The sequence below is a fragment of the Patescibacteria group bacterium genome, from assembly GCA_041645165.1.
Classification (GTDB): Bacteria; Patescibacteriota; Patescibacteriia; order 2-02-FULL-49-11; family 2-02-FULL-49-11; genus 2-02-FULL-49-11.
Genome location: JBAZQN010000006.1, coordinates 1 through 56,796, shown reverse-complemented (window position 1 = coordinate 56,796; position 56,796 = coordinate 1). Strand labels below are relative to the sequence as shown.

Below are 56,796 nucleotides of genomic sequence, written 5' to 3'. Positions count from 1 at the left end.
TCTTTAATAAAGACATCGGATTTTATGTCTTCTCTCTCCCTGTTTTACAAGCGGGTCTTGGTCTCGCGAAAACACTCGTTATCTTGACGCTGATCGGCTGTGCGATCATATATTTTTTGCGAGGCAGCCTTTATGTCGCAAGTCTACAATTACTTAAACAAATGCGAATTGAACGCGCGGCGAGAATTCATCTTGGCATCTTGCTCGCAATAATTCTCTCAACCATTGCCGCCGGGGTCTACCTTTCTCGCTTTACACTGCTCGCGAGTCAGGATGGTTTAGTATTTGGCGCGACGTACACAGACGCAACCGTGAGAATACTCATGCTTTGGATCTCAATGGTTACGGCTGTACTTGCGGCAGTTTCGGTCGTCTTTTGGGTATGGAAGGGAAAGTTGTCACTGCTTGTCGGAGCAGTTTCTCTTTATGTTGTCGTGGGATTCGCGGGAGCAGTAATCCCTTCCCTTGTTCAAAAATTGGTGGTTGCCCCCAATGAGCTGGTAAAAGAAACGCCGTTTATTAAGTATAATATCGCCGCTACCCGTCAGGCGTTTGCTCTTGATAAAATCGAGGAACGAGAAATCTCGGGAGATAAGCCCATAACCAGCACTGATATCTCGGCCAACAATCTCACGGTTAAAAACATGCGGCTTTGGGACAGGAAGCCCCTTTTGTCAACTTTTTCCCAGATACAGGAAATCAGAACTTATTACGAGTTTGCCGAAGTTGATAATGATCGCTATATCATAGATGGAGAAATTCGCCAGATTATGCTCTCTCCGCGGGAGTTGTCTTCGGCCAGCCTGCCGAACAGGAACTGGATCAATGAACGGCTGACGTTTACGCACGGCTATGGCATAGCGGCCGGGCCGATGAATCAAGTCACCCAGGAAGGATTGCCGGTTTTATTCGTTAAGGATTTGCCGCCCAAATCTGATGTGGATGAACTGAAAATCTCGCGTCCTGAGATCTACTTCGGCGAGCTTTCAAACGACTACGTCATCGCAAAAACCAAATCTCTCGAGTTCAACTATCCAAAAGGCGAAGAAAATGTCTACGCAACATATGAAGGCACGGGTGGGGTGGAGATGAACTCTTTCATCAAGCGTGTCTTTTACGCAGTGAAATTCCAATCGCTTAAACTGCTTTTGTCTAACGACATAACCAGTGAGAGTCGTATTCTGTATTACCGCACTATTGCCGAAAGAATCGCCAAAATCGCGCCGTTTTTGACCTTTGACCGAGACCCTTATATCGTTATTGCCGACGGCAAGGTGTATTGGATCGCCGATGCCTATACCACGAGCGACCGTTATCCCTATTCCCAACCGTTGTTGTTGAATGGCAAGAGTGTAAATTATGTGAGAAACTCGGTAAAAGTGGTGGTTGATGCGTATAATGGCAGTGTCGTTTTCTATCAAGCGGACACAGAGGACCCGATTTTAAAAACATACGCCACGATTTTCCCCGGAACATTCCGACCGATGTCAGAAATTCCAGAGAACCTTGTTTCTCATTTGCGCTATCCCGAAGATATCTTTACCCTGCAGACTGCCGCGTATTCGGTCTACCACATGGATGATCCACAGATTTTTTACAACAAAGAAGACCAGTGGGAAATTCCGGCCATTGCGTCAGAAGGAGAGGGGGCGTCCCGTGGGAGCGGGATTCCGCCGATGCAACCACGGCATATTATTATGAAGTTGCCGGGAGAGAAAAAAGAGGAATATATTTTGATGCTGCCTTTTACTCCCCGCGCAAAAGACAACCTGTCCGCCTGGATGGTTGCCCGTAACGATGGAGAAAACTACGGCAAGTTGTTGGTCTATCGTTTTCCTAAAGACAAGCTTGTGTTCGGACCAAAGCAGATCATCGGCCGCATCAACCAGGACCCGGTGATTAGTCAGCAGATCTCGCTTTGGAGTCAAGGCGGGTCGCAAGTAATCCAAGGCCCACTTTTAGTTATTCCGATTGAGGAATCGCTCTTGTATGTGCGCCCGCTCTATCTCAAGGCCGAAGCCGGAAAAATCCCCGAGTTAAAAAGGGTGGTTGTGGCGTATGAAAATAAAATTGCCATGGAAGAGACGCTGGAGGAGGGGTTATCGAAAATTTTTGGCAGTGGAGCGGGAGTAAAGCCGCAAGGGTCCGCGACAACAAAACCGTCCGCCTCAGGTGGAATACCACCTCAAGATATTCCGGAGCGTATACGAAGAGCCTTAGGAGCGTATGAGGAAGCCGTTCGAGCGCAAAGGGATGGTGATTGGGCGCGCTACGGCGAGGCAATAAGGCAACTGGGAGATATTCTTAAACAATAATATGCGATTTTGAGGCCTCGCCGCCGCCCGAAAGCGGTTTTGGGAAATTTCAGTTCAGTTTTTTCCTTTAAAATTCCTTTGAACTCTCGCTCGAAAAAAGTTCAAGCTAAGTCTAAGATATGCGAGAGAGATAAATCTGAAAACTGTAGATCGGTTTCAGTGTAATAATCAGGAACCCGCCAGATATGAGGCGGGTTTGTGGTTTAAAAAATTTTAAGGCCATCATGTAAATGATGGCCTTTTGTATGGTGTGCCCGGTAGGGTTCGAACCTACGACTTCCCGCTTATCAGGCGATTACTCTAACCTGCTGAGTTACGGGCACAGCTTTATGGAGCGCTCCGAGGGGATTCGAACCCCCAACCTACTGCTTACCAAGCCATTGTTCTAACCAGTTGAACTACGGGCGCAGTTTTTTTGGTGGACCCGGGAGGACTCGAACCTCCAACACCCTGCATGTCAAGCAGGTACTCTAACCAATTGAGCTACGGGGCCTATTTATTTTTGGCGGCCTAAAGGGTATCGAACCCCTAACCATCCTTTCCTAAAGGATTGCTCTACCAGTTGAGCTATAGGCCAATTTTTTGGTATATTACTACACACCACTATAATGTCAATAAATATAAATAAAAAGCCCGCTTTATGCGGGTGGTAAACTTGGAATTTTAAAATTCGAAGTTATGATTTTGTTACCATCTTCTTGGCTTGCGTCTTGAGGCAGCGCGTACAAATCTTGACTCCCTTGCCGTCAATGGTTTTGGGCTGGAGATTGATATACACCCAGCGCCTCGATGCAATATTCGAGTGGGAGCGGGTGGTCATTTTGGTAGGACCACGAAGGCAAAAATCACAGCGGCGGGACATATTCTTGAAAAATTCTAAATTCTAAGCTCTAAACTCTAAAATTAATAATCACAAAGTTGAAAATTAAAATTGCGGAGTCCCGCAGTGCGGGACGATTTTCTCTTGAAGGTAGGTTAACATAATTGGCGGTAAAAGGCAAATTTGTAGAGATTGCATGAGAAGTGGTAGGATTGATATACACCTTGAGAATGAAATTGTTAAACTGTTAAATAGTTACATTGTTACATTGGCTGCAATGCTAAACGGTTAAATGAAACATCGTTTTGTTTGCTTATTTTTTGTCTGGATTCCAGATCCCGGTCTGGAATGACAATCGGAATTGGAATGGTAACTGAGTAGAGATATGACCGATATTGCGTTTCTCATCTTCATCATCATGGGCGCGATCATCCATGAGTACAGCCATGGATGGATGGCGAATGAGCTTGGCGATCCGACCGCCAAGGATTTGGGAAGGCTTACACTTAACCCAATCGTGCATATTGATCCCATGGGTTCAATTCTTTTGCCGCTTATCGCGTGGTTTACCACGGGCGGGCGGTTTTTATTCGCCTATGCCAAGCCAGTCCCTTATAATCCCTATAATCTAAAAGATAAGAAATGGGGACCCGCGCTTGTCGGGATAGCAGGCCCTGCATCCAATTTCATAATCGCGGCGTTCCTTGGCATGGTAGTCCGTTTCCTTCCCTCATCCTCCTTTTTGGAAATACTTAGCGTAGGCGTATGGGCGAATGTGATGCTGGCGGTGTTTAACCTCGTGCCCATCCCTCCTCTTGACGGTTCGAAAATATTATTCGCGCTCCTTCCGGATTCCTGGCGGGGGATGGAGCACACTTTTGAGCGGTATGGCATCGTGCTTTTTATTTTATTTATATTTTATTTCGCGAGCGCGCTTCTTCCGCTTATGGCATTCCTTTTCCGTCTCTTCACAGGAATTGCCGGGTAAGGCAGTTTGACACTTTTTAAAAGAATTGGTAAATTATAAAGCGTAATAAGTAACTTAAGTCGTATAGGTCATATGATAAGGACGTATAGGACTTATCGTCTTATACCGATTTTTTATGCCGACCATTAACCAATTAGTCCGCCAAGGGCGGAAGAGCCTCAAGCGCAAGACCAAATCGCCTGCCATGCAGACGGTGTTTAACGTGCTTACGCGCAGAAGGAAAACGCTTGATAAAGGAAACCCCTATAAGCGCGGGGTGTGCCTCAAGGTGACCACCATGACGCCCAAGAAACCGAACTCTGCTTTACGGAAGATCGCCCGCGTGAGGCTCTCGAACGGCGAAGAAGCGACTGTGTACATCCCCGGCGAGGGGCATAATTTGCAGGAACACTCCATTGTATTGGTGCGCGGCGGCAGGGTAAAGGATTTGCCCGGGGTGCGCTATCATATTGTGCGGGGAGTCTATGATACCGGCGGCGTGCAGGCGAGGAAACAGGGAAGGTCGCGGTACGGCGCGAAGCGGGAGAAGGCGAAGAAATGAAAATGCTAATCCAAAAATCAAAGTCCAAAAATCAAAATTATGGAGTCCCGCCTCAGCGGGACGTAATACCATCATTTTGAGATTTGCATTTTGCATTTTGATTTAGTTATTATGCGTGGAAAGAAAGCACCAAAGAGAAAAATTGCGCCGGATCCAAAGTTTGGATCGGTGACGATTGCGAAATTCATCAATTACCTCATGCGGCGCGGGAAGAAATCAACCGCGCAAAATGTGCTCTACCGCACGTTTGATGCCATTAAAAGCGCAGGCGCTGACCCGCTCACGGTGTTTGATATGGCCATGAAGAATGTAGGGCCGGCGCTGGAAATACGGCCGCGCAGGATTGGGGGCGCCAACTATCAAATTCCATTTCCCGTAAATCCCGACCGCAGGAACACGCTCGCGTTCCGGTGGATTATTGATGCCTCAAGAGCCCGGAAAGGAAAACCGATGCACAAGAAACTTCTGGAAGAGCTGCAGGAGGCGGCGAAGGGTGAGGGCGCGGCCATGAAAAAGAAAATGGATATGCAGAGAATGGCGGAAGCGAACCGCGCGTTTGCGCATTTCGCCCGCTATGGGTAGACGCTCGGGATTGCCGATGATGGACTCACGCAGTCGCTCGAGTTGCACATTGCGAAACACGTGTCGGTCCCGCCAGCGCGGGACCGCACTCCGCCTCACCAGCCCCACTCCGACTGACATCAGAGACCGTGCTGGGGCCGGTTGCGGAGGGTTTCGCAAGCGCAGCTCTCGCTGAAGAAAAATCGCTGCGAAAATCAGTTTACCCCGATCATCAAGTGAAGGTTCATGCGCTCACGCACGATTGCGGAAGGAGAAGGAGGGAGAGAGAAGGGGAGGATTTATTTTTTTACCCGCCTCCGCAGAAAGCCACCCCGCCATGGCGGGGTGGATGAATGCGATGCGGGTAATCCGCCGTAGCCTCCAAGCGAAGGCGGATACGCTTCGGCGGGTTCCGCCGAAGAACGTGAAGATGCCACGGCTATAAAGCCGTGGAGCTTCACCATCAAACTTCATATTCGCCCGCCTAAGTTTTGCGGGCATGAACTAGTACCGTTACAATTAAGTTTTGCGACACGCAAGAGATTAGTATTTCAATACAGATGGTAAAATAAGCATATCAGTTATAGCCGAATTAAATTGTAACGGCACTAGGTATAGATTCATTTGGTCGATTCATTCCTTATTACCATATTATGCACTTAATGAAGTGCAAAATTTAGGCGGGTATGCCACGGGAATATTCATTAGAGAAAACGAGAAATTTCGGCATTATCGCCCACATTGACGCGGGAAAAACCACCGTGTCTGAACGCGTGCTGTTTTATACTGGCAAGAAGCATAAGATCGGGGAGGTCCATGAAGGCGCGGCTGAAATGGACTGGATGGAGCAGGAGAAGGAGCGCGGCATCACCATTACCGCTGCCGCGACGACTTGTTTCTGGGCGCCGACGTCCGATCCTGGCAATAAGCACCGGCTGAACCTCATCGATACTCCGGGCCACATTGACTTTACCGTGGAAGTGAAGAGAAGTTTGAGGGTGCTTGACGGCGCCGTCGTGGTGTTTGACGGCGTGGCAGGAGTGGAACCGCAAAGCGAGACGAACTGGCGTTATGCGGACGGCTACAATGTGCCCCGCATGTGTTTCATCAATAAGCTCGACCGGATGGGCGCGGATTTTTGGGCGGACGTGAAGAGCATACACACAAGGCTCGCCAAGAATGCGTACCCGCTCCAGATCCCCATCGGAGATGAGGAAAAATTCAAAGGCATCATTGATCTCCTTACTCGCAAGGCATACCTGTACCATGACGAATGGGGTAAGGAAATTACTGAAGAAGAAATCCCCGCTGAATTAAGCAAAGTTGCGGAAACCGCGCGCCACGCGCTCATTGAGGCAATAGTGGAAAATGACGATACCCTCATGCGCCAGTACTTGGAAGGCAAGGAGCCCGCCTTGGGGGAATTAAAAGCAGTATTGAGAAAGGCAGTGATCCAGTGCAAGATTATCCCCATCCTTTGCGGTTCTGCGCTGAAAAATAAAGGAGTGCAATTCCTTCTTGACGCAATCGTGGAATATCTTCCTTCTCCTTTGGATGTGCCTGATTTAGTGGCATCTGATCCCAAGACCGGCGCCGCGGTTTCACGCAAGGCATCGGATGATGAGCCGTTTACTGCGCTTGCCTTTAAGGTTGCGGCTGACCCCTATGTGGGAAAACTCACTTTTTTCCGCGTGTATGCCGGGCACCTGACCTCAGGATCATACGTCCTCAATGTAAGCAATGGAGAGCGCGAGCGCATCAGCAGGATCGTGCGGCTCCATGCGAATCACCGGGAAGATGTGGATGAAGTGTTTGCAGGAGAGATCGCCGCGGCGGTGGGATTGAAGAGCACTTCTACCGGCCATACCTTGTGCGATCCGGACCATCCTATATTGCTCGAGTCCATTGTATTTCCCGAGCCGGTTATCTCTGTCGCGATCGAGCCGAAGACGAAAGTGGATCAGGAAAAAATGGGCATCGCGCTCCAGCGTCTTGCGGAGGAAGATCCCACCTTCCGCATCAGGACAGACGAGGAAACGCTCGAGACCATTATTTCAGGCATGGGTGAGCTGCATCTTGAAATTATTGTGGAAAGAATGAAGCGCGAGTTCAGTGTCGGCGCGACCGTGGGCAAGCCGCAGGTGGCATATAAAGAAACGATCAAAGATGAGGCGGAAGGGGAAGGGAAATACATCCGGCAGACAGGCGGGCGCGGGCAATACGGCCATTGCTGGCTGAGAGTGGCGCCGCAAGAGCGGGGGAAGGGCTACGAGTTCATCGATGAAATAAAAGGAGCGTCCATTCCGCGCGAGTATATCCCCGCCATTGAGAAGGGCGTGAAAGAAGCGCTTGAGAACGGCGTCGTCGCGGGATATCCCGTGATTGACATGACGGTCACCGTGTATGACGGTTCGTACCACGAAGTCGATTCATCGGAAGCGGCATTCAAACTCGCGGGATCATTCGCGTTCCAGGAAGCGTGCAAAAGAGCGTTGCCCGTGTTGCTCGAACCTATCATGAAAGTGGAAGTAATAACGCCGGAAGAATTTCTGGGCGAGGTGATAGGAGATTTGAATGCGAAGCGCGGACAGATCAAAGAGATGCGGGACCGCAGCGGCGTGAAGATTATCGATGCGCTCGTCCCTCTGGCGGAGATGTTCGGCTATGCGACCACCCTGCGCTCAATGACACAGGGGCGCGCTTCCAACACCATGGAATTTTCCCATTATGAAGAAGTGCCCAAGCAGATCGCACTGGCTATCCAGGAAACAAGAAGCGGGGTGAAGAGGAGAGGGTAATTGCTCACTCAGGTTCTTTCCCACTCAGGAATACACAATTTTTCTGCGGACGCGACCTAGCCGCTTGATACGCCTAAATCCTCGAAAAATTGGTATTCCTTCGCTTATAGGTTTAAGTAAGTGAGCAATTACTGGTAAAAGAGAGTTAGTGAGTGTTTAGTATTTCTTGGCTAATTCTAGAGAAATATTTACTTTATTTAAATAAAACGCCAGACCGTGGAAATTACACCCTTGCATTAATGGTAATATCTTGCTACAATCAGGGCTGTATTTAAAGACTCTCTTTATGACGAGCGCTTTAGGTCTTGAAACATAATATTTATTGTATCGGAATTTCAATCTTTCTGCGTTATTCTGCGTCATTATCAGTGTTCTTCCGCATCTTATGAGGCATAGAAGCAGATATACGCAGAAAGTAACGCAGATGCACGCAGAAGTACATTAAAGTAGGGAATTAATTTATTAGTATCATTAATTTAAACACGTATGGCAGGCAAATACGAACGCACAAAACCACATATCAACGTCGGCACCATTGGCCATGTGGACCACGGCAAGACGACTTTGACCGCCGCAATGCTGAAAGTACTGAAGGTGGCAGGTTTCAACGCGCAGGAGAAGGGTGTTGATCAGATTGACAATGCGCCGGAAGAGAAAGCGCGCGGCATTACCATCAACACCGCGCACGTGGAATATGAAACCGCGAAGCGTCACTACGCGCACATTGACTGCCCGGGACACGCGGACTACGTGAAAAACATGATTACAGGCGCTGCCCAAATGGATGGCGCTATTCTTGTAGTATCCGCCGCTGACGGCCCCATGCCCCAGACTCGCGAACACATCTTGCTCGCGCGGCAAGTGGGCGTTCCCTATATCATTGTTTTCTTGAATAAAGTGGACCAAGTCGACGACAAAGACTTGGTGGATTTAGTGGAAGAAGAGGTAAGGGAACTTCTCAAGAAATATGAATTCCCCGGGGAAACGACCCCCATCATACGGGGCTCAGCGCTCAAAGCGCTTGAAGAGGCAAACGCGGGCAATAAAGACGGCGAGAATTTTAAAGCCGTGCTCAAACTCGCGGAGACGCTTGATGAATACATTCCGGAGCCGGTGCGGGCGGTTGACCAGCCATTCCTTATGCCGATCGAAGATATTTTTTCCATTGAAGGCCGCGGCACCGTCGTGACCGGGAGGGTAGAGCGCGGCGTTATTAAGGTGAACGAAGAGGTCGAGGTGGTTGGTTTGAGAGAAACCCAGAAGACCGTCATTACGGGAATAGAAATGTTCAACAAGTCGCTGGATGAAGGGCGCGCGGGCGACAATGCAGGATGCCTTATGAGGGGTTTGAAGAAAGAAGATGTCGAGCGCGGGCAGGTTATTGCCAAGCCCGGCACCACCACGCCCCATACCGAGTTTGAAGGGCAAGTCTATATCCTCTCCAAGGATGAGGGAGGCCGCCATACGCCATTCTTCAAGGGATACAAGCCGCAGTTCTATATCCGCACCACTGACGTGACCGGCGAGGTCATCCTTCCTGAAGGCACTGAAATGGTGATGCCCGGAGATACCGTACAGATTAAGGTAGTGCTTCAGAAAGCGGTCGCATTGGAAGAGAAGCAGCGGTTCGCGATCCGCGAAGGCGGGCACACGGTAGGCGCGGGTGCGGTAATTAAGATTTATAAATAAACGTTGTTGATCTGATTTCTTAGGCGATGGCTCTATTACAACCTACAACTCACGCAAAGACGGCAAAGCCGGTAGAGAAAGAAGTGGAAGGTCCGCAGCGTATTCGGATTAAGATTAAGGCATACGACCATAAAATCGCGGACCAGTCGACGCGCACGATTATCGAAACCGCAGAGAGGACAGGCGCGCAGCTGAAAGGGCCGGTGCCGTTGCCGACAGAAAAGACGAAATATACCACTATTCGTTCTGCGTTTGTGCATAAGAATTCGCGGGAGCAGTACGAAATAAGGGTTCATAAGCGTCTTATCGATATTATAGATCCAAAACCAAAGACGGTGGACGAGCTCATGAATTTGAATCTCCCCGCCGGCGTAGATGTCGAAATAAAAATGTTGTAGATTCTTTTCAAACAATTGTCGTTAGGTATTCTGGGGACCGACCCCGCAAATGCGGGGTTACCTCCTCCTATAGTACTAACGCGCAATAGATGAGGTTTCCATTTAAGGCACAACACACCAGTATTTCGTTGGCGATGCGAATACCGCTTCCCTGAACGTATTGGTTGTGGTATTCGTTTTTAGTTTGTGTTACCAGTTTATGAAGGTGATTTTAGGGAGAAAATTAAATATGACGCGATTCTTTGAGGAAGATGGCACTGCGGTACCGGTCACTGCGGTGAATGTTTCCGGATGCGCGGTGACGCAGGTGAGAAACCGTACAGAAGACACGGTCGAGGTGCAACTTGGATACGGGAAAGTGAAACATCCCACCAAGCCAATGCAAGGGCATCTCAAAGACCTTCCGCATTTCCAGTATCTTCGCTCCTTCCAGTGTACCGCAGAGGAAGCGAAGGATATTTCACGCGGCAAAGAGATTCCGATTGACATTTTTCAGCCGGGTGACACGGTGTCAGTGGCAGGCACTTCAAAAGGCAAAGGATTCGCGGGCGTCGTGAAGCGGCATCATTTTCACGGTCATCCTTCTTCCCACGGCCATAAGGACAGCGGCCGCGCGCCCGGGAGCATAGGCGCGGGCGGCGTACAAAGAGTTTTTAAAGGAACAAGGATGGCAGGGAGGATGGGGGGAGAGCGGGTAAGCGTGAAAAAATTGAAAGTGGTGAGAATTGAACCGGAGCAAGGATTAATGTACGTGAAAGGAGCGCTCCCGGGCGCGAGGAACAGCTTGGTTATTATTCAGGGTTAACACATTTTGCATTGTGAATATGGAGAAGGCCAAGGTCTACAATTTAGATGGTACCGTTGCCGAGGAGCTTGATTTGCCTCCGGAGGTTTTTGACGTGAAGGTAGATAAATCCTTGCTTCACAGGGTGCTTATTTCCCGGGCTTCCAGCACGCGCGCGGGAACCGCACACACCAAAACGCGCGATGAAGTGAGAGGGGGAGGGAAGAAACCGTGGCGCCAGAAAGGAACCGGACGCGCGCGTCATGGTTCTATCAGATCTCCCATTTGGAAAGGCGGCGGGGTGGTGTTTGGCCCTCGGAATGAACGCAATTGGGAGCGGAAGGTGAACGTGAAGGTCGCGCGAAAAGCGCTGGCAATGGCGTTTTCCGCACAATACAAGTCCAAGCATGTCGTGGTGATAAAGGAATTTATTTTAAATGAAGCGAAAACGAAGGTGTTTGTGACAGCGTTGCGTGAAATGCGCGCACACATTGAGGATTTGAAGCACGTGCAATTGCCGAAAGAGAGGCAGGAGTTGCTGGTGGTATTCCCGGAGGCGTCCTCTGCAGTGATGACACGCGCCAGCAGGAATGTGCCCGGCGTGCGCACCGTGAGCGCTCATGATGTCGCGATTGAAGATGTGGCGGGATACCGGACGATTCTCATGGTTCCGGGAGTTATTCCAATCCTGGCGCAACGTACCAGAGTAAAGCGTAAAAAGAAGGAATAAATACAAAGCACTAAATCCTCACCGCTCAGGCGGGATCCCGCATACCTTAGAAAGAAAAAATCAAGGAGCGGGAGAAATCCTAAATAAATCTTAATGACCGAAATTCAAAGTTCGGCACCCAACAGGAGCAATTTAGGATTTAGAGTTTAGTATTTAGGATTTATCATTAGTGAGTATGGGTTTTTTTGACCGATTTAAGCGAAAACATGAAGTAGTGCAGAGGGCTGCGCCGAAGGACAAAGCGCCTCAAAAAGATGAGCAGAAAGCGCAGGAGCCTGAGACGAAGAAGGGTAACAAAGCGTCCAAGGCGCCCAGAGATTATCCTCTGTATCGCGAGGGAGGTTCAGTGCTCTTGAAGCCTGTGGTGTCAGAAAAGTCTACACGCTGTGCGGCGCTCGGCCAGTATGTGTTTGTCGTGCATACGCGCGCAACCAAGGGATCGGTCAAAGAGGCAATCACTGCAGCCTATGGGGTGCGGCCAATATCCGTTGACATCCAAAATTATCAAGGCAAGAAAGTTCGATTTGGGCGCCACTATGGGTATACAAAATCGTACAAAAAGGCGATAGTAACACTCCCAAAAGGCAAAACTATTGATGTATTAGCAACAGCGTCAAAGACGTAGCAAAGTGATAAATCCTAAGCACTAAATTCTAAACTCTAAACAAATCCAAAAAATAAAAACGACGAAACTTTGTTTTTGAATTTTCGAATTTTGTATTTATTTAGGATTTAGAGTTTGGTATTTTCCATTAAGGTATGGCTATAAAATTATACAAACCTACAAGTCCCGGACGGCGCGGCGCCTCAAGCATTCCGCATACAAGCTTTGCCGACAAGCGGCCGGAGCGTTCGTTGGTCACCCCACTTTCTAAGAGCGGGGGGAGGAATGCCCAAGGGAAAATCACCGTGCGGCATCGAGGAGGCGGCCATAAGCGGTTGTACCGGATCATTGATTTTCGCCAAGACCGATTCGATGTGCCTGCGAAAGTGATTGCGGTAGAATATGACCCGAATCGGACAAGCGCAATCGCATTGGTGGAATATCCTGATAAGGAACGCCGTTATATTCCCGCACCGGTGGATATTCACCAGGGGACTACCGTGATGTCAAGTATGCACAAGATTGAAGCCACCCCCGGTAACCGGATGCCCCTCTCTTATATCCCTACCGGTAAGCCGGTGTATAATATCGAACTGGTTCCTGGACAAGGGGGAAAGATAGTGCGATCCGCGGGTACGAATGCAATAGTGATGAACGTGGAAGGGGATTTCGCCCAAGTGAAGCTGCCCTCGGGGGAAATCCGGCTTTTTCCGAAAGAAGCATGCGCTTCAGTGGGCCAAGTTTCTAATCCTGATAAGCGTTTAGTGAGGTTAGGTAAGGCAGGCCGTATGCGTCATTTAGGGTGGAGACCAGAGGTACGCGGCAAGGCGATGAACCCGGTTGACCATCCTCACGGCGGAGGCGAAGGGCACAATCCCATAGGCATGAAATTTCCCAAAACTCCGTGGGGGAAACCCGCGTTTGGCGTTCCTACCAGGAATAAAGGGAAATGGACCAATAGGTTTATCGTTAAGAAAAGAAGTTAATATGTTGATAATCCAAAAACCAAATTCCAAAGTCCAAAATTATGGAGTATGCCCGCCTAAGTTTTGCGGGTAGCTAAAATGGTAATTCTCTATGTCGAGTAATGAATTATTAATCAATTAATGCACTTAAAGAATGTGCAAAATTTAGGCGGGTATGTCACGTTCACTTAAAAAAGGGCCTTACATAGATCAAAAACTCTTGCAGCGCGTGAAGTCATTAAAATCCGGAGATAAAACGGTTATTAAAACATGGGCGCGCGCGAGCGTCATTACCCCGGAAATGGTTGGCTTTGTGTTTGGCGTGCATAACGGCAAAATCCATGTGCCAGTCCTCGTGGTGGAGAATATGGTAGGGCATCGGTTGGGGGAATTTTCCCTAACCCGCAAATTTGTGCGACATGGCGGCCGCATGCAGAGAGAGATCGAAGCGAAACAGGCGGAGACAGAAGTCGCACAAACGAAACCTGACGAGAAAGAAAAGCCCGCCTAAGTTTTGCGGGCAGGAACAATAGTGAGATACAATAGGTCGAGTAATCGTTATTAAGAAATTAAGTGCACCAGACTGGTGCAAAATTTAGGCGGGTATGGACATCACTGCAAAATTAAGGTATCTCCGGATGGCGCCAAGGAAGGTGCGGCTGGTGGCTGAGACCATAAAAGGGATCGATGCCACTAAAGCAATTGCGCTCCTTTCGTTTGATGCGCATCATAGCGCAAAGCCTTTGAAAAAGCTTGTGGAATCAGGTGTAGCGAACGCGAAACATAATTTTCACCTTGAGTCTATCAATCTTTACGTGAAGGAGATACGCGTTGACGGGGGGCCTTCACTGAAAAGGACTTTTCCGCGGGCGATGGGCCGCGCAAATCCCATCCTCCGCAGGACCAGCCATGTCATTTTGGTGTTGGGAGAGAGAGTGGCACGACTCGGTAAAGGAGAGCATGAGGCAATAGGGAAAGAAAAGGTTAAAGAGAGGATTAAGTAATGCAAGGTTATGAAATCCCAAATCCCAAACAATACCAAATAGCCGAAATTTCAAACGTGTTTTGAATTTTGTAATTGGAATTTTGAATTTGTTTGGAATTTAGATTTTAGTATTTAGAGTTTATTCATTTAAATATGGGTCAAAAGGTACATCCAAGAGCATTTCGTTTAGGCATTATATCAACGTGGGACTCTAAGTGGTTCGCACGCGGGCGCCGCTATGCGCAATTGCTCCGCCAGGATGTGGAGATACGCAAATTTTTAAAAACGAAACTTCGTGAAGCAAGCGTTGCGAAAGTGGAGATCGACCGGAATCCGAATATGCTGACGATCACGCTTCATACGGGCAAACCAGGCGTCATCATTGGCCGCGGCGGGAGCGGCGCGGAAGAGCTCCGCAGGGCGCTTGAGAAGAAATTTTTACGCACGAAGGGCACCAAGCTTAATCTTTCCATAAAAGAGGTGGAACACCCTACGGGCTCGGCGCAGATTGTCGCCCAGAATATCGCGCTTGAGATTGAGCGGAGATTGCCTTTCCGCCGCACGATGCGCAGGGCCCTGGAACAAATTATGAAGACCAGTGGCGTCCTAGGGGCAAAAGTGGAGCTCTCCGGCAGGCTTGATGGCGCTGAGATCGCACGGAATGAAACCTTGTCGCGGGGCAAAATCCCCATGCACACCTTGCGCATCGATATTGAATTTGGCAGAACGGTTGCGGTGACCACGTATGGGACAGTAGGAGTGAAGGTGTGGGTTAACCATGGGGAAGTGTTTAATACGGACGAAAATCAAAGATCAAAAATCAAAGATCAAAATTATGGAGTGCCGCAGGGCGGCACGTAATTCCTTTATTTTGCATTTTGCATTTACATGGTATGTTGTTTCCGAAGAAAGTAAAACATAGAAAGTGGCATCGGCATGCGGGAAGCGTGCGCGCGAATGCGACAAGGACTCACCGTATCAATTTCGGCGAATGGGGCTTGAAAGCGATGACGCATGGGTATGCAACTTCCCGGCAGATCGAATCAGCCCGGAGGACGATTTCAAGGTATCTGCATAAAGGCGGTAAGATGTGGATACGTGTTTTTCCCGACAAGCCCATAACCATAAAAGGTTCAGAGGTGCCCATGGGAAGCGGGAAAGGCACGGTTGACCATTATGTCGCAAACGTGAGGCCCGGCATGATTTTGTTTGAAATAGACGGCGTGGGTGAGGAGATATCCCTTAAAGCGTTAAAGAACGCGGGATATAAAATGTCAATGAAGACGAAGATTGTAAAACGAATAGACACCTAGCGTATGCCCCGCAATACAACATCCAAGAGGGAGGCATAGCCGTTAGGATGGAAAACGAATGTTATGAGGGAGTTTAAGCGATTACCTTGAAAGGTATTTTCAGGCCTCCCTCACCGATCGCCAAACGCTTCATGCACACATTTCTATGCAACAATATTCCAAGGTCGCAACTGTTCAAGTGAATTTTACAAATGTCGCCACGTTTGGCGTTGGATGTTGATATACGGGGTATGAAAATGAAGGAATTGAGGGAAAAAACTGAGGAAGAATTAAGAAAGGCCCTTTCTGAACTGCAAGGGAAATTGACCGATTTCAAGTTTCGTACCGCCGCAGGACAGCAGAAGGATACCCGTGATGCGCGGCAGTTAAGGCGCACTATCGCAAGGATTCTTACCCTTACACGCTCTCGTGCTGCACACGAGAATAAGTAACGCATACTTCCATGAATACCACACAAAGGCAATTTAAGGGAATCGTAGTGAAAGACGCGATGGAAAAGACGATTGTAGTCCGCGTTGATCGGGTGACGGTGCATCCTAAATATGGAAAACGCATACGATCCAGCAATACCTTTAAGGTGCATGATGAAAAGAATGCGTACCATGTGGGCGATAAGGTGTCCTTTGTCGAATGCCGCCCTTTATCCAAGGAGAAGAGGTGGAGAGTAATATGATAATGCAAAATCCAAAATGCAAAACTCAAAATTATGGAGCCCCGCGATAGCGGGGCGGAATACCAACATTTTGATATTTGATTTTTGACTTTTGATTTGATTTTATGGTCCAACACAGAACAATGCTCAACGTTGCGGATAACTCTGGCGCGAGAAAGCTCCAGGTGATTCACGTGAAAGGCGGTTACAAGAAACGCGTCGCGTCTATTGGCGATATCGTGAAAGTGTCCGTGAAGCTCGCGGAACCGCATACGGGAGTCAAGAAAGGGGAGGTGTACGACGCAGTCATCGTGCGTACCCGCAAGGAGATCGGGCGGAAAGACGGCACGTATGTGAGGTTTGATGACAATGCGGGGGTAATTGTCGATGCCAAGACAAAGGAGCCTAAGGGGACGCGTATTTTCGGACCTGTGGCTAGAGAACTGCGCGTAAGGGGTTTTACTAAAATAATCTCATTGGCGCCTGAAGTTGTGTAATTAAAATGAATATGCCCAGTAATACAACATCCAAGAGGGAGGCTAATCTTTTGAGTAAAGAAAGAACATATGATATAAAGGATTCTGGTAGAAGCGTTGAGAGGAATCTCCATGCCTCCCTCACGGATCGCCAAACGTTATCTTCACATAGATTTATGCATCAACACCCCAAGGTCGCAACCATGCAAGAGAATACTACAATCCTAGCCATGTTTGGCGTTGGATGTTGATATACTGGGTATGAAAGTTCGAAAAAATGACAATGTAAAGGTCATGAGCGGGAAGGATAAAGGCAAAACAGGGAAGGTTCTGCAAGTATTCCCCGAAGAGCGCCTTGTGGTGGTAGAGGGATTGAATACAAGGTCCAAGCATCTTCGCGCGCGGGGGAGCAATAAGGGGCAGCGCATACTTTATCCCGCCCCGATCGCGGTATCTAATGTCATAGTGGTGTGCCCCTCCTGTAGCGCTTTAAGCCGGCTCGGGAAGATTTTAGGCCAAGATGGGGTGAAGAAACGCCAATGCAAGAAATGCAAAGCAACGTTTATATAAACAATAAGGAGTATGCTCGCCTAAGTTTTGCGGGCAGGACAATAGTGAGATACAATAGGTCGAGTAATCGTTATTAAGAAGTTAATCGCACCAGACTGGTGCAAAATTTAGGCGGGTATGACCTTTCAAGAGCATTATCAGCAAAAAGTACTCCCTGAAATGATGAAACAGTTTGGCTATGCGAACGCGCTTGCGGTGCCGCGCATTATGAAGGTAAGTTTGAATGTGGGTATTGGACGCAACAAGAGCGATGAAAAGCATGTCAATACTGTCGCAGACACGCTTACGAGGATCACCGGGCAGAAGCCGGTATGGACCAAGGCGAAGAAATCAATCGCGGCATTCAAAATACGGGAGGGGCAAACCGTGGGCGCCAAGGTTACCTTGAGAGGGAAACGCATGGAAGATTTTCTCTATAAGCTTATATCAGTCGCTTTGCCGCGTATTCATGATTTTCGCGGCCTTCCCGCATCGGCAGTTGACCAATCCGGCAATCTTACGATAGGATTCCGTGAGCACCTCGCATTTCCGGAAATACGCCCAGATGAAGTGGAACGGATCCATGGGCTTGAAGTGAGCATCCATTGTACGGCGAGGACAAGAGATGAGGGATTTGTATTCTTTAAGTTGTTGGGGTTCCCATTCCAGCAGGAGAAATAAAGAGTATGCCCGCCTAAGTTTTGCGGGCAGGAACAATAGTGAGATACAATAGGTCGAGTAATCGTTATTAAGAAATTAAGTGCACCAGACTGGTGCAAAATTTAGGCGGGTATGGCTACTGAAGCACAGCAGGAAAAATCAAAGAGGAAACCAAAGTTTTCGACGCGTATCGTGAACCGATGCTGGCGTTGCGGAAGACACCGCGGTTATATGCGCGATTTTGAGCTTTGCCGCATATGTTTCAGGGAGCTTGCGAACGCCGGCCAGGTCCCCGGTGTCAGGAAATCATCGTGGTAATGATTGTATGAATGCAAAATGTCACCGCAGAGGCGGGATCCCGCATGCCACTGAGTTTAATAATAAAGTGCGGGACAAATCTCAAAATGCAAAATTATGGAGTCCCGCAATTGCGGGACGGAATACCAACATTTTAATATTTGATTTTTGATTTTTAAATTTCACATTAAGGTATGATGACCGATCCTATCGCAGACATGATTACACGCATACGGAACGCTCAGATGGCGAAAAAATCTGAGGTGCTGGCGCCTTATTCCGCCATTAAATTATCCATCGCCCAGATTCTTTTCAGCGAGAACTACGTGGCGAAGGCGGAGCGGGTCCCGGGCAGTGCGTCGCGCCGCCGCGGCCATTTCATCCCTGATCAGATACGGATCGTTCTTCGGTATACCGAAGAGGGGAAGGCGTCTATTTTGAATATCCAGAAGATTTCGAAACCCGGAAAACGGGTCTACTGCGGCCATAGCGAACTCCCGCGCGTACAGAACAATTATGGCATTGCGATTCTCTCTACCCCCAAGGGCGTAATGACGAACAACCAAGCGCGCAGAGAAAGACTGGGAGGAGAGGTATTGTGTGAAGTATGGTAACATTATGAAATCCCAAGTCCCAATGACCAATTTCCAAATAAATCCCAAATCCAAAATCCCAAACATTCGGGCATTCGGGTATTATGTCATTGATTGGTCATTGGATCTTGATCATTGGTCATTGTTGTTATAAGTTATGTCCAGAATAGGCAAAAAACCCATAAGCGTCCCCCCCGAGGTGACTACTGACATCAAGGAGCAGACCATTTCCGTGAAAGGGCCAAAGGGCGAACTTTCCATAACCCTCCATCCGCACGTGCGCGTAAAAAGCGAAGGGAGCACTCTTGTGGTGAACGTAAATGACCCAGAATTGAAAAATGATAAGGCGCTTTGGGGATTAAGCGCGCGCCTCATCGAGAATATGATTATAGGGGTTACCCAAGGGTATGAGAAACGATTGGAAATAAATGGAGTAGGATATCGCGCCGCGGTGGAGGGCGATAAGATTAATTTGAATCTAGGTTTCTCGCATCCCGTGTCTTTTTCTATACCAAAGGGTATTGCAGCCTCTGTGGAGAAAAATGTTATTACCGTAAAAGGAATTGAGAAGCAATTGGTGGGAGAGGTTTCCGCACAAATCCGTGCGCTTCGCCCTCCCGAACCATATAAAGGGAAAGGCATTAAATATGAGAAGGAAGTCATCCGCAGGAAGGCAGGGAAACAGGTGAAAGCGGCAGGAGCCGGCACGGGCGGAAAGTAATCAGCATTCTTTATTAATATATGCCCCGCAATACAACATCCAAGAGGGAGGCAAGCCGTTAGGATGGAAAACGAATGTTATGAGGGAGTCTAAGCGATTACCTTGAAAGGTATTTTCAGGCCTCCCTCACTGATCGCCAAACGTTTCATACGTACATTTCTATGCAACAATATTCCAAGGTCGCAACCGTTCTAGTGAATTTTACAAATGTCGCCACGTTTGGCGTTGGATGTTGATATACGGGGTATGAATATCACAAAAGGGAAAAAAATTAGCCAGCAGCGCCGCGCGCATCGTGTGCGTGCGCGCATCAGAGGCAGCGCCACAAAGCCACGCATGAGCGTATTTCGCAGTAACACCCGTATTTCCATACAACTTATTGATGACGAAGCCCAAAAAACGCTCTGTATGCATCAGAAAATATTTGGAGGCAAGGCGAAGGCAAGGGATGCGGCAAAAGGGGTAATCGGTGCGCATCAAGCGGGACTCGCGATGGCAAAACTCGCAAAAGAAAAAGGCATCACCCATGCCGTATTTGATCGAGGTAGATTCAGTTATCACGGCCAAGTAAAAGCCGTCGCAGAAGGCGCACGGGAGGGAGGACTCACCTTGTGATAAACTCTAAACACTAAATCCCAAATCCTAAACAAATCCAAATGGCTAAATTCAAAGTGAGGTACTAAACAATTTAGGATTTAGAGTTTAGAATTTAGGATTTTACACAATGTTTATGGTCCAACCACGACGTTCCAATACAAGAGAGCGAGAGGCAAGAGAGCCTGAAGAGTTTGAGCAGAAACTCATCGAGATAAGACGCGTGACGCGCGTCCAAAAGGGTGGAAAGCGCATGCGTTTTCGCGCCCTTGTGGCTATTGGCGACCATAAAGGCCGGGTAGGGTACGGTTTGGGGAAAGGCGCTGACGTATCCCAAGCGATTGCCAAAGCGACGACTGCGGCGAAAAAAAGGGTCATTACCATACCACTGGTGAAGGAGACCATACCGCACGCGGTACGTTTGCGTTATAAGGCGGCCTCCATTTACCTTAAACCGGCCCCCAAGGGGACGGGCATTATCGCGGGAGGAGCCATTCGGCAGGTGCTCATGGTTTCTGGCGTTGCGAATGCGGTGGCAAAAATGCTCGGGAGCGAGAATAAGGTGAATAATGTGAAACTCACCATTAAGGCATTACAGTCTCTAAAGAGTAAACCTCGCTATGTGCCGACAAAGAGTACTACAATGTAATATGATAAAATTCCAAATCCTAAGACCCAATTCTCCATCAAACCGTAAATTTTCAATTCTCAATTTTCAATCAATGCTTCAATTTTCAAACATTGGATCATTGTTGCATTGAAAATTATTTGAAAATTGATGCTTGAAAATTGTAAATTATCAAAGATGAGGATTAAATCGATTGTTGATTATTGGTCATTTTCATAAGATAATGTATGTCCGACATTTCACTCCATACCCTTTCGCCGTATCGCGGTTCGCGCAAAAGCCGTCTGCGCGTGGGACGCGGAGGCAAACGCGGCACCACCTCAGGCCGCGGCACCAAGGGGCAGCGCGCGCGCAGCGGCGGGAGGAATAAACTCGCTTACAAAGGCATGCGGCATCTGCTCCTGCAGACACCGCAGTTGAGAGGGCACGCAAATAAGCATAAGGAGAAATATATCTGCGTCAATATTGGCAAGCTCGATGCGTTGTTTGACAATGGCGCGCGCATTGATGCCAAGACGCTCATCAGCCGCGGCGTGATCCGCCATGCAGGGAGAGGGCTGAAGATATTAAGCGATGGGGAATTAACGAAAAAATTTGAAATTTCAGCTCACAAATTTTCTGCTGCTGCGAAAGAAAAAATCGAAAAGGCGGGAGGAAAGGCGGTCGTTATTGATAAATCCCAATTTCCAAATCCCAATGTCAAATAAAATCCAAATGACCAATTCTCAAAATCGCTTGTGAATTGTGGTTTGGGATTTCATATTATAGTATGGCTATTACAGACCGTTTGCATCAAATTTGGAGCGACAAGGAGTTGAGGATGAAGATATTGTTTGTCCTCGGGATGCTGACGATATTCCGCGTGGCTGCCCATATCCCCATTCCCGGCGTTGACATCGGCGTGCTGCGCCAGTTTTTTGCGTCTAACCAGGTGCTGGGGCTTTTAAACCTTTTTTCAGGAGGAGGGTTGGAAAATTTTTCAATCGTCGCGCTCGGCGTAGGGCCGTATATCACCGCATCCATTATCCTCCAGCTTTTGCAAATGGTAGTGCCGAGCCTTGAGGAGCTCTCAAAAGAAGGGGAAAGCGGAAATCGGAAAATTAACCAATATACCCGCATGCTCACGATCCCCATGGCCATTCTGCAGAGCTACGGGGTGATTACCATCCTCAGGCAGTCTTCTTCGCTCGGCGGGCAAATCGTAGGGTCGTTCACCCTTTCCACATGGATTCTCACCATTCTTACCCTTACTGCGGGTACGGTGTTTCTCATGTGGGTGGGCGAACTTATTTCAGAGAAAAAAGTGGGGAACGGCATATCGCTCCTCATCTTTGCGGGTATCATCGCAGGGCTTCCGCAGACAGTGCAGCGGACGTTCGCCGTATATACCTCCACCCAATTCCTTTCGATCATCATATTTGCGGTGATTGCCATAGTCACGGTGGCGGGCATTGTGTTCATCACGGAAGCGCAGCGCAACATCCCCATCACTTACGCAAAACAAATACGAGGCTTGAGGACCTTGGGCGGCGCGGTCACCCATCTGCCCATGCGGGTGAACCAGGCGGGAGTGATCCCCATCATTTTTGCGATTTCCATCGTATTATTCCCCTCGCTCTTGGCGCAATTTTTCCTGCGCGCGGATGCATTGTGGCTGCGCAATGCTGCTGAAACAATCATTAGGATTTTCCAGAACCAGCTCTTCTATGGGATTATCTATTTTGTATTGGTGTTCGGGTTTACGTATTTTTATACCGCGGTGGTATTCCATCCTGATAAGATTGCGGAAAATCTCCAGAAGCAAGGAGGTTTCGTGCCCGGAATACGGCCGGGGAGGGAGACCGCGGTGTACCTCAACAATGTGTCCAACCGCATTATGCTTGCAGGCGCGCTCTTTTTAAGCATCATTGCGATTTTGCCCATCATCATGCAGTCGGTGTTTAACCTCTCAACCCTTGTCATAGGCGGCACGTCCATCCTCATCGTGGTATCCGTGGTGATCGAAACTGTCCAGCAGATCAATGCGCAGCTGGTAATGAGGGATTATGAGAGTATCTGACGCGCTGTGCGCGTAAATCCCAAGTTCAAAATCCAAATGCCTGCCCGCCATAGCCTTCCTTAGGGAACGTTCCGTACGTCAGGGATAACGTTCAATTTTAAGGATGTTACCGTTCCCCTCGACAGGCGTAGGCAGGCGGGTCAAATAAAGCTCGAATGTCCAATGTCAAAGTTTCGTCATTTTTATTTTTAGATTTTCAGCCAAATCGTGCCGAAGGCAGACCCGCCTTTGGCGGGGGCTGATCCGCCTCTGGCGTGATATTTGAACTTTGAACTTTGGAATTTGGATTTCATGAGTCAAACTTGGTGGTAGAAACATTTTGAATGAATGTATGGAATCTCATGCAAAGAATGAACCTCTTACGGTGATCCTCTTCGGCTCTGCTGGCTCCGGCAAGGGCACGCAAGGGGATTTTATATTAAAAGCGCTCAATTTGGAAAAAGTGGAAGCAGGGGAGATCGTACGCGAAAAAGCAAAAGAGGACTCGGCGTGGGGGCGTCACGTGAAAGACGTATACGAATCAGGAAGGTACTTGCCTGATGAGGAAGTATTGCAACTGGTGGAGGAAAAAATTATTTCCATCCCTTCGCACAAGGGTTTGCTTATAGATGGGTATCCGCGGCGGGTCGGGCAAGCGAGACAGCTCGAGGACATGCTTCGGCGCCTCGGGCGTACCAACGTAAAAGCGCTTGTCATCGAAGTGCAAGGAGAAGAGTTGAAACGGCGGCTGTTGAACCGCAGCGTATGCGTGAATGGTCATATATTAATCGGGCGTAATTTTACGCAGTGCCCGATTGATGGCGCAGCGGTGGAAGTGCGCGATTACGACACCAATGAACAAGCGATAATGAAACGCATCCAATTTTATCAGGAGGAAGTGGTGCCCGCCGTTGAGTATTTTCGCACGAAAGGATGGGTGGTGGAGGTGAACGGCGAACAGACGGTGGTGGAGGTACGAAAAGAAATTTTCAGGAAATTAGGAATACATTAAGACACTCGGTATCCGCATATCCAGACACTCTTGCTCGCCCCAGCGTGGCTCGCGTCGCTCAGCTCTCGGTTTCGCTCCTCCGACATCCGCCAGTCGGCGGAGTCGGAGACCATGCCCGCGAAGCCTCGAGATGGTCTGGAATGCGAATACCTCGCCAATAGGAGACGATTTCTTTCGTTATTATGACTGTAAAGATTATTCCCAAGTCAGAAGATGAGATAGAGAAAATGCGCAAAGGGGGCAAGATTCTTGCGCGGGTGTTAGCTGAGGTGGCAAAGCAAGTAGCGCCGGGAGTAGTAATAAAGGAACTGGATCGGAGTGCGGAAAAAATGATTCGTGAGGCAGGGGCAATCCCGGCCTTTTTGGGTTATAAAGGGTTCCCTTCCACATTGTGCGCATCGGTGAATGAGGAAGTGGTGCATGGAAACGGGAGGCGCATCCGCGCGCTCCTAGAAGGGGATATTGTAGGGCTTGATCTTGGTCTGTGGTATGAGGATTTATGCGTGGATGCGGCGTTGACCGTTCCTGTGGGGAAAGTGACCCCTATAGCCACAAGGCTGATCAATGCGGCTCAGGAAGCGTTTAAATGCGGCGTGAGTATGGTTAGGGCAGGCGTGAAGGTAGGGGAAATCGGCACGGCGATAGAGGAATATGTGGTGGCGCAGGGATTTGGCGTGGTGCGCGATCTTGTGGGGCATGGGGTGGGGCGCGCGCTGCACGAGCCACCCGAGGTACCAAATTTTAAATCACCTTTTGTGGGCGATGTGCTGCCTGCGGGTGCAACAATCGCGATTGAACCCATGATCACGGCGGGCGACTGGCGCGTGAAGACACTGGACGACGGCTGGACCGTGGTCACGCAGGACGGAGATTTAAGCGCGCATTACGAACATACCATCGTTATTACTGAAAATGGATGTGAGATATTAACTGAGCCATAAAGACATTAAGTCATTTAGTCATTCAGTTGAATTAATTTTTATGAAAATTCTCGGAATAGATTATGGCAGAAAGCATGTGGGGCTTGCCGTGACTGACGAAGAAGGGAAGATGGCTTTTCCTTATAAAACATTGGAGGTCACGAGCCGCAAAAAGCTCTTTCAAGACCTTGAGAAGATCGTAGAATTTGAAGGCATACTTAAATCAGTGGTAGGTTTACCGCTTACCCTTAAAGGCGCGCAAGGCGCCGCATCCTCTGAAGTGCAGAAATTCGTATGTGAATTGGAAGAATTCCTGAATGTGCCGGTGGAAACGGTAGATGAGCGTTTCACCACGGCAGAAGCCAAAAAAAAGAATCAAGGTAAGAGCGCGGACGAACACGCGCTCGCGGCGCAATTGTTACTTGATACATACTTAAATAATACTACTGGACATTCACCATTCAATGTCATCCCCGACCAGAACCTGCCCCGTACCGAGATACGGGGTCGGGGATCCAGAAATAAGCATAATAATATTGATTGAATTGTTCTGGATTCCCGCCGGAGTTTACCCCGTACCGTGATGCGGGGCGTGAATGACAGTGAGGGCAATTGGGAAAGTCTACTAATAATCATCTTCAATGAACATAGAACGGTTTTTAGTATTTTTCAGCTCTATGGCGCTCGCAGCACTATGCACGCCGCTGGTGCTTAGGTTTGCGCGCGCAAAAGGCGCCGTAGACCTTCCTAACCAGGAGCGTAAACGCCATCCGTCTCCTACTCCTCTTTGGGGAGGATTAGCATTATGGCTTGCATTGGTGGGGGTAGGTTTTATCGCGTGGCGTTTGGGGTTACTCAATGATGCGAGGATTGGCAATACGCAATTGTTAGGCATTGTTCTTGCGTCCCTCTTGCTGGTCGGCGGCGGCATGTGGGACGACGCGAAAGGATTAAAGCCGTGGCGGCAATTTTTATTTCCCATAACCGCAGTAGTAGTGTCCCTTGCGGCGGGGATAGGCGTCCAGTATGTCACTAATCCATTTGTCGCAGGCACTGGCCCTTATGGGCGCGCGCTCCTGTATATTTCTCCCTGGTTCGGGTCTGCCATCGCAGGGATTTGGCTTCTCGGCATGACGTATACCACAAAGCTGTTGGACGGACTCGATGGGCTCGTGGCGGGGATTGGCGCGATCGGCGCATTTATCCTTTTTATGGTTTCCCTCTATTGGGATGTGCCGCTTTCGGGCACCTCTTATTTAGCGCTCATGGTGGCAGGCGCGTGCCTTGGATTCCTTGCCTTTAATATTCATCCGGCTTCTATTTTTTTAGGTGAAGGCGGATCAACGCTCATCGGATACCTCTTAGGCGTGCTTGCCATAATTTCCGGCGCGAAAATAGCCACCGCGCTTCTTATCATGGGGATCCCCATTCTGGATGTGGCGTGGGTGGTCGTGAGGAGGATTTTTTTGGAGCGGACTTCTTTTGCATCTGCGGATCTCAAGCATCTTCATTTCAGGCTTCTGGATGCGGGATTGACCCACCGGCAGGCGGTGTTTGTGCTCTGGGGTTTCACCGCATTTTTCGGCACTTCATCATTATTTTTACAAAGCCAGCAAAAGGTGATGGCGCTTCTTGTGCTGGGGATTGTTATGGTGCTGCTGGCGATTGTGGTAGTAGTGAGGTATAAGAAACGAACATGATTGAAAGAAATTCCAAACCCCGCCATTGATAAGTTCAAATGACAAATTTCAAAGTTCAAAGGAATGTCAAAACCTCAATGTTAAAGTTTTGGCATTGGAATTTTGGATTTCATTTGGCATTTGAGCTTTGTCCCGCACATTGAACTAATTTATCTAAGGTATGCGGGTCCCGCTGAAGCGGTGAGATTTTGAACTTTATCGTGTAAGGTGTTTTTGTACTAATTGGTCATTTTCACTAAGGTATGTCCCGTATCTTTTTTCTCATCATAATTCTAATAGGTATTTCTTTATCCGGCTGCTCCCTCACCGCCCGGCAAAAAGTTGCCGTGCCTCCGGCGGAAAATGAAGATGCGTCAACGCAAAGAGTTACCACGATCACCCTCAACGGCATTCCCGTGCAGGTTGAGGTAATGCGCACGCCAGAAGAGAAAGCCAAAGGGTTTTCAGGCAGGGCAGGTTTGGATGAAGGGAAGGGAATGCTCTTTGTCTTCGATCCTCCCTCCATGCCTTCATTCTGGATGAAGGAGATGCGGTTCTCGATTGATATCATCTGGATTTACCACGATAAGGTCATCGGCGTTACGCCCAACGTGCCCGCGCCAGTCAATGAATATTCACCGTTGCCAACCTACTCTCCTCCCAGCCTCGTGACCCATGTCCTTGAGGTACCCGCAGGGTGGGCTGAAAAAAATGAGATTAATAATGATGTAGGAGTATCAGGGAATAGGTAGTATTATTATTTGACTATTCATAAGGTTTTAGGATAGAATAGAGGAGGATATTGAAGTTATAATCATCTGCGTAAATCTGCGTCATTGCATGCGTGACGATCTGCGTTGATCAGCGATTTGTGCGAAGCGCAAATGTGTATGGATACTCAAATAGCGGTCATTAAGACAGGCGGGAAGCAGTACCTTGTGAAAGAAGGTACAGTTTTGCGCGTGGAAAAGCTCGAAGCGAAAGAGGGTGCTGAAATAATCTTTGGGGAAGTATTGCTGGTTGCGCAGGAGACTGGCGGCGAGGTGAAGGTCGGCACGCCATATGTCGCTAATGCCGCGGTGGAGGCAACCGTAGTAAAGCAGGGACGCGCAAGGAAAGTGACCATTATCAAATTCAAGCCCAAGACCCGCTATTACAAAAAGCAGGGCCATCGGCAGATGTTCACGGAAATTAAAATTACTAAGATACGTGGCTAGGGGATCCGCTACAGGACAAGTCGATTAGAGCCCATTATTACCATAAAGAATCCTCTCTAGCGTTGGAGGATTTTTATATTTATTTTTCATTCTGGATTCCCGCCGGAGTTTACCCCGTACCGTGATACGGGGCGGGAATGACAAGAGGCTATCGGATTATTGTATACGGTATTGTTAATTCCAAATTTCAGCTTCTAACTTCTTGGCTATGTCCGCCTCCATCCAAGCTCTCACGCTCGACCTCGAAAAAGACGGATGGGAGACCTCGCGCGGATTTATGAAGCGCGAGGTGCTTTATCCGGAGCTTAATGAGCGCCTTGACCCGAAGGAGGCGGCGTTTATCATTTTGAAAATTCTCTACGCGGGGATATGCGGTTCTGACCGCGGGATTTGGAAACGCCAGGCGTTCTCGGAGATGATCCACACATCATTGAAGCGCGAGGGCAAGCGCATGCGCATTTTAGGGCATGAATTTTTAGGCGAAGTCGTTGCGGCGGGGTCGCAGGTGGAGCATCTCTACGGCATTAAGGAAGGGGACATGGTTACGGGAGACTCGCACGTTACGTGCGGGAAATGCCTGCAGTGCCGCACGGGGATGCAAGAGGTGTGCCAAGACCAGCTCATCCTCGGCATCAGCATTGACGGGGTCTTTGCAGAATACGTGAAGCTGCCGGCAAGGAATCTCTGGAGGGTTGATACGGGCGCGGTGCGGCCGGAAATTTGCGCCATCTATGATCCGATCGGCAATGCCGTGCATGCGCTTACCTCTCTGGAGCTGCGCGGCGCTACAGTCGCTATTTTTGGATGCGGGCAAATAGGGCTTTTCTCCATTGCGCTCGCTCGCCGATACGGGGCATCGCTCATCATAGGGATTGACACTGACCGCAGCCAGTTGGATATGGCCAAAGCATTGGGAGCTCACCATACCATTAAGATTGAGAGAAAGGATAAAGCCCATGAGTATGCGGCTGATACAGAAGTCGTAGAGGCGATAAAGGGCATCACACGCGGCAAGGGGGTCAATATTGCCATGGAAATGGCAGGCTTTAATTCCTCGGTCAATAACTGCCTTGAGGCGGTGCGTCCGGGCGGCCATGTGGTATTTTTCGGCATCAAGGACGGGGATTTCGTAATCACAAATTTTTCCCGCATGGTGATGAAAGGCATCACCATCCATAATATTATCGGCAGGCAGATATTCAACACATGGCATACGATGCACCGCCTCCTCTCCGACGTCTCGAACGGACTGCAGGATGATATTTGGAATATCATATTGCGCGGCGGCAATGGCACGGTCATACCTCTTTCCGCGTTTACCCCTGAACTTTTAGAGCAAAAAATGGCTGAACATCCGAAGTTGATATTTGATATGCAGAAGTAGCCGCATTGATAAATGATCAATGATCAATGACCAATCAATACTTTAAACCCCAATGCTTCAATGTTTGGATTTTTAGGTTTGGGATTTTATTGGGAATTGGGCATTGGGATTTGGGAATTAATTCATGAGATATGTTCTCTTCGCTACAGCCAATTATTACGAAAGTCCTTGAAGAAATAAGGAGTTCAGGTCTCTATAAATCCCAGCGCGTGCTTGAGAGCAGACAAGGCGCGGTGGTGAGGACGCAGGGGAAAGAGGTGATTAATTTTTGCGCGAATAATTATCTAGGGCTTGCAGGCAGCGATATTTTGGTTGATGAGGCAAAAAAGGCGCTTGACCGGTATGGGTATGGTTTGTCATCGGTGCGGTTCATTTGCGGCACGCAGACAGTGCACAAGGACCTTGAGCGCGAGACGGCCGCGTTTTTGAAGAAAGAATCTGCATTGGCGTTCGGCTCTTGCTGGGATGCCAATGAAGGCCTTTTTGCCGCGATGCTGAATGAAGAAGACGCAGTGATAAGCGATGCCCTGAATCATGCGAGCATTATTGACGGGTTAAGGCTGTGCAAAGCAGAACGGCACGTATACGCGCATTTGGATTTACATGGTCTTGAGGAGAAACTGAAAGCGACCCAAGGCAAACGCGTGCGGTGTATCGTGACGGACGGAGTATTCAGCATGGAAGGGGAGATCGCGCCCTTGCCGCAGATATGCGATTTGGCGGAGAAATATAATGCCGTGGTGGTTGTGGATGATTCGCATGCCACGGGTTTCATGGGAGATACGGGGCGCGGCACGCATGAATACCACCGCGTGGAGGATCGGGTGGACGTGATCACTACCACGTTTGGCAAAGCTTTGGGCGGCGCAACCGGCGGCTGTATCGCAGGACCCTCGGCATTAATTGAGCTGCTTGAACAGCGCGTGCGCACCAGTTTGTTTACCAATGCATTGCCCCCTGTCGTGGCAGGCACGACGATTGCGGTATTGCAGCACCTTAAGGGTCATCCGGAGTTGCGAGAACGCTTGTGGGATAATACGAAGCATTTCCGTGCGAAGATGGCTGAGGCAGGTTTCACGCTCCCCGCATCGGTCCATCCCATCGTGCCCGTGATTGTCGGCGAGGGGAAAGTGGCGTTAGGGGTAGCAGAAGACATGCTCTCGGAAGGGATTTATGTGATTGGATTCAGTTATCCGGTGGTGCCTATGGGGCGCGCGCGCATTCGCGTGCAAATTTCAGCCGCGCACACCACCACGCAAATCGATACCCTTGTGTCTGCATTTGTGAAATTGGGGAAGAAGTATGGGATTGTAAAATAAGTAGCCCTGCGTTTATGGCACAGGGCTTTAAAACCTTTGGCGTGACGAATGATTATTGTGACGTCCGCCACTAGCCGGTATTTGGGGGTTTAATTCCCTCGACCAGCAGGTTTTAAGCGAAAGTCAGTTATTACGAATAATTGACTCACGTCTAAAACCAAATTTATTTTATAAAGAACTAAAATCGCCGGCCCGTGGGGGTCGGCGTCCTTATTTTTATTTCTATCCGTTACTTACGCCAAACCACACGGGAGTATCCCGTTTGCAAGGACGACGTTAAGGATAATTGCGCGTGGCTGTGGCATAAGTAGTAAAAGTGTAGGGGATATGTATTTTTTGGTCAAGAAGGAGTTTTCCACAGATGTTTTTTATTACATTTCTCTTCTCCCCAATAGCGCGTTCGTGAGCGTCATTTCGTCCGCGTAGGAGAGGTCTGATCCTGTGGGAAGGCCACGGGCCAAGCGGGTGATCTTTGCGCCGGTGGTTTTGAGCTCTTTCGCGAGGTAGATGGCGGTTGATTCTCCCTCCGGCGTCTGGTCAAAGGCTAGGATGATTTCAAGTATGGCTGCGCTGTCAGGCGCGGGGGGATTATTTAGCTGCTTTATTCTTACCAGCAACTGTTCAATTTTTAACTCCTTAGGTGACGTGCCTTCAAGAGGAGACAGCAATCCCCCGAGCACATGATACACGCCGCGGAATTCACCTGCCCTTTCCATGGCCGCAAGATCCTGTACTTCAGCCACGACGCAGATAGTGCGTTGATTCCTGCGCATATCTGCGCAAATGTGGCAGCGGGTATTCTCGCTAAAATTATTGCATTGCGTGCATTGTTTTACCCGGGAAGCGTTTTGTATGGCTGCCGCGATGGATTGCCGCTCTTCTTCAGGCTTATGGAACAGCGCGAAAGCATAGCGTTCTGCGGTACGGGGGCCGACGCCGGGAAGGGATTTGAATGCATTGATGAGGTTTTGAATAGGTGAGGGGTATTGCACAATACTGTAAAATTAGAGACTTATATGGAGAAATCCCAATGACCAATTCCCAATAAAGCTCAAAATCCAAATGTCCAAATTTGGTCATTGATGCATTGGGATTTACTTGGTCATTGGAAATTGGGGTTTGGGATTTGTTATATTGAAAGTAACCTTCCCTTGTCCTTAAGAGAGGCCTGGTAAATTCATTTTTCCAGATGCTCGCATGGTTTCCGCCATCTTGCGCTGGGTTTTTTTCAGCGCGTCGTTGAGGAGGTCTTTCAGGTCGTTTTGCAGATCAGATACGCTGCGTTCGCGGTTGAGCGTGAGGCTTTCCACTTCGAGGTTTCCGTTGAGCATGATTTTTGTGCCTTTGTGTTCCGTTTCCACGTGGACGTCCTGGAGCACGGATTGCATTTCTTTCGCTTGCGAGCGCAGGTCGCGCACTGCTTTGATCTTGGAGAAGATAGTCATATTTTTATAATAAATTCTAAACTCTCTCGCTATGCGAGATCTGGCGTAGCCAGATAAATTCTAAAATGATGGATTGCTAACAGAAGGAGGAGGTGGCATGTTAGTGATGGGCATTGTCTTTTCCAGATTTTTAAACGAGGTTTTTTCCGCGTCGAAGTAGAGTTCTACAATACCGGTTGGGCCGTTGCGGTGTTTGGCGATATGGATTTCCGCGATGTGCTTGCGCGGCGTATCAGGCTTGTACATTTCTTCGCGGAAAATAATCATCACCACGTCCGCGTCCTGTTCTATGGATCCTGATTCCCGGAGGTCGGCAAGGCGCGGAATGGAGCCGGGGCGGTTTTCCGCCTGCCGCGAAAGCTGCGACACGGCGAGTACCGGAACATTGAGTTCGCGGGCGAGCGCTTTTAAGCCCCGCGTGATTTGCGCGACTTCCTGGACCCTGCTCTCCAGATTGCTGCCGCTTTCCATAAGCTGGAGGTAATCTACCACGATGAATCCCAATCCGGTTTCCGCATGCAAGCGCCGCGCTTTGGTGCGGATTTCCATGACGTTGAGTATCGCGGAATCATCAATATAAATAGGCGCCTCCGCGAGGGTGCCCATGGCGCGGCCGATCGCGGTAAAGTCGCTTTCCCCTTGGGGCGTTTCGCGGTCCGAAAGCCTGCCGGTGCGGAGTTTCCAGAGGTCCACGTTCGCTTCTGCGCAGAGCATCCTGTCCACCAGTTCCTCTTTTGACATTTCAAGGGAAAATATACCCACGGGCACATGTTCCTGCGTGGCGATATGGCGCGCGATGTCTATGGTGAGCGACGTTTTTCCCATGCTGGGCCGCGCCGCGACAATGATGAGGTTTGAGCGCTGGAGCCCCGCGAGCTTGTGGTCGAGTTCTTTGAAGCCTGTCCTAAAGCCCCGCAGTTTCCCTGACTCGCGGTGCAGCTCATCGATGCGATCAAATGCCTCGGTAAGCAACTGCTTGACGGGGACGAAATTTTGGCGTCTGCTGTGCTGCGAGACATTGAAGAGCCGCTGTTCCGCCTTATCGAGCACCACGTCCACGTCTTCCGATTCATTGAATCCCAGTTCACCCACTTCTGCGGCGGCATGAATAAGCCTCCTCAATATCGCCTTCTTCTGCACGATCTGCCCGTAGTGCACCACGTGGCTTGCCGTGGGCACCACATTGGCAAGGCCTGCCAAAAATCCTCTCCCGCCCACCATTTCCAGTTTCTTTTTCTCTTCAAGCCGTCCGGAAAGCGAGAGCAAGTCGATGGGCTCTTTGCGCTCATAGAGCTCAAGCATTGTTTCAAAAATGAGCCCGTGCAGGTCGCGGTAGAAATCTTCCGGATGCAAAAAATCGGCAATTTTCGTAATTGCCTCTTTATCAATAAGCAGGCTTCCCAGCACCGATTGCTCTGCTTCAAGATTTTGGGGAGGAAGGCGGTCGGGGGAGATGGGCATACCCAGTATATCAACTTCCCACGCCAAACGCTGGTTGACTGCGAGTGTATTCCTGAAGCCGCAGTCCTAAGAACCTTCGACCTTGGGTTCCTTTCAGATAATGTTCACGGCGTTTGGCGTCGTTTTGATTAAAACATCCTTCGAAGTAAATGAGTTTAAATGGTAATCTAAACTTTGTGGCAAAATTCTTACCCTTATTATGTTCTTCTAATCGTTTTCTCAGATTATGAGTATATCCTACGTATCTCTCGTTATCCTGCAGACTCTCCAATACATAGATATAGAAGAACATATGGGAAGTTGTATAACTGGGCATACCTTAATGAAAATCCTAAATCCTAAACTCTAAATCCTAAACAAACCCAAAATTCCAATTACCAAAATCCAAAACGGTTTAGGATTTCGGATTTAGTATTTCGAATTTCATTACTGCTATGGTATTGTACCTTGCCATGCGGCAGGATTACAAGGGCGCCTGAAAAAATAACTTATATGAATGTCCATAATGTATGGTTACCAGCAAGGCACGATTCTGTACCCTAAGTGGGAAGTTATTTTTGCAAGGCGCCCAAGGCTCTTCTATTAACCTTCTTTCCACAGGGAGTCCACCTTTTAATGCCGTTGCAGTTGATTATTATGCAATAATCTCGTATAGTTTGGATATACTTCGCGCCCATAGCTCAGTTGGTAGAGCAGTGGCCTTTTAAGCCAACGGTCGCAGGTTCGATCCCTGCTGGGCGCACCACGTAGGAAATTGCAAGTTTGAAAGGCTCGCCTCGCTTCGCTCGGCGACTAATTTGTATTCAATTTTGGGGGTAAAAACGAATTCACGATTTCGCATTTTGGGGGAAGAAAATTTTTTAATCATGCATGTTTAATGACTTTCAATACGCATATCTTTTGGGAAACCTTGTAGCATTACCACTTTGGTTATATTTTTTCATTCATCGTAAGGATTGTAGGAAAGAAATTTTAGTTGCTAGTTTCTGTGTCGGGATTCTTGCTATTTTATGGGCTCCATGGTTTTTGGCAGATTACTGGAGACCAGAATATATACACTCTTCTTTTTTAAAAAATTGGCGACTAGGAGGTATTGAAGATTTTCTGTATGGTTTTTTTCTCGGTGGCATAGCTAATGTGATTTACGAGGAAGTTTTTGGTAAGCATTTTTGCAAAAGAAGAGATAGAAGACATCATTGGACTTGGTTTCTCATTCCTTTCTTTGCACTTTTCTTTTTAGTTTTTGGTCTTCCAGTATATTTCGGGATTAACTCGATTTATGCGGCCCTAGTCAGTTTTGGAATTTTAAGTGCTTTTATGATTTATTTTAGACGAGACCTATTTTTTGACGCGCTTGCAAGTGGCCTGTTGGTGGGCCTCTTAACTTTATTCGGTTATCTAATTTTTCTTGCATTGTTTCCGGGGGTTATACACAAATGGTGGCTACTTCCAAACCTAAGCCATATTTTTATTTCAGGTATTCCGATTGAAGAATTATTATGGGCATTTGGTGTTGGAATGGTAGCAGGACCTTTCTACGAATTTTTTATGGGCCTGAAATTCAAAAAATTCTGAATGTGTTATAATTAAATACCGCCAAAGAAAAACTTGAAATTGTCAGCGGTGCGGCTCCGCCGCCATTCCGAATTTTCGCGGGGGGACTTCCTCGCCGCCGCAGGCGGCGAAAGCGGTTCGGACTATCTTTAGAATACTGCACCATAATATTGTATGCAAGCATCGAAAGAAACTCTTGAAAATCTCGCGCAGATGGTGCGCTACTAAATCATAAGACGTTTTGTCTGCTGTTATGCTGAGAGTTTATGAGTAATACCGGCAAAATGAGAAAAGGGCAAATTGATGTCGCGGCATTTCATGGCGGAAGCTTTTGGGAAAAGTTTAAGTATGATTTTAGTCGAATTTCTGAGCTTGGTCATACTATAATACCCGCTGATGTTCTTGATGCATGGTATCCGCCTGCCCCCGCAGTTAGTCAGGTGCTTAGAAAGCATCTAGAGCACATTATTCATACAAGTCCGCCCGCGCGACCGCAATCTCTCATAAAAACCATATCACAAACTAGAGAGGTCCCCGAAAGGTTAATCTCATGCGGAACAGGTTCGTCCCAATTAATTTTTTTGCTCTTAGAAATTCTTTTTACGCAAAAGGATCTCGCCATGATTATTGATCCCATGTATGGAGAGTACCTGCACGTAATGGAGAAGGTAGTAGGTTGTAAAATCGTTTCTCATGCTTTAAAACCAGAAAATAATTTTCAAGTTTCCCTTAGCCAGCTAATCAAAGATGTTATTCAGCACAAACCGAAGGTAGTTGTTATAGTAAATCCTAATAGCCCGGCAGGTACCTATATGACTCGTGCACAAGTGCAAGAGTTTATTGCCGCTGTTCCCAAAAATACTATGATTATAGTTGATGAAACATATATCGAATATGTAGGACATCATGAATCATGTGAGACTTTAGTGGATCAGCATCCTAATCTGTGCATATTGAAATCTATGTCAAAGATTTATGCTCTCTCGGGATTGCGTGTGGGGTATCTTATCGCAAATGCAAGTATCACAAAAAGCCTTATTTTGCGTATTCCACCGTGGTCGGTTAGCCTGCCAGGTCAGATGGCGGCAATAGCTGCTATTTCAAATTGGAAATATTATGCCAAAAAAATAGAAAAAACACATAAACTTGAAAAATTATTGTTTAGAGAGTTAGCCAAGCTCCCGGGATTAGTGACTTTTCCATCAGTCACCAATTTTATTCTTTGCCAGCTTAAAAAGATATCCGCCTCTCTGTTAATCGAGAAGCTTAAAGATAAGGGTGTGTATATCAGGAACTGCGATTCAATGAGTAAGCAATTCCATAATCATTTTGTGCGCATCACTGTTTTGGATCAGGAATCGAATAACAGGGTGTTACATGCCATTAAAGGTATTTTGGGATAGATATGAATAGTAAAGGGAATTTAGGTTTTTGTTTAAAGATAGCCTCGACAGCAGCAGAGAAAGCTGGTCACTACCTCATGAAACAATTTCGAAACGACGCCATCCAGGTTCATAGAAAAAACGATGAAACGTGGGTGACGGAAGCAGACATAAAAAGTGAAAAAATTATCCTTGAGCATCTAAAAAAGGAGACCCCAGATTTTACTGTCCTCGCGGAGGAGTCTTCATCCGCATATTCTCTAACAAGAGGCTATAAATGGATTATTGACCCACTTGACGGTACCCCGAATTATGCACGAGGAATCCCTCTTTTTTCCGTTTCCATAGGGTTAGAGATGAATGGCGAGATTATACTCGGCGTACTCTATCTCCCTAGCGAAAATCTCCTCTTAAGTGCGGTCAAAGGTCACGGTGCCTATGCGGGCAAAAGGAGACTTTCAGTTTCTCGCAGGCTCTTGAAAGATTCGATACTTGCGTCTGAAACATACTTTAATAGGGCAGATGTCGGCATCCTCTATCGGTTTGTTGGCAAAACGAGAGAGGTGAGAATTTTTAATTCAGCATGTACGGTACTCGCTTATCTCGCGTTGGGAAGAATTGATGGATGTATTGATCGTGTAGATAAACCATGGGATTGGGCTGCCGGAAGCCTTATTGTCCGAGAGGCGGGAGGGAAAGTGACCAATTTTAAGGGTCAAAGAGTTGATCTATATCAGCCCAGTTATGTCGCGGCCAATTCATTGAATCATAAAGAGATAGTCCAAGTTTTAAGTAAAAAAAGGTCAGTATGAAAACGTTGATGTACGAAAGACTTACCAACCTTTACCCACTTTTTCGTGAAAGTTTAGAGGAACGGAAAGGAGCAGAGAAAGACGAGACGGAATTTATTTTAGGAGTTGTGGGAACTTTTGGGGGAAAGGTTAAGACCATTATCGATCTCGGTGGCGGGGTGGGCATGCATTCTAAGATCCTTGCTTCTCAAGGGTACGATGTAACTATATTTGACCAGTCGAAGAATGCGCTGCTTCAAGCGAAAAAAGGGTATATCCAATTAAAGACCGCACAGGGAACTTTTGAGACCATAGCGCTTCAAAAAAATTATGATGCAGCGATTTGTATGTGGTCCACATTTCCTTACATTCTGAACGCAAAGGGGCGCAAACATTTTTTTCATTGGTTAAAAAGCCACATAAAACAAGTAATCATATTAGAAGAAGCGAATTTCTATCGTTATATAACGATGAGAGAATTTCACAAGACCTATGCTCCAGTAAATAATAAGCAATACCAGTTAACGGTGACCAGAGATTGGATTATTAATCAAAATAGGATTCGTGAATCAAGTTACGTTTACACAATTACTAATAAAAAGACTGGAGAGAGGCGTGTAATCCAAGACACTGAGACGCAGCAATATCTCACGGTGAAGGAAGTTAAGAGTTTATTAGGGAAGAGATGGAAATTAAAGAAACTCTTGGGTGATTTTAACGTTCATAAAAAGTTCGACCAAAATAAAAGCTCACGGTGTATAATGATTTTTGGAAATTTTTAACATTCAACTTCAGAGCGCCTTTCTTTGTCCGCATCGTTCGAGCATTTGGGCTATCGGGGAGCAAGGCACGTTATCAGTACCGTTTAAAATAGGTTTGGATTTGGTTAAATAAGTACTCAATAAAAAATATGCAAACCACGAAAGAAACTCTTGAAAATCTCGCGCAGCTGGTGCGCTATTTTATCCTTCGCGCGACGACCGCGGCAGGGTCTGGTCATCCGAGCTCTTCGCTCTCCGCGACCGATCTCATGACAGTACTTTTCTTTGGCGGCATTTTGCGTTTTGACCTTGACCATCCGGAATATCCTTTGAATGACCGAGTGATTTTTTCTAAAGGGCATGCTGCTCCCTTGTTGTATGCGCTCTATGCGGCTGCGGGAGCGGTAAACGAAGATGAGCTTTTATCATTGCGAAAATTTAATTCACCCCTGGAAGGGCATCCTATGCCGACGTTTCGCTATACGGAAGTGGCGACTGGTTCGCTCGGACAGGGGCTGTCAGTAGGTGCAGGCATGGCGCTCGCATTGAAGCGGTTTACCCACCCCGTCCCTCAATGGCGGGACACCCCTCCGCAGGAGGGGACTTCGGGTAATTCCCCTCTTGAGAGGGGTACCGAACGGAGTGAGGAGGGGTGTGTTTCACGCGTGTATGTGCTTCTCGGAGACAGCGAAATGGCAGAAGGTTCGGTGTGGGAGGCAATCATGTGGGCGGGGCATGAAAAACTGGATAATTTAGTCGGTATTATAGACGTGAACCGTTTGGGGCAGAGCGGAGAGACTATGGCGGGCCACGATGTGGACGCGTATGCCCGAAGGGTCGCCGCATTTGGCTGGGAAACGATTATAGTGGATGGCCATAATACTGATGAGATACTCTCTGCCTATCGCAAGGCTAAGGGTACACAAGATAAACCAACCATGATTATCGCAAAGACCCTAAAGGGGAAGGGTGTGTCGTGCATGGAGAATAAGGAAGGGTGGCATGGCAAAGCGCTCTCTGTTGAAGAATATGAAAAAGCATTAGGGGAGTTGAGAGAAATTGATACTCGATTAAGAGGGACAGTTGCAATGCCAGACGTTTCGTATCAGGTATCAGGTAGTAGGTATCAGGGGGCGAGCGATCAAGTGCATAATACGAAATACGTAATACCTAATACCGAGTACAAGAAGGGAGACTTGATCGCGACGCGGAAAGCGTATGGGGAAGCGTTGGAGAAACTGGCGCGTGAGGATCCGCGGGTGGTGGCGGTGGACGCTGAAGTGAAAAATTCCACCTTTGCAGAATTGGTGAAGAAGGGCACCCCCCAGCAGTTTGTGGAAATGTTTATCGCGGAGCAGAATATGGTGGGTGTCGCCGTAGGGCTTGCGAAGCGAGGTATGATCCCGTTTTGCAGCACTTTTGCGGCGTTCTTTACCCGCGCCTTTGACCAGATCAGGATGGCATCGTACAGCAAAGCGAATGTGAAGTTTGTGGGTTCGCATGCAGGCGTGTCTATCGGCGAAGACGGCCCCAGCCAGATGGGGCTCGAGGACATTGCCATGTTTAGGGCGGTGCAGGATGCAGTGGTGCTTTATCCGTCAGATGCCCCTGCTACGGAAAGACTAGTTCATGAAGCTGTGCGTTATAATGGCATTGTTTACCTCCGCACGACACGCGGAGCAACGCCTGTCATTTATGGTCCGGAGGAACAGTTTCCGATCGGCGGCAGTAAGACGTTAAGGTCAAGCGCGCGAGACGTCTGCACTATCGTTGCCGCCGGCATTACCCTTTTTGAAGCGCTTGCCGCGGCAGATACTTTGGCGCAAGAAGGAATTGAATTGAGAATCATAGATTGTTATTCTCTAAAACCCATCGATCGCGCGGCGCTCGTAAGGGCGGCTCAAGAGACAGGCAAGATTATTACCGTGGAAGACCATGTGCCGGAAGGGGGATTGGGAGAGGCGGTGGCAGAAGCAATCGCGGGCACTGGCGCCGCGTTTAAATCACTCGCAGTGCGCAAAACTCCGAAGAGCGGCACGCCCGCGGAATTATTGGGTTTTGAGGAAATTGACAGAGGTGCTATACTACAGGCGGTGCGGTCTTTAGGGCAATAATTTATGAATGGAGAAAAGAGGCCTGAAGGAGGTGATTGCTCTCGAAAAGAGTTAGAGGGCCATTTGAGGACTATGATGCAGGATCTGATTCTGCGTATTAATCTGATGGAGGGAAAGCTGATTGAGCTTATAGAAATAGAGAAATATTTGAAAGAGACTGTTGATTTGTTTTTAAAGATAGAAGAAGATTACAGGACATATCGGGAGGTAGGGTTGAGCGGGGAGGATGAAATTGAACTTGATAACAAATTTCGTGATTATAAAAAGCGTTTGCAAAAATTAATGCGGAGCTATCCTAGTTTTAGGAAATAGGAATGGAGTTGCGTTTTTGGACATGTGGGATTTTCTGTTGTATACTGTAGATTACCAAATAATTTTCAATATTCCTTCTGCGTGAGTAATAGGCGCAGAAATTCTCTTTTACTTAAATTATATTAACCATGCTCGTCTATGGCAGAACACACTCATAGTGAACACGAATCCAACAATTCTTGGTTTTCGCACATGAAGCCGAAAACTACATTTTTCCTCGGAATGGGGAGCGCGTTGGTGTTTTTTTTCGTCGTGGGGTTTTTTATTCTCTTAGGGATAATGCTGAAAGGCGATAGCGGAGATGATAAAAATGGAGATAAAAAAGCGGCGCCTACCGCGCAAGTCAATCCCACGCCCCAAGCGGGAGAACCAGCCCCAAGAGCGGGCGCTGAAGGACTTCCCGCAGTGACTGACACTGACTGGACGAGAGGGGAGAAAGATGCTCCCGTAACCATTGTAGAATATTCAGATTTGGAATGCCCGTTCTGCAAACGGCTCCACCCTACCCTGAAGCAAGTGATAGCAGAGTATGATGGAAAAGTGAATTGGGTGTATCGGCACTTTCCTCTGGTGAACCTGCATTCCAAGGCGACCAAGGAAGCGGAAGCAACCGAGTGCGCAGGCGAACTGGGCGGCAATGACGGTTTTTGGAAGTTGCTTGATAAAATTTACGAAGTGACGCCAGCTAATAACGGGCTTGATTTGGCAAAATTGCCGGAGTACGCGCAAGAGATGGGTTTGGATAAGGAAGCATTTACTGCATGCCTTGAATCAGGAAAATACACGCAAAAGGTGCAGGACCAGGCGCAGGGCGCAGTGCTCGCAGGCGGTGCAGGCACTCCCTATAACGTGGTAGTGAAAGGCGATACAAAAATTCCCGTTTCTGGCGCGGTGCCTTTTGAGAATTTCAAGAATATCATTGATCCATTGCTGAAGTAAAAGATTAATACGATGGGAAACACAGCCGAAAGCCGCGCTGTGTTTTCTATGATAAGGCGTTATGCCCCGCAATACAACATCCAAGAGGGAGGCGGGAACCTTTGTGCAGAAAATAATAGATGAGGTACGACTGGATGCGGATTGAACGTATGGTAGATTTTTACATAGCCTCCCTCACCGATCGCCAAACGTTATCTTCCAATCTTGTTATGATACAATACTCTAAGATCGCATTCATATTATGGTTTTCTCCAATGCCAGCCGCGTTTGGCGTTGGATGTTGATATACGGGGTATGCTCACGTTAGATAAAATATCCAAATCATTTGGCAAGGTGAAAGCGGTTGATGAGCTCACTTTTTCCATTTCAAAGGGCGAAGTGATAGGATTTTTGGGTCCCAACGGCGCCGGCAAGACGACCACGATGAGGATAATCGCGGGGGTCTTGGAGCCTGATAAGGGTGAAATAAATTTTGACGGCCAAAATGCATTGGAGGATCCTCTTTCTTTGAAGAAACGTTTAGGATATCTGCCTGAAAATAATCCTTTGCATGAAGACTTGCTCGTGACGCAGGCGCTTAACTATACCGCAGCGCTCCATGGGATGTGGGGAGCGGACAAAAAGAGTGCAGTTGAACGCGCGATTGGGCTTGCCGGCCTTGAAAAGGTATGGCGCCGCCCCATTGCCGAGCTCTCAAAAGGTTTTCGCCAGCGGGTGGGCTTGGCGCAGGCGATCGTGGGAGATCCGGATATCCTTATTTTTGACGAACCCACCGAAGGGTTGGACCCGAATCAGCGGCATGAAATAAGGGAATTGATAAAACGCTTGGGACGGGAAAAAACAGTGCTTCTTTCCACGCATGTCCTTACTGAAGTTGCGATGACCTGTTCACGGGTGATAGTGATTCGGGAAGGCCGCATTGTCGCTGACGGCACCGTGGATGAACTAGAACACCGCGCAAGCGGTGAAAAGCGGACGGTCGTGGAAGCACAGGGGAGCGGGATTCGGGAAACATTAGAGAAACTCGGAGGCGTCGCGCGCGTGGAAGCGTTCGAGGGGAATCAAAAAAATAAATTTAAGCGTTTTGAGCTCCTCACCCCGCGTGACGTTGATATACGGACAGCGGTATTTCAATGTGCGGTTGAACACCGCTGGGTCATTGCGGAATTATACGAAGAAGAAAAAAGCCTTGAGGAGGTATTTCGGGAGCTTACCATAGAGAGTTAGAATTTTCAATATTCAATTTCCAATTTTTCCCGCGGACGCGGGATCCCGTTGCGGCGGGACAATCAATATCGCAATGATTCAATTTTCAAACATTGCATCATTGATTCATTAAAAATTATTTGAAAATTGAGATTTGAAAATTGAGAATTATAAACGATAATAGATCTAGTAATTATTTTTGTATGATAGCGGTTCGACAAATCATTGCCATCGTACAACGAGAACTCCGCGCGTGGTTTGACCATCCCGGCGGTTACCTCCTGCTTATCGTTGCCCTCGTATTCAATTCATTTTTTTATTTTCGTTCACTTGCCGTTAATCCCATCGCCACCTTGCGGCCGATGTTTGAGCTTTTTCCCTGGCTCCTGCTTTTCTTAGTCCCTGCGGTGAGCATGCGGCTTATTGCGGAAGAGAGAAAATCAGGGACGCTTGAAACGGCGCTCGCGCAGCCGGTGAATCCATGGGTGTATTTGGCAGGGAAACTGCTTTCCGTATGGTCGTTTTTCCTCATCACGTTTATCCTCACGTTGCCGGTGGTTTTAACCCTGCGAGGGTTTGGCAGTTTTGATTTCGGCATTGTGGCGGCGCAATATCTCGGCGCCATGTTTTTGGCGTTTGTGTTTTCATGCATTAGCCTTGCGGCCTCCGCAGGAGTGCGCCACCAAGTGACTTCGTTCCTTATCAGCGCGGGGGTGAGTTTCGTGTTCACGATCGCAGGGGCAGAGGTCGTCACCGTCGGCCTCCCTGCATCAGTACGCGTGGTGGCAGAACATCTCTCGATCAGCGCCCATTATTACAATATAACGAGGGGCGTGTTGGACATACGGGATTTTGTATATTTCATAACCGTGAGCGGTGCGGCTTTTGGCATCGCGGGGTGGCTCCTCATGCGTGAACGTTTGTCGCCCCATGCGCCTCAGCGACGCCGGTATTTTTATGGATCGATGCTTATTATAGTACTTACCCTTGGGCTCAACCTTGCGGGCGCATACCTTCGGGGGCGCATTGATTTTACCCAGAATCGCGTCTATACATTGTCTCCTGCCACGAAAACTATTGTGCGCGCACTGCCGGATCTCGTGACCATTAAGCTTTTTTCCACCAAAGAGTTGCCTTCCCAGATCGCGTTGGTAAAACGCGATGTGCAAGATTTACTGTCAGATTTTCAATCACAGGGGAGAGGGAATGTCGTGGTGGAATATAAAAACGTGGAGGAAGGGTCGGATGCGATAGAGGAGGCGAGGGCGTTAGGCATCACCGAGATGCAGTTCAATGTGCTCGAAAAGGATGTATTTCAAGCCCAAAAGGGTATGTTTGGCCTCGCTACTTTGTATACAGACGGGAAAGAAGTGATCCCCTTTATCGATCGGAGCGATGATTTGGAATACCGGCTTTTGAGGTCCATTAAATCGCTTACCGATCCCAAGAAAGCTAATGTCACCTTTCTAACTGGTTTCGGGGAGGAGCCTGCGGGCGCATTCCGCCAGGCGCTGAGCCGATTAGACGCGGTTACTGATACAGATATGAGCACGTCCACGCCGGTTATCGCCCAGGAAACCGATGCAGCGATCCTCTTAGGGCCAACTCAAGATCTTGGCGACAGCGCAGTGCAGGCCATCCGGAATTACATTGAGCAAGGAGGAAGTATGCTGGCATTTATTGATAGGGCGAACGTGGATGCACAGACATTTACCGCGCAGGAGTATGTTGATTCAAACGGGGATCTCTTTGCTCCATTCGGCGCCCGTGTCGCCCCCCGGATCCTTGCCGATGTGCGTTCGTATGAGAATGTGACCATCCAGAGCGGGTTCCTTTCCCTGATCCTGCCATATCCCTATTGGGTGCGCGCGCATGTGGTTACGGCGAACCCCATTGCAGGAGATCTCACTTCGGTAATGTTACCATGGGCGTCGTTAGTCGAGCGGACCGATAAAGGCGAGGGTAATGAAATACAGGAACTTCTCACCACCACTGACGGCGGATTTGCGAAGTCCCTGCCTGTGAATATTGACCCTCAAGCTCCCTTAAAGGCAAATAAGGATGAGCTCGGAAAGAATATTGCTGCAGTGTCCATGGTGGTGCACTCTTCCGCAGGGCAAACCCTCAAGAAGAGCGGGAGGTTGGTGTTGGTGGGGAGCGCGAAAATGGCGAGTGATCAGTTCATGCAGGAAGGAAGCCCCAATTTGACCTTTGCGTTGAATACCGTTGATTGGCTGACGCAGGATGAAGCGCTTATCAGCGTGCGGTCCAAGACGCGCATCCCGAGCCCCCTCGGGTTCCCGAGCGACACTCTGCGGCAGAGGGTGAGGTTGTTTAATCTTATCGGTGTGCCAATATTGGTTGCGCTCGCCGCAGGGGTAAGGCTATTTATTCGAAAGAAGAAATCAGCAATGATCTAAATAGAATGTGTTGATAGTTTTAAGGCAGGCGGATCCGCCATCCCCACTCAGGTTAGCCCAATTTTCTTCTGCGGAACTCGGGTGCCTTATGGCATCGTCCCGTTTCGCCTCCAATACTAATCATCCATAGCTCATCGGGACTCCCTCGGACAGTCCTCGCACTAAAATTGACTAACCTTCGTTTCGGATATTAGTTCTACTGCATTATTCTACGCTTTCATTTTATGAGCAAAAAAGTATTGTTAATTCTTGCGCTTATCGTAGTGGTGCTTGCGGCGATAATAGGAGGAGTGAGGTGGCGGAAAGGAAGAGGGGAGAAGAGTGGAAACGCCAATAATATGAGTAAAGCGCTTCAGAATATGGACCCTTCGCAGGTTGGGGAGATAGAGATTAAGAAAGATGAAAGCGTTATTGCCTTAGCGCGACAGGACGGTGCGTGGCGCGTAGATGGGAAACGCGCAGATGCGGAGCTGGTGCAAAAAGCCTTGGATACTTTGCGCACCAGTGCCTATGAAGGCCCCATATCTCGCAACCCCGAGAATTTTGAAAGATTAGGAGTTGGTGATGAAGGGCTGTTGATTTCCCTGCGCGTGGAGGATACGCGTATCGCATTCAGGGTAGGCAAAAGCGGCCCTACCTACAGCTCGTCTTATGTGAAGATTGAGGGCAAAGATGAGGTCTATCTGGCCAATGCCAATCTGTCTCTTGTATTCCCGTTGCTTATTGATTCTTGGAGGAATAAAACGATTGTGAATATTGACCCCGCCGCGCTTGACACGATCACCTACCGCATGCAAGGGGCAACCATAAAAACCTATCACAAGGATGGAGACACGTGGGAGGTGAGCGCAGGGGCCGCCACTGTGGCCGCAGGCAATGCAGAGATGGAGACATTAATAGCCGCTTTGCATCCCTTGAAAGCCACAGGATTTATAGACACGGAAAAGGATAAAGCCACTTTTGCGCAAAAGGAAGCAAAAGGGATAATAATTTCATTCAAAGGTTCTTTGGAAGCAGATTCGGGAGAAGTCACATTGGTAAAGCAACAAAATGTGTGGTGGATCCGCGCCGCAGGAGAAGATGAGATATTTACATTGTCTGATTCTTTCGCAAAATCATTGGCCATACCCTAAGGGCGCTTAAAAAAATAACATTTCACTTGTCCCATAGATTTGTCCTTATTTTGTTGACGTACGGCGTAGATGGCGGGATATGTTATTTTTTTACGGCGCCTAAGGTACTGAAATTAAATTTATGCATGAATAAACCCCCTTCTTCAGGAAGGGGGTTTGTGTAAAATGTGGAGAATGGGATTTAGATTTAAGGATTGATTACGATAATATCCGCGGGTACTACTGAGCTCTCGTCCGTGAGAGGCAATTGGCTATACACGGCGATGGTATCGCCCACCTTCAGCGCGTCAGAGGCCAGCGCCTTGCCGCCCTTATCCGCAATCTTGGTATCAGCGCTTACCGAGACGATAAGCGCTTTATCAATCTCAAGCGTAGGATTATTTTCCTTAAGGACCATCACGGTGAGGTTAGCGCCTTGGATAAAAGTCATCGCGCCTGTGAGCGTTGGCGGCTCTTGGGGAAGCGTGAGCGTGGGTGGGAGAGGAGGCTGGTTTACGGTCGATACACCTTCCTCTTGTACGTTAGTTTTGGCCTTTTGGGCGATATAGGCCCATGCAATTATGGCAAAAATGAGCACTACGAGGATAGAAAGCCAAGGGCGCAAGGTGCCTTTTTGTTCCTCTGGTTGGGCTGGAGTGGGGGGCATAGGGTATAAAGTTATTTGTTAATATTCAAATGGAATGGTTTTATAGAGATGAACCTTTAGAAATATGGTTCTATTCCGCCGCGGTTGCCGCCTTTCTTGCTGCGGAACTCGTCCCGCTTCGCGGGACTCAAACAGTCCTCGCGGCGAAACGCGGCAACTCGCGTCTGGTTATATATTTAAAAGGGTTTATCTATAACTGAGTGGATAACAGTATTATACAGAATATAGCAAGAGAAAGGAATGGAGAGCTGTTTTTGCCATATATGCCTATTCATCGTACAATATTAAGGAAATGACTAACCTGGGACAAAAAAAGGAAGCAGAGCCGCTCGGAGGGCAATCTCCGGGGGGGTCATTTTCATTGCGTTCAGGCAAGGAGATCCTCCAGGAATTGCACGCAACCCCGCAAGGGCTTACCACGAGAGAGACGCTCGAGCGCCGCACGCAGTGGGGTAATAATGTGTTGCCGCATCGTGAGAATCGTAACTTCTTTTTGCTCATTCTGCTCCGCCAGTTTGCCAATGTTTTAGTCGTCATACTGATCGCGGCGTCTGTGGCGAGTTTCATGCTGGGAGATGTAGTCGATGCGCAGGTTATTTTGGGTGCGGTATTCATAAATGTAGCGGTGGGCGCGTTCCAAGAGCGCCGTGCGCAGCATGCGCTTGCCGCGCTACAGAAGGTCATCGTCACCAAAGCGCGGGTTCTACGAGATGGCGCGCTCGTGGAAGTGCCGCAGGAGGAACTGGTGCCCGGCGATATCGTTTCCGTACAGGCGGGTGACCGCGTGCCCGCGGATATTCGCCTATTATCGGAGCATGCCCTGGAGGCCAATGAGAGCATGCTCACGGGGGAATCGCACCCCGCGAAAAAGGATGTCCGCACCCTTCATACCGCACGCGTGCTTGCGGAACAGATCAACATGCTTTGGTTTGGTACGGTCGTGACTGCGGGACGGGGAAGCGGGCTCGTGGTGGCCACGGGTGCGCATACGCAGGTAGGGCATATTGCCCTGCTTCTTGCGCGAACGCCGGAAGAGCGCACGCCGCTCCAGAAGCAATTAAACCGATTCGGACGCGAGCTCGCGTTTGCGATTATTGTCGTGGTTCTATTAATTTTCGGATTCGGCATTTTTCAAGGAGAGGGGATTGCAGATATGTTTGCGACCGCGATTGCAGTTGCGGTATCGGCGATTCCAGAAGGGCTTACCATTGCTGTTACCGTGGTGCTTGCGATCGGCATGCAGAGAATTTTAACGCAGAAAGGGCTCGTAAAAAAGCTCCATGCCGCAGAAACGCTCGGTGCGACATCCGTCATCTGTGCCGATAAAACAGGCACGCTCACCGTGGGGGAGATGCAAGTAGTGCGGATGGACACATACCTTCGTTCCTACAATATACTGCGCGAACGTGCGTTAAACGATTTACATGCTGGGTTAGAGGAGCTTGTCACTGCCATGGTGGTATGCAATGATGCCGCGCCGTATGAGATGGGGGGAGCTGTTTCGGGCCCTGTGGCCACGGGTAATACCACTGACAGGGCGCTCATGCGCGCCGCTCTCGACCATGGGATAGATGTCGCCGCATTACGGAACCTCTATCCTCGCCGCGCTGAACAGCCGTTTAATTCAAAGGATAAATATATGTGCACGCTCCATCGCGCATCCGCGGCAGAGGGAAGCGTAAAGGACGTGCTCTATGTAAAAGGCGCGCCAGAAATCCTTCTCCCTTTTATCAAGTATGTAGAAGACGAATCTGGCCGAGTGGTGCCTTTAAGCCGTGAGGGGATAGATGCGCTGAATAAAAAAGTGGAACGCATGAGCGGACAAGGATTGCGGGTGCTCTGCATTACGAAAAGGGAGGCACGCAGAGACGCACGGGAGCTGAAAAAGATGGTTAATCCTCTTCATGATTTGATATTTCTTGGCTTTATCGGCATCCAAGATCCTCTGCGCGAGGGTGCGGTGGAAACCATTGCGGAAGCGGAAAAAGCAGGCATCCGCACGGTCATGATAACCGGCGATCATCGCCTTACCGCCACTTCCATCGGGCGAACGCTTGGGTTATTAAAGGGCGCAAGAAGGGTAATGGATGGAAGCGAACTCAAGGAACTCTCGCTCAATGCGCTCGCGGAAAAGATAAATAATATTGCGGTATTTTCCCGCGCAACGCCTGAAGACAAGCTCCGCATTATCGCGGCATGGAAAGCGAGAGGCGCGGTGGTTGCGATGACAGGGGACGGGGTGAATGACGCTCCCGCCTTGAAAGCGGCTGACATCGGCGTTGCCTTGGGGAGCGGCACTGATGTGGCAAAGGAGTCGTCGGACATAGTGCTTCTCGATAATCATATCCGCACTATGACGAGCGCCATACGCGAGGGCAGGCTTATCTACCATAATATCCGCACCGTGGCGCTTTATATGCTTTCTAACAGCTTTACGGAAACCATTGCGATTACTTTTGCGCTTCTGATGGGGTGGCCCCTTCCCTATCTTCCTGCTCAAATTTTATGGGTCAATATTGTCACTGACACGTTTCCCGCGCTCGCGCTTACCCAGGAGCCGGCCAACCGCGCCCTCATGCGCGAAAAGCCGCGGGTAAGAGGGGAATCTATTCTTATGCACGAGCATCGCTGGTTGATCGGCGCGATTAGCACCTGTTCTGCCATATTAAGTCTTCTCCTTTTCATCTTCTATTGGAATATGTTCCATTCCCTGGAACTTGCGCGGACCATAGCATTCACGACGCTCTCGGTCACTGCCACGGTTTATGTATTTTCATTGCGCTCCCTGCAGGAGCCGATTTGGCGGATCCCATTTATGCGGAATCCCATGCTCATCCTTGCTGCCGTCACGGGATTATTGCTCCAAGTCGCCGTAATCTACATCCCCGCGCTACAGCACCTCTTTGGCACCGTACCTCTCTTACCGCATGACTGGCTGCTTATCCTCTTCATTTCCTGCGTCTTTATAGGCATGATTGAGTGGATGAAGCGCATATTTCATCCACACAAGAAAGGAAAAGATTAAATTTAAAGATTTTTGATACTTTAATGAAATAAAATATGAAATGTTATCAATGCAAAAAAGAAATATATTCCAGGGACGATTTGATTATTGCTGAGCGGGATTATTTAGGTGCGGCTTCCTTATTGCATACTGTATTATTTTATCATAAAGGATGTTTAGCGAAACAAAATAACTTTTTATACAATTTGATAATATTAGATAAAAATATTGTTGAATTAACACGACAAAAGTTTGGTAGACTATTTTTAGTATCTGTATATCTTTTTATAATGATAATGATTATATCCTTTTTTAGTAAAGATGTTTTTAGTAAAGATTTTTTTCAATTCATTGATAAAGATTTATTCCCAGTTATTTTGATTTTGTTCATAATGCTATTTATCATTTTAGTGATTTTACCCTATTGCGTGGTTAAAGAAATCTATAAAATTAATAAAGCAATCAGGTTTATTAAAAAACTTAGTTAATGCATGTTTATTAAAAACATGAGTAATTCTGACCTTCTAGGCATGATTGAGTGGATGAAGCGCATATTTCATCCTCAAAAGGCGCAGAAGAAATGATAATGGGTTAGGGTGAGCCTAGTCAGCAGATACTAATAAAGAAACAGCTCAAACCGCGGGATCTTTCGGCTCAAACACGGCGCGAATGAGCCGATTAGGGATTTAGTTATCGGCTCAAATGGAGGGAATTGAGCCGACTTATTACCACTTCAAATAGTTCTAGATACTAATTTTATCATCATAATAGAGAACAATTTTATGTCTAAAAAGAAAATTATTTTATTTATTATTCTAATCTGCATAAATTTAAGCTATAAAATAATATTTTTTTATGACCATTGTTTTAATGTTTATGGTCATAATTATGTCAATGTCGACTCTAATCCCCGATGTTTAAGAGATGTAACTATAAAATTATTTTTTGTTACTATTTATTTTAAGGATTACAGTAACCGTGATTATTATGATAAAAATAGTTCTGAATCGGATGATTTATGGAGCATAGAACATGCCAGTGTCGCAGACGCACAAGAAGAAATAGTAAAATATGGTTTTCCATTTCCTTGGTTGGCATCTAAGTGGCATGGCTTTGGTATCAGGGAATATAATTACTATTATTTGTTAACGCTACCCATTTATATGTCACTGTATTTTTTAATAGTGAAATTGTTATTATTTAAAGATAAACAGAAAAGTAAATAGATTACACAACTTTTATGTCTAAAAAGAAAATTGTTTTGGCTAGCTTAGTATTAATAATTATTAATTGTTTATATCTTACGAGCTCTGTTAATGCTTTAGGTCCTACGACTGGTTACGCTATAAATGAGACAACTCAACAGTGTGGTTTTTATATTTCTGCCAAAGGTGAGGGTTTTAATTCAAAATCATTTAGTGTTCCACCTGGTTGGAAGCTTGAATATAATGATAGGAGTATTGCTAATAAATTTGAGCAATGCGATTTAACAGCGACTGTTTATTTAAAAGATATTGAACCATGTTGTGAAAAATTAGGTTATGAGTACATAGAAGGAAACATAGGCGAGAAGTACACTTTTTTAGAGAAGACTTATTATAGAGAACTTCTTAAACGATGGCTAGCTTTATTCTTAGTGATCAGTGGGATAGTGTTCTTGTTTATTAAATTTTTTAAAAAAGAAAAAATTAACAATATAAAGCAAATTAATACAACTTGGAAAAAATAATTTATGAATCCCATCACTGCCTTGATTATTACCAACATTATCTGGGGCGCTGCTGCGCCGATTTTTAAATTTGCCCTCGAGAATATTCCTCCCTTTACCTTAGCGTTTATCAGGTTTTTTGGAGCGGGATTAATCTTCATACCCCTGGCAATTCACCATTGGCAGAAGATAAATATGCGGCAGTGGCTAGAGATTCTTTTAGTTGGTTTTTTTGGTGTGACCATCAACATCAGTTTTTTCTTTTTAGGATTACCAAAGTCAACCAGCATTAATGTGCCGATAATCGCTTGTTCAGGGCCTGTCTTTATCTATTTATTTTCCATCATATTTTTACACGAAAAACCAAAATTCAAAGTGTTGTCCGGGATGATGATTGCGCTTTTTGGGGTATTAGTGGTAATTTTATCTCCTGTGGTAAGTAACGGAGGAGTGTTGAATTTCGGCAGGATTGGCGGTAATATATTTTTTCTCATTGCTACTTTTGGAACCATTTTTCAAACCATTTTTGGTAAAGATATATTAAAAAAAGTTAATCCTTACCAAGTAACTACAATCTCTTTCCTCTTCGGCAGCCTTACTTTTTTGCCTTTTGCGGTTGGGGAGTTAAATAATTGGAGTTTTCATCAGTTAAATATTAACGGCCTAATCGGCATTATTTTTGGCGTTTTCTTTTCATCGGCCGTCGCTTATTTTTTGTTTTACTACGGTATGTCAAAAATAAAAGCCCAAGAAGTGGGACTTTTTACTTATATCGATCCTATTGTAGCAGTTTTAATTGCAATGCCTCTTCTTGGGGAATATCCGAACTTGTATTTTTTCATCGGCGCGCTTCTCATTTTTGGCGGGATATTTATTGCCGAAAAAAGAATCCATTATCATCCTCTTGGTAGGCTAAGGTTGATAACTGATAAAATAAAACTATAATCCTTTATTATCTAAAATTACATCAACTATGTTCATCAAAGACCTGAAAAATTACAAAAATAAACCCGCCTCCACTAAAGTTATGGCGGGCAGGGAAGCAACACTCAAAGACTGGATTTACAATTTCTGTTTGTCTTTTTAACATATGAAATCACAAGAGAACAACTTTGCGTTTATTGACAGCCAAAACTTGAATCTTGGGGTTAGAAGTCAGGGTTGGCTTTTGGATTTTCACAGATTTAGAATTTTTTTGCGCGATAAGTATGGGATTGGAAAAGCGTATCTATTTATCGGCTATGTTCCAGGCAATCAAACGCTTTATACTGAATTGCAAAAAGCCGGCTACATTTGTATTTTCAAGCCGACCTTGGAAATAAAAGAAGATGGAAAGATAAAAATTAAGGGCAATGTTGACGCTGAATTGGTATTGCACACGATGATTGAATATCCGAACTATCAAAAAGCCGTGATTGTTTCTGGAGATGGAGATTTCTATTGTTTATTTGAGTATTTGATTAAACAAAATAAACTCTTAAAAATTGTTGTGCCAAATATCCACTACTCATCATTGATCAGAAAATTTAGTTATTTTATCGTAAATATCCAACTAGTCAAGCATAAATTAGCCAAATAAAAAAGAGGCATTCCCTCGGGACGGCACCCTTTGGTAGTCCTCTCATCGTGATGAAATTATTATAGCAAAAAGTTATCCACAATGTCAAATAAAATTTTATGTTCATCAAAGATTTATCAAATTATAAAAACGAAACAGTTACCCTCAAAGGCTGGGTTTATAATTTCAGTTTTTAAACATCAATATGAAGAATAAATCCTTACAAGCTCTCTTGGTTTTTAATAGTATCTTTGTTTTTGCCAGCGGTTTGCTTGGTCCTCTTTATGTTCTTTTCGCGCAAAAAATTGATAGTAATATTTTTTCTATTAGTGTGTCTTGGGCAGTTTACTTGGCTGCTACCACAATCTTCATGATTTTTATTAGAAAATATGGAGATCGAGTGCAAGAAAAAAAGTATCTACTCGTTAGTGGCTATCTTGTTAGGGCGATCGTTTGGTTTAGTTTTCCTTTTATTTCAACCTTTTCCGCTTTAATTCTATTACAGATTTTGTTAGGTGTTGGAGAAGCATTAGGCACTCCGGCTTACGATACTATTTTTGCTAGCCATCTTGATAAAGGCAAAGAAATGGAAGAGTATACGGACCGTAAATTGCTAGTTAATTTTAGTGATGCGATTGGAATTACGGTGGGGGGATTCATTCTGGAGAAATTTGGTTTTAATATTTTGTTTCCGATCATGGGTACACTTGCGTTGGCTTCATCTGTTGGCATATTATTGCAACCAAAGAAACTAGTTTAAGCTAATTTATTACAAGCCATTTTTTCATGTTCATCAAAGACCTGAAAAATTATAAAGACAGAGAAGTTGTGCTCCGTGGCTGGATTTATAATTTCCGCTCATCTGGCGCAATTATGTTTTTGCAGTTGCGGGATGGGACTGGGTTTTGCCAGTGTATATTAAATAAAGAAACCCTTCGACAAGCTCAGGGTGACAATAAGGCAGAGGAAAAATGGAATGCCGCGCAGAAAATAACTTTGGAAACTTCCATTGAATTATCCGGATTGGTAACAGAACACCCGAAACACCCGGGCGAGTTTGAATTGCAGGTTTCTGATTTTAAAATTTACCAAATCCCAAGCGAAGAATATCCGATTGGTAAAAAAGAGCACGGGCCGGAATTTCTTTTAGATAACCGTCATTTATGGCTCCGTTCCAGCCGGCAGTGGGCAATCCAGCGTGTGCGCGATACGTTGATCCGCGCCACTTACGAATGGATGCATCAAAATAATTTTGTCAAATTTGATTCGCCGATATTAACGCCGGCTGCGTGTGAAGGCACGACCACGCTTTTTGGTGTTGAATATTTTGATTTAGGCAAAGCATATTTATCACAATCAGGGCAATTATACCTTGAGGCCGCGATTGCATCATTAGGTAGAGTGTTTGATTTCGGGCCGGTGTTCAGGGCGGAAAAATCAAAAACCAGAAGGCACCTGACGGAATTTTGGATGATGGACGCGGAAGCCGCGTTTGTGGAGCATGAGGAAAATATGAAAATTCAGGAAGATTTAATCAGCTTTATGGTTGGTAAAGTTTTAGCCGAGAATCAGGAAGAGTTGAAAATTTTGGAAAGAGACATTGAGCCATTAAAAAAAGTGATGTCGCCGTTTTATCACATAACGCACCAAGAGGCCGTGAAAAAATTGCGTGAGCTTGGTAGTGACATCGGTGAGATGGATGATTTTGGGGCAGACGACGAAACTATTTTAACCAAACTTTACGACAAACCATTGTTCGTGGAAAATTATCCGGCTGAAGTCAAGGCGTTTTATATGAAGCGCGACCCAAGCGGCAAATTTGCCCTGAACAATGATTTACTTGCCCCAGAGGGCTATGGCGAAATTATCGGCGGTTCGCAACGCGAGGATAATTATGATGAATTAGTAAAACGCATTAAAGAACATAATTTGCCCATGGACGCGTTTCAGTGGTATCTTGATTTGCGCAAATTTGGTAGTGTACCTCATTCTGGCTTCGGTTTCGGCCTTGAGCGCATTGTGGCTTGGGTGTGCGGGTTAACTCATGTGCGCGAAACCATTCCATTCCCGCGTTTAATCAATAGAATAACTCCGTGAGTGAGGATTGCAGCATGCTTGCCCCGTCGGATAACGTGGTGAGAGAAACGATTCCGTTTCCGAGGATGATTAATCGCATTACACCGTAAACTAAATTTACAATTAAATCATACGTAAATGATAAATAAACATATCAAAATTATCATCACGATTTGTATAATTGCCATTATCGCAATTATATCCGTTCTGTTTTATCAAGCACAGACCTGTTCCCGATTGACTATAGATAAGTGCGAAGACAATTTTATGTGTAGACTAGGTGGTTGGCACAATATCCGTTCAGGTGAGTCTCGTGGTTTTATGGTATCAACATGTATATCAAAATTTAACTTTTAATTTATGTCTAAAAAGAAAATTATTTTAATTAGTTTTACTGTTTTAACAGTGATATTTTCACTATCACGCATTTCTTTTTCCGCGCTTCCTAGTGATGTAAATTTTTTTAATAATGGGGATAATTCTTATGAGTCATTGAAAGATTGTGAGTCAATGTTTATTAAAAAAGATGAATGTTACAAAGACATTGCTTTAAAAGAAGAAAACATAGAATTATGCCAAAAAGCAGGAGAACGCAGAGATAGCTGTATTCATGATTTAGCTTTAAGAACAAAAAAAGCTGAATATTGTAATAAACTCCCTAGGGGATGTAAAGGGATGTTTGGTCCAACATGTAAATATAGATGCCTTGAGGATCTAGCGATTCATGCAAAAGATCGCTCTATTTGTTTTAAAAATGAGTCAAGTGAACACAAGGATAGTTGTTTATGGAGCTATGTTTATAATACAGAGGATTGGGAGGCATTTAGAGAATTTAATAATATTGATTCTGGAATGTATTCTAGAAATTATTGTATTAAAACAGCTGTATCACAAGGTAAGCATTCTCCATTTTGTAATTTAATTCAAGGTTCAGAGTTTTTGAAAGAAGAGTGCAGAAAAATAGCTGGGCCTGAGTGGACTCTTTATTGGTTGGGCAGAGCCATTCCTAGAGGTTTGATGAATTTGGCATTTTTAGCCCTATTTATTTATGGTTTTAATAATTGGAAGAAATTAAAATATCAATATAGAGGAGCCTTATTAATGATTCTTTTTACGTTTCCAATTATCTTTTTATTCTCTTTTTTACAGCCATTAAATATTAGAAATGATTTTTTAATTTCAACTAGCACGCTGTTAACATTATTAACGATCCCGGCTGCGTACTTTTTGATGACTGTGCTGCAGGATTCCCAAACATTTTATCTGATCCCTTCTGTTTTATTATTAATGATAGTTGGTTCCCTGTTTGGTTATGTATTTAAAAAGAGTAAAAAGAGCATAATAGCGAAAATAATTTTTTGGCTGTTAGTTTCTTTATATATAGCAGGAATAATATTTAATATGTTTATTGCTTTTATGCTAATGTCAGGTTAAGAAATTAACTTAACTTTATTTAGCTGTTTTAATTGATAAAAATTATTTATGCTCATTAAAGATCTAAAAAAATACAAAGACAAGGAAGTAATCCTTCAAGGCTGGGTTTATAATTTTCGATCATCCGGCGCGATTATGTTTTTGCAGCTGCGGGATGGGACGGGATTTGTTCAGTGTATTTTGAACAAAAAAGACGTGAGCGAAGAAAAGTGGAATGTCGCGCAGAAAGTCACTTTGGAAACTTCCATTGAATTATCCGGTTTGGTAACAGAACACCCTAAGCACCCGGGCGAGTTTGAATTGCAGGTGAATGACTTTAAAATTTATCAGATTCCAAACGAAGAATACCCGATCAGTAAAAAAGAGCACGGACCGGAATTTTTATTAGACAACCGGCATTTGTGGCTGCGGTCGCCAAGGCAGTGGGCCATTCAAAAAGTTCGTGACACCTTGATTCGCGCTTGCTATGATTGGATGCACCAGAATAATTTTATTAAATTTGATTCGCCGATATTAACGCCGGCTGCGTGTGAAGGCACGACCACGCTTTTTGGTGTTGAATATTTTGATTTAGGCAAAGCATATTTATCACAATCAGGGCAATTATACCTTGAGGCCGCGA

General features: G+C 46.8%; 62 protein-coding genes and 5 tRNA genes (1 of these 67 only partly in view). 56 read left to right on the top strand and 11 right to left on the bottom strand.

The features are described 5' to 3' along the window. On the top strand, window positions 1-2,315 hold the 3' portion of the coding sequence (locus tag WC659_03265) for a UPF0182 family protein (protein MFA4872927.1). It extends 421 nt beyond the left edge of the window; 2,315 of the gene's 2,736 nt are visible here — the last part of the coding sequence; its start codon lies off the left edge, out of view; its stop codon occupies window positions 2,313-2,315. 246 nt (window positions 2,316-2,561) lie between these two features. Here WC659_03265 and WC659_03260 read toward each other — a convergent pair. From WC659_03260 to WC659_03240, 5 genes are all read right to left on the bottom strand, one after another. Beyond that, window positions 2,562-2,638, bottom strand: a tRNA-Ile gene (locus WC659_03260). Between the two features lie 7 nt (window positions 2,639-2,645). Continuing rightward, window positions 2,646-2,723, bottom strand: a tRNA-Thr gene (locus tag WC659_03255). An 8-nt stretch (window positions 2,724-2,731) separates the two neighbouring features. Beyond that, window positions 2,732-2,808: transfer RNA gene (locus WC659_03250), tRNA-Val, on the bottom strand. Window positions 2,809-2,818: 10 nt separating this feature from the next. After that, window positions 2,819-2,891: transfer RNA gene (locus WC659_03245), tRNA-Pro, on the bottom strand. Window positions 2,892-2,991: 100 nt separating this feature from the next. After that, window positions 2,992-3,177 carry a L28 family ribosomal protein gene (locus tag WC659_03240; GenBank protein MFA4872926.1) on the bottom strand — a complete coding sequence of 62 codons (186 nt, stop codon included), beginning with the start codon at window positions 3,175-3,177 and terminating at the stop codon, window positions 2,992-2,994. Between the two features lie 343 nt (window positions 3,178-3,520). On the opposite strand from WC659_03240, the gene WC659_03235 reads away from it, so the two are divergent. The 3 genes from WC659_03235 (at window position 3,521) to rpsG (ending at window position 5,246) form a co-directional block, all read left to right on the top strand. Beyond that, window positions 3,521-4,123 (top strand): site-2 protease family protein, encoded by a 603-nt coding sequence (locus WC659_03235; protein MFA4872925.1) that lies wholly within the window; start codon window positions 3,521-3,523, stop codon window positions 4,121-4,123. A 115-nt stretch (window positions 4,124-4,238) separates the two neighbouring features. Further along, the gene (gene rpsL / locus WC659_03230; GenBank protein ID MFA4872924.1) at window positions 4,239-4,664 is read left to right on the top strand and encodes a 30S ribosomal protein S12; all 426 of its coding nucleotides are present in this window, start codon (window positions 4,239-4,241) and stop codon (window positions 4,662-4,664) included. 111 nt (window positions 4,665-4,775) lie between these two features. Next, the gene (gene rpsG / locus WC659_03225) at window positions 4,776-5,246 is read left to right on the top strand and encodes a 30S ribosomal protein S7 (protein MFA4872923.1); all 471 of its coding nucleotides are present in this window, start codon (window positions 4,776-4,778) and stop codon (window positions 5,244-5,246) included. Between the two features lie 231 nt (window positions 5,247-5,477). Here rpsG and WC659_03220 read toward each other — a convergent pair whose 3' ends face one another. After that, window positions 5,478-5,699, bottom strand: coding sequence for a hypothetical protein (locus WC659_03220; protein ID MFA4872922.1), 222 nt, complete (start codon window positions 5,697-5,699; stop codon window positions 5,478-5,480). A 212-nt stretch (window positions 5,700-5,911) separates the two neighbouring features. Between WC659_03220 and fusA the strand changes: the two genes are divergently transcribed. The 31 genes from fusA (at window position 5,912) to WC659_03065 (ending at window position 30,230) form a co-directional block, all read left to right on the top strand. Then, window positions 5,912-8,023, top strand: coding sequence for an elongation factor G (fusA, locus tag WC659_03215; protein MFA4872921.1), 2,112 nt, complete (start codon window positions 5,912-5,914; stop codon window positions 8,021-8,023). Between the two features lie 486 nt (window positions 8,024-8,509). After that, a complete protein-coding gene (gene tuf, locus WC659_03210) occupies window positions 8,510-9,712 on the top strand; it encodes an elongation factor Tu (GenBank protein MFA4872920.1) in 1,203 nt (400 codons plus the stop codon). A gap of 26 nt (window positions 9,713-9,738) precedes the next feature. Further along, a complete protein-coding gene (rpsJ, locus tag WC659_03205; GenBank protein MFA4872919.1) occupies window positions 9,739-10,110 on the top strand; it encodes a 30S ribosomal protein S10 in 372 nt (123 codons plus the stop codon). 199 nt (window positions 10,111-10,309) lie between these two features. Continuing rightward, window positions 10,310-10,915, top strand: coding sequence for a 50S ribosomal protein L3 (gene rplC / locus WC659_03200; protein MFA4872918.1), 606 nt, complete (start codon window positions 10,310-10,312; stop codon window positions 10,913-10,915). A gap of 19 nt (window positions 10,916-10,934) precedes the next feature. Then, window positions 10,935-11,624: a 50S ribosomal protein L4 gene (rplD, locus tag WC659_03195; protein MFA4872917.1), complete on the top strand. Its 690-nt coding sequence runs from the start codon at window positions 10,935-10,937 to the stop codon at window positions 11,622-11,624. Window positions 11,625-11,799: 175 nt separating this feature from the next. Further along, on the top strand, window positions 11,800-12,249 hold the full coding sequence (gene rplW, locus WC659_03190) for a 50S ribosomal protein L23 (GenBank protein MFA4872916.1): 450 nt from the start codon (window positions 11,800-11,802) through the stop codon (window positions 12,247-12,249). 134 nt (window positions 12,250-12,383) lie between these two features. Beyond that, a complete protein-coding gene (gene rplB, locus WC659_03185) occupies window positions 12,384-13,214 on the top strand; it encodes a 50S ribosomal protein L2 (protein ID MFA4872915.1) in 831 nt (276 codons plus the stop codon). Between the two features lie 154 nt (window positions 13,215-13,368). After that, window positions 13,369-13,704, top strand: coding sequence for a 30S ribosomal protein S19 (gene rpsS / locus WC659_03180; GenBank protein MFA4872914.1), 336 nt, complete (start codon window positions 13,369-13,371; stop codon window positions 13,702-13,704). A 94-nt stretch (window positions 13,705-13,798) separates the two neighbouring features. Continuing rightward, the gene (rplV, locus tag WC659_03175) at window positions 13,799-14,197 is read left to right on the top strand and encodes a 50S ribosomal protein L22 (GenBank protein MFA4872913.1); all 399 of its coding nucleotides are present in this window, start codon (window positions 13,799-13,801) and stop codon (window positions 14,195-14,197) included. A 134-nt stretch (window positions 14,198-14,331) separates the two neighbouring features. Further along, complete coding sequence (gene rpsC / locus WC659_03170; GenBank protein MFA4872912.1) at window positions 14,332-15,039, top strand: 30S ribosomal protein S3; 708 nt, start codon at window positions 14,332-14,334, stop codon at window positions 15,037-15,039. 32 nt (window positions 15,040-15,071) lie between these two features. Continuing rightward, complete coding sequence (gene rplP, locus WC659_03165; protein ID MFA4872911.1) at window positions 15,072-15,491, top strand: 50S ribosomal protein L16; 420 nt, start codon at window positions 15,072-15,074, stop codon at window positions 15,489-15,491. Window positions 15,492-15,721: 230 nt separating this feature from the next. Further along, window positions 15,722-15,922, top strand: coding sequence for a 50S ribosomal protein L29 (rpmC, locus tag WC659_03160; GenBank protein MFA4872910.1), 201 nt, complete (start codon window positions 15,722-15,724; stop codon window positions 15,920-15,922). 11 nt (window positions 15,923-15,933) lie between these two features. Next, window positions 15,934-16,164 carry a 30S ribosomal protein S17 gene (gene rpsQ / locus WC659_03155; protein ID MFA4872909.1) on the top strand — a complete coding sequence of 77 codons (231 nt, stop codon included), beginning with the start codon at window positions 15,934-15,936 and terminating at the stop codon, window positions 16,162-16,164. A 104-nt stretch (window positions 16,165-16,268) separates the two neighbouring features. After that, on the top strand, window positions 16,269-16,640 hold the full coding sequence (gene rplN, locus WC659_03150; protein ID MFA4872908.1) for a 50S ribosomal protein L14: 372 nt from the start codon (window positions 16,269-16,271) through the stop codon (window positions 16,638-16,640). Window positions 16,641-16,880: 240 nt separating this feature from the next. Further along, window positions 16,881-17,189, top strand: coding sequence for a 50S ribosomal protein L24 (gene rplX, locus WC659_03145; GenBank protein MFA4872907.1), 309 nt, complete (start codon window positions 16,881-16,883; stop codon window positions 17,187-17,189). Window positions 17,190-17,306: 117 nt separating this feature from the next. Then, the gene (gene rplE / locus WC659_03140; GenBank protein MFA4872906.1) at window positions 17,307-17,849 is read left to right on the top strand and encodes a 50S ribosomal protein L5; all 543 of its coding nucleotides are present in this window, start codon (window positions 17,307-17,309) and stop codon (window positions 17,847-17,849) included. A 111-nt stretch (window positions 17,850-17,960) separates the two neighbouring features. After that, window positions 17,961-18,146, top strand: coding sequence for a type Z 30S ribosomal protein S14 (locus tag WC659_03135; protein MFA4872905.1), 186 nt, complete (start codon window positions 17,961-17,963; stop codon window positions 18,144-18,146). Between the two features lie 173 nt (window positions 18,147-18,319). Then, complete coding sequence (gene rpsH / locus WC659_03130; GenBank protein MFA4872904.1) at window positions 18,320-18,739, top strand: 30S ribosomal protein S8; 420 nt, start codon at window positions 18,320-18,322, stop codon at window positions 18,737-18,739. Between the two features lie 136 nt (window positions 18,740-18,875). After that, window positions 18,876-19,439, top strand: a complete 564-nt coding sequence (gene rplF, locus WC659_03125) for a 50S ribosomal protein L6 (GenBank protein ID MFA4872903.1) — start codon at window positions 18,876-18,878, stop codon at window positions 19,437-19,439. 246 nt (window positions 19,440-19,685) lie between these two features. Continuing rightward, entirely contained in the window at window positions 19,686-20,054 is a 369-nt protein-coding gene (locus tag WC659_03120) for a 50S ribosomal protein L18 (protein MFA4872902.1), read from the top strand. 115 nt (window positions 20,055-20,169) lie between these two features. Beyond that, complete coding sequence (rpsE, locus tag WC659_03115; GenBank protein MFA4872901.1) at window positions 20,170-20,682, top strand: 30S ribosomal protein S5; 513 nt, start codon at window positions 20,170-20,172, stop codon at window positions 20,680-20,682. A gap of 206 nt (window positions 20,683-20,888) precedes the next feature. Beyond that, window positions 20,889-21,368: a 50S ribosomal protein L15 gene (gene rplO / locus WC659_03110; protein MFA4872900.1), complete on the top strand. Its 480-nt coding sequence runs from the start codon at window positions 20,889-20,891 to the stop codon at window positions 21,366-21,368. A 62-nt stretch (window positions 21,369-21,430) separates the two neighbouring features. Further along, window positions 21,431-22,720, top strand: a complete 1,290-nt coding sequence (gene secY / locus WC659_03105; protein ID MFA4872899.1) for a preprotein translocase subunit SecY — start codon at window positions 21,431-21,433, stop codon at window positions 22,718-22,720. Between the two features lie 331 nt (window positions 22,721-23,051). Beyond that, complete coding sequence (locus WC659_03100) at window positions 23,052-23,711, top strand: nucleoside monophosphate kinase (GenBank protein ID MFA4872898.1); 660 nt, start codon at window positions 23,052-23,054, stop codon at window positions 23,709-23,711. 182 nt (window positions 23,712-23,893) lie between these two features. Continuing rightward, window positions 23,894-24,652, top strand: a complete 759-nt coding sequence (gene map, locus WC659_03095; protein ID MFA4872897.1) for a type I methionyl aminopeptidase — start codon at window positions 23,894-23,896, stop codon at window positions 24,650-24,652. A 40-nt stretch (window positions 24,653-24,692) separates the two neighbouring features. Next, complete coding sequence (gene ruvX, locus WC659_03090) at window positions 24,693-25,175, top strand: Holliday junction resolvase RuvX (GenBank protein MFA4872896.1); 483 nt, start codon at window positions 24,693-24,695, stop codon at window positions 25,173-25,175. 133 nt (window positions 25,176-25,308) lie between these two features. After that, window positions 25,309-26,331, top strand: a complete 1,023-nt coding sequence (locus tag WC659_03085) for an MraY family glycosyltransferase (GenBank protein MFA4872895.1) — start codon at window positions 25,309-25,311, stop codon at window positions 26,329-26,331. A 242-nt stretch (window positions 26,332-26,573) separates the two neighbouring features. Further along, window positions 26,574-27,062 (top strand): DUF192 domain-containing protein, encoded by a 489-nt coding sequence (locus WC659_03080; GenBank protein MFA4872894.1) that lies wholly within the window; start codon window positions 26,574-26,576, stop codon window positions 27,060-27,062. A gap of 138 nt (window positions 27,063-27,200) precedes the next feature. Continuing rightward, window positions 27,201-27,527 (top strand): 50S ribosomal protein L21, encoded by a 327-nt coding sequence (gene rplU / locus WC659_03075; GenBank protein ID MFA4872893.1) that lies wholly within the window; start codon window positions 27,201-27,203, stop codon window positions 27,525-27,527. Window positions 27,528-27,735: 208 nt separating this feature from the next. Further along, window positions 27,736-28,911 carry an alcohol dehydrogenase catalytic domain-containing protein gene (locus tag WC659_03070; GenBank protein ID MFA4872892.1) on the top strand — a complete coding sequence of 392 codons (1,176 nt, stop codon included), beginning with the start codon at window positions 27,736-27,738 and terminating at the stop codon, window positions 28,909-28,911. A 131-nt stretch (window positions 28,912-29,042) separates the two neighbouring features. Beyond that, complete coding sequence (locus tag WC659_03065) at window positions 29,043-30,230, top strand: glycine C-acetyltransferase (protein ID MFA4872891.1); 1,188 nt, start codon at window positions 29,043-29,045, stop codon at window positions 30,228-30,230. Window positions 30,231-30,601: 371 nt separating this feature from the next. On the opposite strand, the gene recR is transcribed toward WC659_03065, so the two are convergent. From recR to WC659_03045, 4 genes are all read right to left on the bottom strand, one after another. After that, a complete protein-coding gene (recR, locus tag WC659_03060) occupies window positions 30,602-31,222 on the bottom strand; it encodes a recombination mediator RecR (GenBank protein ID MFA4872890.1) in 621 nt (206 codons plus the stop codon). Between the two features lie 165 nt (window positions 31,223-31,387). Next, window positions 31,388-31,675, bottom strand: coding sequence for a YbaB/EbfC family nucleoid-associated protein (locus tag WC659_03055; GenBank protein ID MFA4872889.1), 288 nt, complete (start codon window positions 31,673-31,675; stop codon window positions 31,388-31,390). 60 nt (window positions 31,676-31,735) lie between these two features. Then, a complete protein-coding gene (gene dnaB, locus WC659_03050; GenBank protein ID MFA4872888.1) occupies window positions 31,736-33,136 on the bottom strand; it encodes a replicative DNA helicase in 1,401 nt (466 codons plus the stop codon). A 10-nt stretch (window positions 33,137-33,146) separates the two neighbouring features. After that, window positions 33,147-33,452: a GIY-YIG nuclease family protein gene (locus tag WC659_03045; GenBank protein ID MFA4872887.1), complete on the bottom strand. Its 306-nt coding sequence runs from the start codon at window positions 33,450-33,452 to the stop codon at window positions 33,147-33,149. A gap of 353 nt (window positions 33,453-33,805) precedes the next feature. Between WC659_03045 and WC659_03040 the strand changes: the two genes are divergently transcribed. The 11 genes from WC659_03040 to WC659_02990 all read left to right on the top strand — a co-directional run bounded on the left by WC659_03040 (window position 33,806) and on the right by WC659_02990 (window position 45,748). Next, window positions 33,806-33,881: transfer RNA gene (locus WC659_03040), tRNA-Lys, on the top strand. 155 nt (window positions 33,882-34,036) lie between these two features. Beyond that, complete coding sequence (locus WC659_03035) at window positions 34,037-34,711, top strand: lycopene cyclase domain-containing protein (protein MFA4872886.1); 675 nt, start codon at window positions 34,037-34,039, stop codon at window positions 34,709-34,711. 245 nt (window positions 34,712-34,956) lie between these two features. Further along, on the top strand, window positions 34,957-36,093 hold the full coding sequence (locus tag WC659_03030) for a histidinol-phosphate transaminase (GenBank protein MFA4872885.1): 1,137 nt from the start codon (window positions 34,957-34,959) through the stop codon (window positions 36,091-36,093). 2 nt (window positions 36,094-36,095) lie between these two features. After that, window positions 36,096-36,884 carry an inositol monophosphatase family protein gene (locus WC659_03025; GenBank protein ID MFA4872884.1) on the top strand — a complete coding sequence of 263 codons (789 nt, stop codon included), beginning with the start codon at window positions 36,096-36,098 and terminating at the stop codon, window positions 36,882-36,884. Then, the gene (locus WC659_03020; protein MFA4872883.1) at window positions 36,881-37,645 is read left to right on the top strand and encodes a methyltransferase domain-containing protein; all 765 of its coding nucleotides are present in this window, start codon (window positions 36,881-36,883) and stop codon (window positions 37,643-37,645) included. Before WC659_03025 ends, WC659_03020 begins: the two co-directional genes overlap by 4 nt. 128 nt (window positions 37,646-37,773) lie before the next feature. Continuing rightward, the gene (locus tag WC659_03015) at window positions 37,774-39,738 is read left to right on the top strand and encodes a transketolase (GenBank protein MFA4872882.1); all 1,965 of its coding nucleotides are present in this window, start codon (window positions 37,774-37,776) and stop codon (window positions 39,736-39,738) included. 3 nt (window positions 39,739-39,741) lie between these two features. Continuing rightward, window positions 39,742-40,050 (top strand): hypothetical protein, encoded by a 309-nt coding sequence (locus WC659_03010; GenBank protein MFA4872881.1) that lies wholly within the window; start codon window positions 39,742-39,744, stop codon window positions 40,048-40,050. 138 nt (window positions 40,051-40,188) lie between these two features. Further along, the gene (locus tag WC659_03005) at window positions 40,189-40,989 is read left to right on the top strand and encodes a DsbA family protein (protein ID MFA4872880.1); all 801 of its coding nucleotides are present in this window, start codon (window positions 40,189-40,191) and stop codon (window positions 40,987-40,989) included. 294 nt (window positions 40,990-41,283) lie between these two features. After that, window positions 41,284-42,216, top strand: coding sequence for an ATP-binding cassette domain-containing protein (locus WC659_03000; GenBank protein MFA4872879.1), 933 nt, complete (start codon window positions 41,284-41,286; stop codon window positions 42,214-42,216). Window positions 42,217-42,398: 182 nt separating this feature from the next. Next, window positions 42,399-44,615, top strand: coding sequence for a Gldg family protein (locus WC659_02995; protein MFA4872878.1), 2,217 nt, complete (start codon window positions 42,399-42,401; stop codon window positions 44,613-44,615). Between the two features lie 224 nt (window positions 44,616-44,839). After that, window positions 44,840-45,748, top strand: coding sequence for a DUF4340 domain-containing protein (locus tag WC659_02990; GenBank protein ID MFA4872877.1), 909 nt, complete (start codon window positions 44,840-44,842; stop codon window positions 45,746-45,748). A gap of 187 nt (window positions 45,749-45,935) precedes the next feature. On the opposite strand, the gene WC659_02985 is transcribed toward WC659_02990, so the two are convergent. Next, on the bottom strand, window positions 45,936-46,394 hold the full coding sequence (locus WC659_02985) for a hypothetical protein (protein ID MFA4872876.1): 459 nt from the start codon (window positions 46,392-46,394) through the stop codon (window positions 45,936-45,938). Window positions 46,395-46,686: 292 nt separating this feature from the next. Here WC659_02985 and WC659_02980 point away from each other — a divergent pair, with 292 nt between their 5' ends. The 10 genes from WC659_02980 to WC659_02935 form a co-directional block, all read left to right on the top strand. Next, window positions 46,687-49,419 carry an HAD-IC family P-type ATPase gene (locus WC659_02980; protein MFA4872875.1) on the top strand — a complete coding sequence of 911 codons (2,733 nt, stop codon included), beginning with the start codon at window positions 46,687-46,689 and terminating at the stop codon, window positions 49,417-49,419. Window positions 49,420-49,454: 35 nt separating this feature from the next. Beyond that, window positions 49,455-49,886 (top strand): hypothetical protein, encoded by a 432-nt coding sequence (locus tag WC659_02975; protein MFA4872874.1) that lies wholly within the window; start codon window positions 49,455-49,457, stop codon window positions 49,884-49,886. Window positions 49,887-50,180: 294 nt separating this feature from the next. Next, entirely contained in the window at window positions 50,181-50,624 is a 444-nt protein-coding gene (locus WC659_02970) for a hypothetical protein (GenBank protein ID MFA4872873.1), read from the top strand. A 14-nt stretch (window positions 50,625-50,638) separates the two neighbouring features. Continuing rightward, entirely contained in the window at window positions 50,639-51,127 is a 489-nt protein-coding gene (locus WC659_02965) for a hypothetical protein (protein ID MFA4872872.1), read from the top strand. A 3-nt stretch (window positions 51,128-51,130) separates the two neighbouring features. Beyond that, on the top strand, window positions 51,131-52,051 hold the full coding sequence (locus WC659_02960; GenBank protein ID MFA4872871.1) for a DMT family transporter: 921 nt from the start codon (window positions 51,131-51,133) through the stop codon (window positions 52,049-52,051). A 145-nt stretch (window positions 52,052-52,196) separates the two neighbouring features. Next, complete coding sequence (locus WC659_02955; GenBank protein MFA4872870.1) at window positions 52,197-52,685, top strand: NYN domain-containing protein; 489 nt, start codon at window positions 52,197-52,199, stop codon at window positions 52,683-52,685. Window positions 52,686-52,869: 184 nt separating this feature from the next. After that, window positions 52,870-53,424, top strand: a complete 555-nt coding sequence (locus tag WC659_02950; protein ID MFA4872869.1) for an MFS transporter — start codon at window positions 52,870-52,872, stop codon at window positions 53,422-53,424. Window positions 53,425-53,450: 26 nt separating this feature from the next. Then, window positions 53,451-54,761, top strand: a complete 1,311-nt coding sequence (gene asnS, locus WC659_02945; GenBank protein MFA4872868.1) for an asparagine--tRNA ligase — start codon at window positions 53,451-53,453, stop codon at window positions 54,759-54,761. A gap of 339 nt (window positions 54,762-55,100) precedes the next feature. Further along, window positions 55,101-56,174 carry a hypothetical protein gene (locus tag WC659_02940; protein ID MFA4872867.1) on the top strand — a complete coding sequence of 358 codons (1,074 nt, stop codon included), beginning with the start codon at window positions 55,101-55,103 and terminating at the stop codon, window positions 56,172-56,174. Between the two features lie 48 nt (window positions 56,175-56,222). Beyond that, on the top strand, window positions 56,223-56,796 hold a 574-nt coding region (locus WC659_02935), incomplete at its 3' end, for an OB-fold nucleic acid binding domain-containing protein (GenBank protein ID MFA4872866.1).

Excerpts from the sequence above, each read along its gene's own strand:
- WC659_03240 (MFA4872926.1), bottom strand. The coding sequence starts at position 3,177 with ATGTCCCGCCGCTGTGATTTTTGCCTTCGTGGTCCTACCAAAATGACC.
- WC659_03235 (MFA4872925.1), top strand. The coding sequence starts at position 3,521 with ATGACCGATATTGCGTTTCTCATCTTCATCATCATGGGCGCGATCATC.
- rpsL (MFA4872924.1), top strand. The coding sequence starts at position 4,239 with ATGCCGACCATTAACCAATTAGTCCGCCAAGGGCGGAAGAGCCTCAAG.
- rpsG (MFA4872923.1), top strand. The coding sequence starts at position 4,776 with ATGCGTGGAAAGAAAGCACCAAAGAGAAAAATTGCGCCGGATCCAAAG.
- WC659_03220 (MFA4872922.1), bottom strand. The coding sequence starts at position 5,699 with ATGAAGTTTGATGGTGAAGCTCCACGGCTTTATAGCCGTGGCATCTTC.
- fusA (MFA4872921.1), top strand. The coding sequence starts at position 5,912 with ATGCCACGGGAATATTCATTAGAGAAAACGAGAAATTTCGGCATTATC.
- tuf (MFA4872920.1), top strand. The coding sequence starts at position 8,510 with ATGGCAGGCAAATACGAACGCACAAAACCACATATCAACGTCGGCACC.
- rpsJ (MFA4872919.1), top strand. The coding sequence starts at position 9,739 with ATGGCTCTATTACAACCTACAACTCACGCAAAGACGGCAAAGCCGGTA.
- rplC (MFA4872918.1), top strand. The coding sequence starts at position 10,310 with ATGAAGGTGATTTTAGGGAGAAAATTAAATATGACGCGATTCTTTGAG.
- rplD (MFA4872917.1), top strand. The coding sequence starts at position 10,935 with ATGGAGAAGGCCAAGGTCTACAATTTAGATGGTACCGTTGCCGAGGAG.
- rplW (MFA4872916.1), top strand. The coding sequence starts at position 11,800 with ATGGGTTTTTTTGACCGATTTAAGCGAAAACATGAAGTAGTGCAGAGG.
- rplB (MFA4872915.1), top strand. The coding sequence starts at position 12,384 with ATGGCTATAAAATTATACAAACCTACAAGTCCCGGACGGCGCGGCGCC.
- rpsS (MFA4872914.1), top strand. The coding sequence starts at position 13,369 with ATGTCACGTTCACTTAAAAAAGGGCCTTACATAGATCAAAAACTCTTG.
- rplV (MFA4872913.1), top strand. The coding sequence starts at position 13,799 with ATGGACATCACTGCAAAATTAAGGTATCTCCGGATGGCGCCAAGGAAG.
- rpsC (MFA4872912.1), top strand. The coding sequence starts at position 14,332 with ATGGGTCAAAAGGTACATCCAAGAGCATTTCGTTTAGGCATTATATCA.
- rplP (MFA4872911.1), top strand. The coding sequence starts at position 15,072 with ATGTTGTTTCCGAAGAAAGTAAAACATAGAAAGTGGCATCGGCATGCG.
- rpmC (MFA4872910.1), top strand. The coding sequence starts at position 15,722 with ATGAAAATGAAGGAATTGAGGGAAAAAACTGAGGAAGAATTAAGAAAG.
- rpsQ (MFA4872909.1), top strand. The coding sequence starts at position 15,934 with ATGAATACCACACAAAGGCAATTTAAGGGAATCGTAGTGAAAGACGCG.
- rplN (MFA4872908.1), top strand. The coding sequence starts at position 16,269 with ATGGTCCAACACAGAACAATGCTCAACGTTGCGGATAACTCTGGCGCG.
- rplX (MFA4872907.1), top strand. The coding sequence starts at position 16,881 with ATGAAAGTTCGAAAAAATGACAATGTAAAGGTCATGAGCGGGAAGGAT.
- rplE (MFA4872906.1), top strand. The coding sequence starts at position 17,307 with ATGACCTTTCAAGAGCATTATCAGCAAAAAGTACTCCCTGAAATGATG.
- WC659_03135 (MFA4872905.1), top strand. The coding sequence starts at position 17,961 with ATGGCTACTGAAGCACAGCAGGAAAAATCAAAGAGGAAACCAAAGTTT.
- rpsH (MFA4872904.1), top strand. The coding sequence starts at position 18,320 with ATGATGACCGATCCTATCGCAGACATGATTACACGCATACGGAACGCT.
- rplF (MFA4872903.1), top strand. The coding sequence starts at position 18,876 with ATGTCCAGAATAGGCAAAAAACCCATAAGCGTCCCCCCCGAGGTGACT.
- WC659_03120 (MFA4872902.1), top strand. The coding sequence starts at position 19,686 with ATGAATATCACAAAAGGGAAAAAAATTAGCCAGCAGCGCCGCGCGCAT.
- rpsE (MFA4872901.1), top strand. The coding sequence starts at position 20,170 with ATGGTCCAACCACGACGTTCCAATACAAGAGAGCGAGAGGCAAGAGAG.
- rplO (MFA4872900.1), top strand. The coding sequence starts at position 20,889 with ATGTCCGACATTTCACTCCATACCCTTTCGCCGTATCGCGGTTCGCGC.
- secY (MFA4872899.1), top strand. The coding sequence starts at position 21,431 with ATGGCTATTACAGACCGTTTGCATCAAATTTGGAGCGACAAGGAGTTG.
- WC659_03100 (MFA4872898.1), top strand. The coding sequence starts at position 23,052 with ATGGAATCTCATGCAAAGAATGAACCTCTTACGGTGATCCTCTTCGGC.
- map (MFA4872897.1), top strand. The coding sequence starts at position 23,894 with ATGACTGTAAAGATTATTCCCAAGTCAGAAGATGAGATAGAGAAAATG.
- ruvX (MFA4872896.1), top strand. The coding sequence starts at position 24,693 with ATGAAAATTCTCGGAATAGATTATGGCAGAAAGCATGTGGGGCTTGCC.
- WC659_03085 (MFA4872895.1), top strand. The coding sequence starts at position 25,309 with ATGGCGCTCGCAGCACTATGCACGCCGCTGGTGCTTAGGTTTGCGCGC.
- WC659_03080 (MFA4872894.1), top strand. The coding sequence starts at position 26,574 with ATGTCCCGTATCTTTTTTCTCATCATAATTCTAATAGGTATTTCTTTA.
- rplU (MFA4872893.1), top strand. The coding sequence starts at position 27,201 with ATGGATACTCAAATAGCGGTCATTAAGACAGGCGGGAAGCAGTACCTT.
- WC659_03070 (MFA4872892.1), top strand. The coding sequence starts at position 27,736 with ATGTCCGCCTCCATCCAAGCTCTCACGCTCGACCTCGAAAAAGACGGA.
- WC659_03065 (MFA4872891.1), top strand. The coding sequence starts at position 29,043 with ATGTTCTCTTCGCTACAGCCAATTATTACGAAAGTCCTTGAAGAAATA.
- WC659_03055 (MFA4872889.1), bottom strand. The coding sequence starts at position 31,675 with ATGACTATCTTCTCCAAGATCAAAGCAGTGCGCGACCTGCGCTCGCAA.
- dnaB (MFA4872888.1), bottom strand. The coding sequence starts at position 33,136 with ATGCCCATCTCCCCCGACCGCCTTCCTCCCCAAAATCTTGAAGCAGAG.
- WC659_03045 (MFA4872887.1), bottom strand. The coding sequence starts at position 33,452 with ATGCCCAGTTATACAACTTCCCATATGTTCTTCTATATCTATGTATTG.
- WC659_03030 (MFA4872885.1), top strand. The coding sequence starts at position 34,957 with ATGAGTAATACCGGCAAAATGAGAAAAGGGCAAATTGATGTCGCGGCA.
- WC659_03025 (MFA4872884.1), top strand. The coding sequence starts at position 36,096 with ATGAATAGTAAAGGGAATTTAGGTTTTTGTTTAAAGATAGCCTCGACA.
- WC659_03020 (MFA4872883.1), top strand. The coding sequence starts at position 36,881 with ATGAAAACGTTGATGTACGAAAGACTTACCAACCTTTACCCACTTTTT.
- WC659_03015 (MFA4872882.1), top strand. The coding sequence starts at position 37,774 with ATGCAAACCACGAAAGAAACTCTTGAAAATCTCGCGCAGCTGGTGCGC.
- WC659_03010 (MFA4872881.1), top strand. The coding sequence starts at position 39,742 with ATGAATGGAGAAAAGAGGCCTGAAGGAGGTGATTGCTCTCGAAAAGAG.
- WC659_03005 (MFA4872880.1), top strand. The coding sequence starts at position 40,189 with ATGGCAGAACACACTCATAGTGAACACGAATCCAACAATTCTTGGTTT.
- WC659_03000 (MFA4872879.1), top strand. The coding sequence starts at position 41,284 with ATGCTCACGTTAGATAAAATATCCAAATCATTTGGCAAGGTGAAAGCG.
- WC659_02995 (MFA4872878.1), top strand. The coding sequence starts at position 42,399 with ATGATAGCGGTTCGACAAATCATTGCCATCGTACAACGAGAACTCCGC.
- WC659_02990 (MFA4872877.1), top strand. The coding sequence starts at position 44,840 with ATGAGCAAAAAAGTATTGTTAATTCTTGCGCTTATCGTAGTGGTGCTT.
- WC659_02985 (MFA4872876.1), bottom strand. The coding sequence starts at position 46,394 with ATGCCCCCCACTCCAGCCCAACCAGAGGAACAAAAAGGCACCTTGCGC.
- WC659_02980 (MFA4872875.1), top strand. The coding sequence starts at position 46,687 with ATGACTAACCTGGGACAAAAAAAGGAAGCAGAGCCGCTCGGAGGGCAA.
- WC659_02975 (MFA4872874.1), top strand. The coding sequence starts at position 49,455 with ATGAAATGTTATCAATGCAAAAAAGAAATATATTCCAGGGACGATTTG.
- WC659_02970 (MFA4872873.1), top strand. The coding sequence starts at position 50,181 with ATGTCTAAAAAGAAAATTATTTTATTTATTATTCTAATCTGCATAAAT.
- WC659_02965 (MFA4872872.1), top strand. The coding sequence starts at position 50,639 with ATGTCTAAAAAGAAAATTGTTTTGGCTAGCTTAGTATTAATAATTATT.
- WC659_02960 (MFA4872871.1), top strand. The coding sequence starts at position 51,131 with ATGAATCCCATCACTGCCTTGATTATTACCAACATTATCTGGGGCGCT.
- WC659_02955 (MFA4872870.1), top strand. The coding sequence starts at position 52,197 with ATGAAATCACAAGAGAACAACTTTGCGTTTATTGACAGCCAAAACTTG.
- WC659_02950 (MFA4872869.1), top strand. The coding sequence starts at position 52,870 with ATGAAGAATAAATCCTTACAAGCTCTCTTGGTTTTTAATAGTATCTTT.
- asnS (MFA4872868.1), top strand. The coding sequence starts at position 53,451 with ATGTTCATCAAAGACCTGAAAAATTATAAAGACAGAGAAGTTGTGCTC.
- WC659_02940 (MFA4872867.1), top strand. The coding sequence starts at position 55,101 with ATGTCTAAAAAGAAAATTATTTTAATTAGTTTTACTGTTTTAACAGTG.